At 38.7% G+C, this 57,671-nt stretch carries 58 protein-coding genes, 1 other RNA gene and 2 pseudogenes (1 of these 61 running past the window's edge); 12 read left to right on the forward strand and 49 right to left on the reverse strand.

What is annotated here, in order from left to right; genetic code table 11:
* Positions 1-220: 220 nt before the first annotated feature.
* From LG307_RS10710 to LG307_RS10730, 5 genes are all read right to left on the reverse strand, one after another.
* A complete protein-coding gene (locus LG307_RS10710; RefSeq protein WP_404450241.1) occupies positions 221-565 on the reverse strand; it encodes a hypothetical protein in 345 nt (114 codons plus the stop codon).
* A 40-nt stretch (positions 566-605) separates the two neighbouring features.
* Positions 606-1,283 carry a hypothetical protein gene (locus LG307_RS10715; protein ID WP_404450242.1) on the reverse strand — a complete coding sequence of 226 codons (678 nt, stop codon included), beginning with the start codon at positions 1,281-1,283 and terminating at the stop codon, positions 606-608.
* Positions 1,284-1,295: 12 nt separating this feature from the next.
* Positions 1,296-1,961, reverse strand: coding sequence for a matrixin family metalloprotease (locus LG307_RS10720; RefSeq protein ID WP_404450243.1), 666 nt, complete (start codon positions 1,959-1,961; stop codon positions 1,296-1,298).
* A gap of 929 nt (positions 1,962-2,890) precedes the next feature.
* Positions 2,891-3,571: an LAGLIDADG family homing endonuclease gene (locus tag LG307_RS10725; RefSeq protein WP_404450244.1), complete on the reverse strand. Its 681-nt coding sequence runs from the start codon at positions 3,569-3,571 to the stop codon at positions 2,891-2,893.
* 113 nt (positions 3,572-3,684) lie between these two features.
* Complete coding sequence (locus tag LG307_RS10730) at positions 3,685-4,899, reverse strand: MFS transporter (protein ID WP_404450245.1); 1,215 nt, start codon at positions 4,897-4,899, stop codon at positions 3,685-3,687.
* Between the two features lie 199 nt (positions 4,900-5,098).
* On the opposite strand from LG307_RS10730, the pseudogene LG307_RS10735 reads away from it, so the two are divergent.
* Positions 5,099-5,455 (forward strand): annotated as a pseudogene (locus LG307_RS10735) (winged helix-turn-helix transcriptional regulator).
* A 33-nt stretch (positions 5,456-5,488) separates the two neighbouring features.
* Here the strand turns inward: LG307_RS10735 and LG307_RS10740 are convergent.
* Both LG307_RS10740 and LG307_RS10745 read right to left on the reverse strand, forming a co-directional pair.
* Positions 5,489-6,019, reverse strand: a complete 531-nt coding sequence (locus tag LG307_RS10740; RefSeq protein ID WP_404450246.1) for a cupin domain-containing protein — start codon at positions 6,017-6,019, stop codon at positions 5,489-5,491.
* 85 nt (positions 6,020-6,104) lie between these two features.
* Complete coding sequence (locus tag LG307_RS10745; protein WP_404450247.1) at positions 6,105-6,554, reverse strand: DUF2512 family protein; 450 nt, start codon at positions 6,552-6,554, stop codon at positions 6,105-6,107.
* A 122-nt stretch (positions 6,555-6,676) separates the two neighbouring features.
* Between LG307_RS10745 and LG307_RS10750 the strand changes: the two are divergent.
* Positions 6,677-7,262, forward strand: a pseudogene (locus tag LG307_RS10750) (cupin domain-containing protein).
* A gap of 34 nt (positions 7,263-7,296) precedes the next feature.
* On the opposite strand, the gene LG307_RS10755 reads toward LG307_RS10750, so the two are convergent.
* Both LG307_RS10755 and LG307_RS10760 read right to left on the reverse strand, forming a co-directional pair.
* Complete coding sequence (locus LG307_RS10755; RefSeq protein WP_404450248.1) at positions 7,297-8,901, reverse strand: ABC transporter permease; 1,605 nt, start codon at positions 8,899-8,901, stop codon at positions 7,297-7,299.
* Positions 8,901-9,815 carry an ATP-binding cassette domain-containing protein gene (locus tag LG307_RS10760; protein WP_404450249.1) on the reverse strand — a complete coding sequence of 305 codons (915 nt, stop codon included), beginning with the start codon at positions 9,813-9,815 and terminating at the stop codon, positions 8,901-8,903. Before LG307_RS10760 ends, LG307_RS10755 begins: the two co-directional genes overlap by 1 nt.
* A 173-nt stretch (positions 9,816-9,988) precedes the next feature.
* On the opposite strand from LG307_RS10760, the gene LG307_RS10765 reads away from it, so the two are divergent.
* Entirely contained in the window at positions 9,989-10,573 is a 585-nt protein-coding gene (locus LG307_RS10765; RefSeq protein ID WP_404450250.1) for a TetR/AcrR family transcriptional regulator, read from the forward strand.
* Positions 10,574-10,610: 37 nt separating this feature from the next.
* On the opposite strand, the gene clpP is transcribed toward LG307_RS10765, so the two are convergent.
* Both clpP and LG307_RS10775 read right to left on the reverse strand, forming a co-directional pair.
* Complete coding sequence (clpP, locus tag LG307_RS10770; RefSeq protein ID WP_404450251.1) at positions 10,611-11,192, reverse strand: ATP-dependent Clp endopeptidase proteolytic subunit ClpP; 582 nt, start codon at positions 11,190-11,192, stop codon at positions 10,611-10,613.
* A gap of 17 nt (positions 11,193-11,209) precedes the next feature.
* Complete coding sequence (locus tag LG307_RS10775) at positions 11,210-11,890, reverse strand: sigma factor-like helix-turn-helix DNA-binding protein (RefSeq protein WP_404450252.1); 681 nt, start codon at positions 11,888-11,890, stop codon at positions 11,210-11,212.
* 194 nt (positions 11,891-12,084) lie between these two features.
* Here LG307_RS10775 and LG307_RS10780 point away from each other — a divergent pair, with 194 nt between their 5' ends.
* On the forward strand, positions 12,085-12,408 hold the full coding sequence (locus LG307_RS10780; RefSeq protein ID WP_404450253.1) for a hypothetical protein: 324 nt from the start codon (positions 12,085-12,087) through the stop codon (positions 12,406-12,408).
* Between the two features lie 56 nt (positions 12,409-12,464).
* Here LG307_RS10780 and fumC read toward each other — a convergent pair whose 3' ends face one another.
* Both fumC and LG307_RS10790 read right to left on the reverse strand, forming a co-directional pair.
* A complete protein-coding gene (gene fumC / locus LG307_RS10785) occupies positions 12,465-13,850 on the reverse strand; it encodes a class II fumarate hydratase (protein ID WP_404450254.1) in 1,386 nt (461 codons plus the stop codon).
* A gap of 141 nt (positions 13,851-13,991) precedes the next feature.
* Positions 13,992-14,951, reverse strand: a complete 960-nt coding sequence (locus tag LG307_RS10790) for a rhodanese-related sulfurtransferase (protein ID WP_404450255.1) — start codon at positions 14,949-14,951, stop codon at positions 13,992-13,994.
* A 276-nt stretch (positions 14,952-15,227) separates the two neighbouring features.
* Here LG307_RS10790 and LG307_RS10795 point away from each other — a divergent pair, with 276 nt between their 5' ends.
* On the forward strand, positions 15,228-16,583 hold the full coding sequence (locus LG307_RS10795; RefSeq protein ID WP_404450256.1) for a glucoamylase family protein: 1,356 nt from the start codon (positions 15,228-15,230) through the stop codon (positions 16,581-16,583).
* Between the two features lie 51 nt (positions 16,584-16,634).
* Here the strand turns inward: LG307_RS10795 and LG307_RS10800 are convergent, their stop codons facing one another.
* From LG307_RS10800 to LG307_RS10840, 9 genes are all read right to left on the reverse strand, one after another.
* On the reverse strand, positions 16,635-18,029 hold the full coding sequence (locus LG307_RS10800; protein ID WP_404450257.1) for an L-cystine transporter: 1,395 nt from the start codon (positions 18,027-18,029) through the stop codon (positions 16,635-16,637).
* Between the two features lie 141 nt (positions 18,030-18,170).
* Complete coding sequence (locus LG307_RS10805) at positions 18,171-18,440, reverse strand: DUF1292 domain-containing protein (RefSeq protein ID WP_404450258.1); 270 nt, start codon at positions 18,438-18,440, stop codon at positions 18,171-18,173.
* 183 nt (positions 18,441-18,623) lie between these two features.
* Positions 18,624-18,812, reverse strand: a non-coding RNA gene (gene ssrS / locus LG307_RS10810) — 6S RNA.
* A 44-nt stretch (positions 18,813-18,856) separates the two neighbouring features.
* Entirely contained in the window at positions 18,857-19,147 is a 291-nt protein-coding gene (locus LG307_RS10815) for a DUF6509 family protein (RefSeq protein WP_404450259.1), read from the reverse strand.
* A 16-nt stretch (positions 19,148-19,163) separates the two neighbouring features.
* On the reverse strand, positions 19,164-20,390 hold the full coding sequence (locus tag LG307_RS10820) for a DEAD/DEAH box helicase (protein WP_404450260.1): 1,227 nt from the start codon (positions 20,388-20,390) through the stop codon (positions 19,164-19,166).
* Between the two features lie 131 nt (positions 20,391-20,521).
* Positions 20,522-21,121, reverse strand: coding sequence for a response regulator (locus LG307_RS10825; RefSeq protein WP_404450261.1), 600 nt, complete (start codon positions 21,119-21,121; stop codon positions 20,522-20,524).
* Positions 21,118-22,254 carry a histidine kinase gene (locus LG307_RS10830; protein WP_404450262.1) on the reverse strand — a complete coding sequence of 379 codons (1,137 nt, stop codon included), beginning with the start codon at positions 22,252-22,254 and terminating at the stop codon, positions 21,118-21,120. Before LG307_RS10830 ends, LG307_RS10825 begins: the two co-directional genes overlap by 4 nt.
* 176 nt (positions 22,255-22,430) lie before the next feature.
* Complete coding sequence (locus LG307_RS10835; RefSeq protein WP_404450263.1) at positions 22,431-22,859, reverse strand: hypothetical protein; 429 nt, start codon at positions 22,857-22,859, stop codon at positions 22,431-22,433.
* A gap of 225 nt (positions 22,860-23,084) precedes the next feature.
* The gene (locus tag LG307_RS10840; protein ID WP_404450264.1) at positions 23,085-24,290 is read right to left on the reverse strand and encodes a hypothetical protein; all 1,206 of its coding nucleotides are present in this window, start codon (positions 24,288-24,290) and stop codon (positions 23,085-23,087) included.
* A 372-nt stretch (positions 24,291-24,662) separates the two neighbouring features.
* Here LG307_RS10840 and LG307_RS10845 point away from each other — a divergent pair, with 372 nt between their 5' ends.
* Genes LG307_RS10845 through LG307_RS10855 form a run of 3 tightly spaced genes read left to right on the forward strand, consistent with a single transcriptional unit; the run spans position 24,663 to position 27,135 of the window.
* Positions 24,663-25,994: a cytochrome ubiquinol oxidase subunit I gene (locus LG307_RS10845; protein ID WP_404450435.1), complete on the forward strand. Its 1,332-nt coding sequence runs from the start codon at positions 24,663-24,665 to the stop codon at positions 25,992-25,994.
* Between the two features lie 12 nt (positions 25,995-26,006).
* Positions 26,007-27,020, forward strand: coding sequence for a cytochrome d ubiquinol oxidase subunit II (locus tag LG307_RS10850; protein WP_404450265.1), 1,014 nt, complete (start codon positions 26,007-26,009; stop codon positions 27,018-27,020).
* A 13-nt stretch (positions 27,021-27,033) separates the two neighbouring features.
* Complete coding sequence (locus LG307_RS10855; RefSeq protein WP_392396795.1) at positions 27,034-27,135, forward strand: cytochrome bd oxidase small subunit CydS; 102 nt, start codon at positions 27,034-27,036, stop codon at positions 27,133-27,135.
* A gap of 62 nt (positions 27,136-27,197) precedes the next feature.
* On the opposite strand, the gene LG307_RS10860 is transcribed toward LG307_RS10855, so the two are convergent.
* The 7 genes from LG307_RS10860 to LG307_RS10890 all read right to left on the reverse strand — a co-directional run bounded on the left by LG307_RS10860 (position 27,198) and on the right by LG307_RS10890 (position 34,911).
* Entirely contained in the window at positions 27,198-28,706 is a 1,509-nt protein-coding gene (locus LG307_RS10860) for a tripartite tricarboxylate transporter permease (protein WP_404450266.1), read from the reverse strand.
* Positions 28,707-28,718: 12 nt separating this feature from the next.
* The gene (locus tag LG307_RS10865; RefSeq protein ID WP_404450267.1) at positions 28,719-29,180 is read right to left on the reverse strand and encodes a tripartite tricarboxylate transporter TctB family protein; all 462 of its coding nucleotides are present in this window, start codon (positions 29,178-29,180) and stop codon (positions 28,719-28,721) included.
* A 68-nt stretch (positions 29,181-29,248) separates the two neighbouring features.
* Positions 29,249-30,262 (reverse strand): tripartite tricarboxylate transporter substrate binding protein, encoded by a 1,014-nt coding sequence (locus LG307_RS10870; protein WP_404450268.1) that lies wholly within the window; start codon positions 30,260-30,262, stop codon positions 29,249-29,251.
* 209 nt (positions 30,263-30,471) lie between these two features.
* Positions 30,472-31,083: an NUDIX domain-containing protein gene (locus LG307_RS10875; RefSeq protein WP_404450269.1), complete on the reverse strand. Its 612-nt coding sequence runs from the start codon at positions 31,081-31,083 to the stop codon at positions 30,472-30,474.
* A gap of 10 nt (positions 31,084-31,093) precedes the next feature.
* The gene (locus LG307_RS10880; RefSeq protein WP_404450270.1) at positions 31,094-31,783 is read right to left on the reverse strand and encodes a response regulator; all 690 of its coding nucleotides are present in this window, start codon (positions 31,781-31,783) and stop codon (positions 31,094-31,096) included.
* Positions 31,755-33,395: an ATP-binding protein gene (locus LG307_RS10885; protein ID WP_404450271.1), complete on the reverse strand. Its 1,641-nt coding sequence runs from the start codon at positions 33,393-33,395 to the stop codon at positions 31,755-31,757. The genes LG307_RS10880 and LG307_RS10885 overlap by 29 nt, the downstream gene beginning before the upstream one ends.
* A 262-nt stretch (positions 33,396-33,657) precedes the next feature.
* Complete coding sequence (locus LG307_RS10890) at positions 33,658-34,911, reverse strand: YeeE/YedE family protein (protein ID WP_404450272.1); 1,254 nt, start codon at positions 34,909-34,911, stop codon at positions 33,658-33,660.
* 232 nt (positions 34,912-35,143) lie between these two features.
* Between LG307_RS10890 and LG307_RS10895 the strand changes: the two genes are divergently transcribed.
* The 3 genes from LG307_RS10895 (at position 35,144) to LG307_RS10905 (ending at position 37,038) form a co-directional block, all read left to right on the forward strand.
* Complete coding sequence (locus tag LG307_RS10895; RefSeq protein WP_404450273.1) at positions 35,144-35,890, forward strand: hypothetical protein; 747 nt, start codon at positions 35,144-35,146, stop codon at positions 35,888-35,890.
* A gap of 25 nt (positions 35,891-35,915) precedes the next feature.
* Positions 35,916-36,788, forward strand: coding sequence for a DUF3307 domain-containing protein (locus LG307_RS10900; RefSeq protein WP_404450274.1), 873 nt, complete (start codon positions 35,916-35,918; stop codon positions 36,786-36,788).
* A gap of 109 nt (positions 36,789-36,897) precedes the next feature.
* Positions 36,898-37,038, forward strand: a complete 141-nt coding sequence (locus LG307_RS10905) for a hypothetical protein (protein WP_404450276.1) — start codon at positions 36,898-36,900, stop codon at positions 37,036-37,038.
* Positions 37,039-37,114: 76 nt separating this feature from the next.
* On the opposite strand, the gene LG307_RS10910 is transcribed toward LG307_RS10905, so the two are convergent.
* The 5 genes from LG307_RS10910 to LG307_RS10930 form a co-directional block, all read right to left on the reverse strand.
* The gene (locus LG307_RS10910; RefSeq protein ID WP_404450277.1) at positions 37,115-37,903 is read right to left on the reverse strand and encodes a cupin domain-containing protein; all 789 of its coding nucleotides are present in this window, start codon (positions 37,901-37,903) and stop codon (positions 37,115-37,117) included.
* Between the two features lie 132 nt (positions 37,904-38,035).
* The gene (locus LG307_RS10915; RefSeq protein ID WP_404450436.1) at positions 38,036-39,013 is read right to left on the reverse strand and encodes a ring-cleaving dioxygenase; all 978 of its coding nucleotides are present in this window, start codon (positions 39,011-39,013) and stop codon (positions 38,036-38,038) included.
* A 44-nt stretch (positions 39,014-39,057) separates the two neighbouring features.
* A complete protein-coding gene (locus LG307_RS10920; RefSeq protein WP_404450278.1) occupies positions 39,058-39,726 on the reverse strand; it encodes a hypothetical protein in 669 nt (222 codons plus the stop codon).
* Positions 39,723-40,070 carry a nuclease-related domain-containing protein gene (locus tag LG307_RS10925; RefSeq protein WP_404450279.1) on the reverse strand — a complete coding sequence of 116 codons (348 nt, stop codon included), beginning with the start codon at positions 40,068-40,070 and terminating at the stop codon, positions 39,723-39,725. Before LG307_RS10925 ends, LG307_RS10920 begins: the two co-directional genes overlap by 4 nt.
* Before the next feature lie 228 nt (positions 40,071-40,298).
* Positions 40,299-41,102 (reverse strand): RDD family protein, encoded by an 804-nt coding sequence (locus LG307_RS10930; RefSeq protein ID WP_404450280.1) that lies wholly within the window; start codon positions 41,100-41,102, stop codon positions 40,299-40,301.
* Positions 41,103-41,210: 108 nt separating this feature from the next.
* Between LG307_RS10930 and LG307_RS10935 the strand changes: the two genes are divergently transcribed.
* On the forward strand, positions 41,211-42,173 hold the full coding sequence (locus tag LG307_RS10935; RefSeq protein WP_404450281.1) for a stage II sporulation protein M: 963 nt from the start codon (positions 41,211-41,213) through the stop codon (positions 42,171-42,173).
* Here LG307_RS10935 and LG307_RS10940 read toward each other — a convergent pair.
* From LG307_RS10940 to LG307_RS11010, 15 genes are all read right to left on the reverse strand, one after another.
* Positions 42,165-43,526 carry a DUF58 domain-containing protein gene (locus LG307_RS10940; RefSeq protein ID WP_404450282.1) on the reverse strand — a complete coding sequence of 454 codons (1,362 nt, stop codon included), beginning with the start codon at positions 43,524-43,526 and terminating at the stop codon, positions 42,165-42,167. The genes LG307_RS10935 and LG307_RS10940 overlap by 9 nt on opposite strands.
* Complete coding sequence (locus LG307_RS10945; RefSeq protein WP_404450283.1) at positions 43,477-44,406, reverse strand: AAA family ATPase; 930 nt, start codon at positions 44,404-44,406, stop codon at positions 43,477-43,479. Before LG307_RS10945 ends, LG307_RS10940 begins: the two co-directional genes overlap by 50 nt.
* Entirely contained in the window at positions 44,403-45,545 is a 1,143-nt protein-coding gene (locus LG307_RS10950) for a DUF4350 domain-containing protein (RefSeq protein ID WP_404450284.1), read from the reverse strand. Before LG307_RS10950 ends, LG307_RS10945 begins: the two co-directional genes overlap by 4 nt.
* Positions 45,546-45,566: 21 nt before the next feature.
* On the reverse strand, positions 45,567-46,199 hold the full coding sequence (locus LG307_RS10955) for a DUF4129 domain-containing protein (protein WP_404450285.1): 633 nt from the start codon (positions 46,197-46,199) through the stop codon (positions 45,567-45,569).
* 34 nt (positions 46,200-46,233) lie between these two features.
* Complete coding sequence (locus tag LG307_RS10960) at positions 46,234-47,148, reverse strand: hypothetical protein (protein WP_404450286.1); 915 nt, start codon at positions 47,146-47,148, stop codon at positions 46,234-46,236.
* 158 nt (positions 47,149-47,306) lie between these two features.
* Entirely contained in the window at positions 47,307-47,681 is a 375-nt protein-coding gene (locus tag LG307_RS10965) for a nucleotide excision repair endonuclease (RefSeq protein WP_404450287.1), read from the reverse strand.
* A gap of 71 nt (positions 47,682-47,752) precedes the next feature.
* Positions 47,753-48,877, reverse strand: a complete 1,125-nt coding sequence (locus LG307_RS10970) for an NAD(P)/FAD-dependent oxidoreductase (protein ID WP_404450288.1) — start codon at positions 48,875-48,877, stop codon at positions 47,753-47,755.
* A gap of 114 nt (positions 48,878-48,991) precedes the next feature.
* Positions 48,992-50,329 (reverse strand): alkaline phosphatase, encoded by a 1,338-nt coding sequence (locus LG307_RS10975; protein ID WP_404450289.1) that lies wholly within the window; start codon positions 50,327-50,329, stop codon positions 48,992-48,994.
* 121 nt (positions 50,330-50,450) lie between these two features.
* Positions 50,451-51,287 carry a sugar phosphate isomerase/epimerase family protein gene (locus LG307_RS10980; protein WP_404450290.1) on the reverse strand — a complete coding sequence of 279 codons (837 nt, stop codon included), beginning with the start codon at positions 51,285-51,287 and terminating at the stop codon, positions 50,451-50,453.
* 16 nt (positions 51,288-51,303) lie between these two features.
* A complete protein-coding gene (locus LG307_RS10985) occupies positions 51,304-52,275 on the reverse strand; it encodes a DUF6005 family protein (RefSeq protein ID WP_404450291.1) in 972 nt (323 codons plus the stop codon).
* Complete coding sequence (gene asbD, locus LG307_RS10990; protein WP_404450292.1) at positions 52,272-52,538, reverse strand: petrobactin biosynthesis protein AsbD; 267 nt, start codon at positions 52,536-52,538, stop codon at positions 52,272-52,274. The genes LG307_RS10985 and asbD overlap by 4 nt, the downstream gene beginning before the upstream one ends.
* Positions 52,535-53,773: an AMP-binding protein gene (locus tag LG307_RS10995; protein ID WP_404450293.1), complete on the reverse strand. Its 1,239-nt coding sequence runs from the start codon at positions 53,771-53,773 to the stop codon at positions 52,535-52,537. The genes asbD and LG307_RS10995 overlap by 4 nt, the downstream gene beginning before the upstream one ends.
* On the reverse strand, positions 53,774-55,489 hold the full coding sequence (locus LG307_RS11000; protein ID WP_404450294.1) for an IucA/IucC family protein: 1,716 nt from the start codon (positions 55,487-55,489) through the stop codon (positions 53,774-53,776).
* A complete protein-coding gene (locus LG307_RS11005) occupies positions 55,467-57,281 on the reverse strand; it encodes an IucA/IucC family protein (RefSeq protein WP_404450296.1) in 1,815 nt (604 codons plus the stop codon). Before LG307_RS11005 ends, LG307_RS11000 begins: the two co-directional genes overlap by 23 nt.
* A 162-nt stretch (positions 57,282-57,443) precedes the next feature.
* Positions 57,444-57,671, reverse strand: the 3' end of a protein-coding gene (locus tag LG307_RS11010) for a helix-turn-helix domain-containing protein (RefSeq protein ID WP_404450297.1). It continues 1,275 nt past the right edge of the window; only the last 228 of its 1,503 coding nucleotides appear in the window; the start codon falls outside the window, past its right edge; the stop codon is at positions 57,444-57,446.

The following is a 57,671-nucleotide window of genomic DNA, read 5'->3' on the forward strand; positions in this document are numbered from 1 at the left end:
GATGCTGAAATAGGGGTTTCGTTGATTTAAGACATGTAACTAATTAATTGACTAGAATAAAATGGAGCGAGTTTAGTGCAATCAGTGATACATTCCATTAAGATGACTATTATTTCTTGGGTAGATGAAAGTATTAAAAATTAACAATCCACGATGCCTCCATATAGAAAATCTTACGTGGATTGTTTCAAGTTGTTATTGGAATTTAAATACAAAGGTATTAGAATAGGTTAATCACTACAATCTTCTTTGCTGTTTTCTTTTCGGAATTAGAACTTTCTAACCAAATCCTTACCCAATCACCTTTTTTTAAATCTTTAACATGTCTTTTCTGAATAGATTTAAAACCGATGCTTGTAAGAGTAGTATTATTAGACACATATATTTCTTCCAGGATATACACTTCATCACCAACAATATTGAGTGGAGCTAATTCAATTGTATTCTCATTTATTCCAACAACTACAAGTTTTAAATCAGCAATTCCGTGTCTTGAATAATCAAGAATATACCACACTATTATTAATAGTATAGTTACTGCTAATAACTTTTTCACTTTATTCATAGTAAAAGTACACTCCATTAATTCCTAATATTAGAGACACTTATTGTTTGTATAATTCAACAATATCTTTTAAATTATACTGACTCATTTTTCTGTGTAATTCTGACTGAATTTCAGTAACATTAATGTTACTATCCTTGTAAATTTCTGTTGCAGTAGAACTGCTATTTGTTAATTTTTTTCCACTAACGTTTTCCAGATAATATGTCCCAGATGGACCTTCTACAGGTCTATAAAAATAGGTTTCTTTGTCAAAACTAACTTGTTCTAAAAACAATAAATAGACAACATCATCTTTTATTTCTTCTATACCTTCCCAAATAAACATTTCTCCATTTTGGTTTTCTCCACCGTAATTTATCATATCGATGTTGCCACTACTAATCTCCCCCTTTAAAACTTCACTGATTTCTATGTTATTCAAAGTGTAAGTAATTGTATCATCGTCATTGTATGGTTGGAGATATTCTTTCTCTTTATTATTAATAGGAGATCCTACAATAACTAAATCGGATATTTCAAATAAGTTTTCAACTGAAGAAGGTTCCTGTCCCCAGACTGCGCTCACTAATTTATGTCGGCTTTCAATGTGATTATGTACATGTACCTGCTTAGTGCTATTGAAATGCATCAATAAATACTCTTTATTGACGCCTACTATAACACCAAAGAAGGCAAACAATAAAATAGTACTAATGACGAATAATGTCTTCTTCAATATATTTCCCCCTTACCATTTTGAAGTATTGTAAATATTCTCTAATGTATTTAGTTCAGTTGAACTTAATTGTGTTCTGGTTGTAATATAACAGTACATTAAATGGGAGGTGCTAGTCCGATGCCCTAATCCAATAGCATGACCTAGTTCATGTCTCACCAAAAAATGTTGACTATTAGTAGATAAGTTAGTAATATTCTTCCCATAATTGAGTTGGATAACTATACCACCATACTCGTAATATCTTTCAACATTATTTATTGCGTTTTTGGGGTGTATATGCCCTCTTATAGAACCTACTGCTTTGCCTGACCAAGTTTCACTTGGCCGATTTACACCTACAATGTGTATATCTGCGCTCGAACTAGTTGATGATTGCATACCTATCCATCCATTTGTAAAGTTATTATAATAATTTATAGCCTGTGTAATTCTTTCATGATAAGGATTATGAATATTCGTATAGTTGACAGTTATTGATTTATTATACTGCCACATTCCACCCATATAAACATCATCTCTACAAGCATTTGCGGTATTCACTAATAAGTTAAAACTTAGACTGAATTTCTTTTCTTCATCACATCCTTCTGCATTTATTTCTCCCCCCAAGAGTATTCCCGCAAAAAAGGGAATACAAATAGTTAATGAAAATAATATTAAAAACTTTTTAAACATAATACCCCTCCCATCTTTTATAATCAAATCATTCTACGGAAACTTCTGTAATACCTTTAATTTTTAGGAAAAAATAAATATATTTTACAGTTTAAACCGATATACACTACACGCTCGCACATTGACTATTGGTTTTAACTAACTATGGTTTTTGGATGTTTTGCTGAAAAAGATACTTGAACGGAATCTTATATATCCATCTTTACTTAACTATTTTCTTAAATGAAAATAACCTTATAAAGCTTCGAAGCTAGTATTGTGGCTTTGAAATAAAGTTTGATTATTCATAAAAAATTATAATTGTTTATAATAAAGTTTGATAAAAAAAGCGGTTGATCGGAGTGGAAGGGGCGAAGACTCCTGCGGGAGGAAGGGACAGGTAAGACCCCGCAACGGTGTTAGGAGGCTTACGGGACCGCCCACTGGAAAGCGAAACTCCTGCAACAAAGATCAATTGTTCCAACTGATACTTTTACTAGTTTATACTTTGTCAACAGTCTGAATCCTTAAAATTATTAATAATTCAATAAGGATTTAAAATTTTTGTTCTCTAAAAAAATTGCTTTTTCACAATATTGGTCTTCCTGCGTTTATAAGAGTTGCTCCACAATCTGGCCCTTTAACGGAAGAAGGATTTGTAATGGCTTTTTCAATGTTGTTAATACTTTTGTGTCATTCAACAAGGTTGTAACCACTATTGTGTCAAAAAAAATGACACAATAGTCCAGATTGGTTACTATTAAATACAGTAATACCAATGACTATTGTGTCAGGACTTTTGTGTCACTCGTCATCTGCTCTCAAGTATTTACACTTTTGTTATTTGAGTACTCGCAACTGCTCAGCTGATAACTTTTCTTTATTAAAGATATCAAATTTCCTTTTAAGATATAAACTTTTATCTGTAAATATCCAATCACCAAATTTTTTTATGGTCTTTTGCCGCTTATGTAAATCCTGAAGTGATTGTCTTTACTTGTAATTATAGGGTCGAATCCTTTGTCGTCGAGTACATCTATTAAATCTAAAATAAAGGAATACGAACCTCCAACAAAGTTTATCATATTTCCTTTTTTGTATATACTTCCATCCCCATCAAAATACCCTCTTATAAAATGATGCATATATTCTTCTTGAACATAAGGAAATTCTACAGTTCTAGACTTGTTTGGTGTTAAACCATGGATATTCATCAGGTCACCTTTAATGATTTTGCTGTTTATATTAAGGAAGTGTACGCCATTTTTATATTCACCAATTGGATGATTAGACTCCATTTCATCCCTTATTTGTTCAAGAATCTCGATTTCCTTTTGAGCAAAGCTTACTGTTTGCATTTCTCCACTTATAATTCCATCCGCTAAGAAAAAACCTAAAATATACGGCATGTTCGGTGACCAGAACTTGAAATAGTCCTCATTTATATGATACTTCCTTTTCCAATGTCCCCTTGGCCGCAACTCCACATTATTCTTCTTAAGAATTTGTGTAATTCTTCGGCTGGATACATTCCCCGCAATTGCGACCTCAGTGGTACTCATTCCATCGTCATACATTTTAATAATTTCTTGGAGGTCTAAGGTGATTTTTCTATTTGGCATCTGTTTCATATTTTCGCCTTCCTCTCCTATAGATCTAATTACCTATATTTATATTATACGAACATTCGTTCTCTCCCGCTAATAATAGCACTTCCCTCCATAAAAAAAGAAAAAACTGCCCATTACTGAGCAGTTTTCTCCTCCATCTTCATTAATTTAACCGTCAACAAAACAGCCCCCAACACCATGACTCCCCCAATCCAAGGTGTGTGGATCAGCCCTATGGAATCGACAATAATTCCACCCAACAACGATCCAATTGCAATTCCTACGTTAAATGCTGCGATATTGAGCGCAGATGCGACGTTCACTGCAGAAGGTACATATTTTTCAGCCAGATTCACTACCAACACCTGCAGTCCAGGCACGTTCATGAACGCAAACATACCCATTAAAAAGATCACGATCAACCCTCCAGCTTTAAATGGTGCTGCAAATGTCAAAATAACTAAAATGACTGTTTGCATGATGAACATCCACATAAGTGCCTTCAGTGGATTTTTATTAGATGCCTTTCCACCAATTACGTTCCCTACTGCTACTGCTATTCCGTAAACAAGTAGGATCCCACTTACCCATTTCGCACTGAATCCTGTGACATTTTCCAATAGCGGAGTTAGGTAAGTGAAGGCAACGAAAGTTCCACCATACCCTAAGGCGGTTATCGCAAAAGCCATCAGGAGTTTACTGTTCTTCAAAACATCAAGTTGCTCACGTAACGTTGATGCTGGTGCTTCTTTTAAATCACGAGGGATAAGAAACCAACTTGCTGCTGCTCCAATCACACCCAACAAAGCAACACCATAAAAAGTAGCTCTCCAGCCAAACATTTGCCCAATAAATGTCCCGAGTGGTACACCTGTTACTGTCGCCACTGTCAGGCCTGTAAACATCAATGCGATGGCGCTTGCTCTTTTGTCAGCAGGAACAAGATCTGCAGCAATGGTTGCTCCTATGGAAAAGAAAATTCCGTGTGAGAAAGCGGTGATAAACCGCGCTGTTAATAATAGTTCATAACTGTTGGATAAAGCTGCTGCCGTATTACCTATAATAAATACAACCATGAGTGAAATTAATAATGTCTTTCGATTCATCTTATTAGTTAGTGCCGTTAAAACAGGTGCTCCGACAGCAACACCCATCGCATAACCCGAGATTAACAATCCCGCCATTGTAATCGAAATATTCAAATCGTTCGATATTGTTGACAACAAGCCAACTGGAACAAATTCAGTAGTACCAATACCAAAAGCAGTAATCGCTAATGCTAACAAAGCAAACGTACTATTTTCCCTTTTTGACTTAGAATGATTTATAGAAACTGCTTGTGAATTCATTATAAAGCCTCCTTCATAAAATACGGATTACCTTTGGCGCCATTAGGTAACCCTTTCGAGTTCTTATTATGAAGGGGATTGTTTAAAATTGTAAGTACGCACTTTATAGTGAGGTAGGCACCTGGAAGTACCCTATTTACCTTTAAGGACATGGTGGTATAATGAGTGAAATAAATACCTTATAAAGTAGGGATCCTTTATGAAGAAATACAACATTCCAGTGGAAGCTGCACTAGAAGTGATCGGTGGCAAGTGGAAAGTAGTCATTTTGTGCCACCTTATAAAAAGTAAAAGACGAACAAGCGAACTTAAGAGGTTAATGCCTACTATTACGTAAAAGATGCTTACACAACAGCTAAGAGAACTGGAGTCTGATGGTGTGGTTAATCGCATTATTTATAATCAAGTTCCTCCAAAAGTGGAGTATGAATTGACCGAATACGGTTGGTCATTAAAACCTGCACTGGACATGCTTTGTGCATGGGGTGAACATCATATAGAAAAGACCTACCCAAATAAAGAAACGGTATTAATGGATACCAATGCAATAAAATGAACCCCCTTTCTCCTACTTAGAAAGGGGGTTTACTCATTCATTTCCACTAGGCAACACTTCATAAGCCATTTTTCGAATAATTTCCTCATGTTCTGGATGCTTTTCGATCAACTCGGTTTGGGTGAACATCTCAAAATCCTTGAATTCAAAGCCTGGTGACACCATGCAACCAACTAGTGCATAGCTGTCTGGCGAATCTACACTAGATCCAAAAATGGAGTTTTTCGGGACCAATATTTGTGGTCTCTCTCCTTCTTCTAAATTCAGTCCTAGCTTTTGTTGTACATACACTCCTGCCTCTGTAATCACGTGAACGGTTAACGAGTTCCCGCCATGGAAGTACCACAGTTCATCCGATTTTAAGCGATGAAAGTGTGAAATGTTCTTATCTGTAAGTAAAAAATAGATGCTAGAATAGAGCTTCCGCTTCCCGTCAAAAGAAACACTCAGTTCATTATCTGTAATTCTTTCTCCAGAAACATATGTTTGTTTGTAAAAGCCACCTTCCGGATGTGCTTCAAGCCCTAACGCCTCTACCCAATCCTTCACTTTATCTAAACTCATTATTCTCCATAAGCCCCTTTCCACGGTAAATCCCACTAGATAAAAGTATAGCAAACAAAACAAAAACCCAACAAGATTATTGGGTTTAGTCTTCTCTCTTCTCTTTTTCATGAACCCTTAATTCTTCTGAGAACTCTGTTTGTAGTTCCATCGGTTGAGCTTCCCTCTTCGATTTCTTTCTCGGGTGATCAGGGAATACACTTTTAACAAGGTATAGATGAAAGAACACTTCAAAAACAGTGATTGCTAACGCTGCAATCGCAGATGGTAACAAGAATCCGCCACTTAGATTGGTCAGTATATACACCATAAATGCGATAGTGGCAAAGTTAAATACAAAGTCAAAACCAGCAGCAAATGTATAGTTTGTTCGAGGCAGAACCATATCATCCACTACAAAGTAAGAAAAAGTTACAAGAAGAACGGTTGTTAAAAGGATATCTAGAAACGAGATAGCATCAAATTGATTCAAGAAAAAGGATAGGATTAGAAAACTGACGATGAACTTGATTAAGATGGGCATAAAATGTTTCATGTTTTTTCACTCCTTTTCATTTGTATAGTGCTCGTTGAAAAGGTGTTTTATACAAGGGTACTTGCACAGAAAACGAGGACTTGAATATGTTGGGCTATATACCCACGGAGAGGATGACACCTATGTCAAAAGAAATGGATTATACGTCTCCTTCTATACAATTTTTTTATGATGTCAATAAAAGCCATGCTTTCACTAAGGATAATCAAAATTATATAAATGTTTTGAGCGTTAATCAGTTAAACACCTTGTCAGGAACATCTTTATTGGATATATTTTTGGATGCCAATAATATCATTGAACCTCATTATCATCAAAATGCAGCAGAACTCGTGTATTGCATAAATGGATCTGCAGATATTTCCTTGTTTAATCCTTTCACAAAGCAACTTCTAACTTACACTATAACGCCGGGGCAGGTGGTCAATATCCCCCAAGGTTGGTGGCACTATGAAATTGCAAGAGAGAACAAAACTCATTTACTTGCTATTTTCAATGCATCCACCCCGGATGTTATATTAGGATCCGACTTTTATGGCCCATACTTATTGCTTAGATGAAAATAAATGGAAAGAAGCTGTGAAGCCAGTCCAGGCTTCTACTTTTATTGGCCCCCCAAAATCTTGTGAGCGTCCATATTACCGTATTCTAAACTATTATCCCCTGTTACAATATCCATATAAAACTCCTTATAATTACTATTATTAAATAAAGTCCCTGTAAACAAGGGACTTTATCATTGTTATCCTGTAATATCTCGATTACGGAATCCTATAAATCCAATTACCATTAATACGATGGCAATCAGTGAGAGGATTGTAAGGGTTAGAAAACTGACTTCTTCCACTGGGAGCTGGGGAATATGCCCATAGGGTGACAGATTAGCCATCCATTCTGGCAGTTTTAGCATTTGACCAAGGTAGACTACGAAAAACGAATAGCCTAGTACAAGCCAAGTGATACCCGTTAGCTTCGGTTTTATTCCTATTGTAGCAACCCCAATTCCAGTCATAACCCACAATGCCGGTAAATAGATAAGACCTGCCTTTAGAAAGGTTTGTAAAGATATCGGATCATCCATAACGGAATTTGCTGCTACCCACAAGCCTATTATGGCAAGAAACAGCATCACAAAACCAAAAAGCAGGGATAAAATCAAGTAGCTTCCTAATAATTTGGAACGAGAAACAGCTCTGGCAAGAATATGCTCTATGTGCCCCCTCTTTTCCTCTCCTTTCAATTTCAAAAGAAACATGATGGGAGCAATCGTGCAAAGCATGGAGATGATGGCCATAAGCATTGTCATAAACTGTTCAGTCAATGTGAATCCTTCTACAGGTGCCAGCATTTCAGACATCATTTCATTACTTGAAAAGAAAGACTCCAAATCACCAAGCACGGAACCATAAGAAGCACCTAGAATGAACATTCCGATCGCCCAAGAGATAATCCCTGTTCGTTGAAGCCTGAATGCCAAACCAAAAGGACTTGTTAAAAAGGCAGAAGCATGCTTTTTACCTGGTCTAGACGGTAGGAATCCTGAACCAAGATCACGTATTGCATGTAAGCTTAGAGCCACGATAGCAATAACAATGGACATACCCAATGTAAGATAAATGGGCCACCAATAGTCGTTTACATAAACTTCTGATCCAAGTATCCATCCGAGTGGAGAAGTCCAGGATAATGCTTCATTACTTACATCCCCTATTGCACGAACCAAATATGCGACACCCAAGACGGTAAAGGAAAATCCTATTGTACCTCTTGAGTTTGCAGAAAGCTGGGCGAATAGAACTGTGATAGACGTAAAAATTATTCCAGTTGATCCAAGCGCCGCCCCATATAAAAGTGAACCATTTAAGTCCATGCTGGAGATCCCCAAGGAAAATAGGCTCAAACCTATCACTAAAGCCATTAAAAGATTTGTACCAACTAAAACACTAATGGTTGCTGTCACATTTGCAAGTCGACCTACAGGCAAAGAGCGAATTAACTCTACTCGACCTTCCTCTTCATCATTTCGTGTATGACGAGTGACGAGCAGGATACTCATAATGGCGACAACAATGGCCGTAAAAAGAAGCATTTGATGTGCCATCATTGGACCTTCTGTATAGTTCTGTAATCCATAGCCCTTTCCTACCATGGCAGTCATCGCCGGATTTTTCATTGTTTCTGCTATTGCTTGCCTTTCTTGATCACTGGCATACAATCCTGAAAAAGAAGTGGCTGTAAGAATCGTGATCAGCGTAATGGATAAAAGCCATATCGGAATACGAATTCTATCACGCTTCAAAATGAACAAAATGATATTTCCTGTTTGACTAAAACGTTGCTTCCACATCAGGCTTCCCCTCCTGCTCCTGTATTGGAATTGGAGCCGCCTTCATAATGACGCATGAACAGATCCTCCAGTGTTGGAGGGGAGCTCTCTAATTTCAATAGGCCATACTGGCTTACATGTTTCATGACCGAATCTAATTCCTCTGCATCCACTTGAAAAGAGATAGAACCTTCTTTCTGTTCAACTTCATGAATACCTTTCAATAGTTCAATATCCAATAAGGGCTGTTTCGTTTCAATAAGTAGGCTTGTTCTGGTCAAGTGTCGCAACTCTTGGAGCGTGCCGGTTTCAATGATTTTCCCTTGACGAATGATTCCAACACGATCGCAAAGCTTCTCTACTTCGGAGAGAATATGACTGGATAGGAGTACGCTCTTTCCTTCGCTCTTTGCCTGCAAAACGCTCTCCTGAAAAACCTTTTCCATTAGTGGATCAAGACCTGATGTCGGTTCATCTAATATATATAAATCCGCTTTTGAGGCAAATGCTGCAACTAAAGCAACCTTTTGGCGATTACCTTTCGAATAGGTTCTGCATTTTTTGGAAGGATCCAGTTTAAATCTTTCAATCAGTTCTTCCCTCTTTCCCTTGTCAGCGCCACCTCGCAACTTCATGAAGAGGTCAATCACCTCCCCGCCTGTAAGGTTCGGCCATAACGTCACATCACCTGGGACATAGGCAATCCTTTTATGGATTTCCACTGCATCCTTCCAAGCATCCAGTCCAAATATTTTCGCCTCTCCTTGAGTAGCTTTAAGAATTCCTAACAGTATACGTATGGTGGTGGATTTTCCCGCTCCATTTGGGCCAATGAAACCATATACCTCTCCACTGTTTACACTCATATCCACACCCTCTAGTGCAGTAAACGTACCAAATGATTTGCTTAAATTTTTTGTCTCTATAATGGTCATCAAAGACCCTCCTCTTTATTATCATGAAAGAACATATAGAAAAACTAAATATGAAATATTTTAACTTGTATAGTTCATAATATACACAAAGCGTCTCTTTGACAACAGTTTATGAAATATTTTATTTGTTTTATTACATAATTTTGATTAAAATATAAAAGAGGTGAAATAAGATGGACGGTTTTCAACGAAGAAGAGAACAAAAAAAGCAGGATATATTAGAAGCTGCTTTGGTGCTTTTTATGGAATATGGCATCCAGAAAGTGTCTATTTCCGAAATTGCCCAAAAAGCTAATGTATCACAGGTGACGATTTACAATTATTTTGAAAGCAAACATAAACTAACTAGTGATGTGTTTGGCTATTACATAGAAAAAACTTCCGACGACTTTGAAAAGCTTATTCATAGCAAGATTCCCTTTCCGGAAAAAATTAAGCAAATTATCTTTAATAAGAAAGAGATTTCTAAGCAAATACACGAGGAATTCTATCACTTCATGATGAAGGAATATGCTACAGAGGGTAATATCATCGAGAAGATCTATGTAGAAAAAGCCCTTCCCTATTTTGCACAACTGTTTGAGGAAGGAAAGGAACAAGGTTATGTCGACCCAAATCTTTCCCAGGAGGCAATTCTTTTCTATGTACAAATGCTGAAGGACTATATGCAAAGAGAAGAAGTATACCAAAAGGTGCTTCCTTTGACAGAAGACATTACGAACATCTTTTTTTACGGCATTATCGGTAAGAAAGAGTAAAAACAGGCTCCCTATAGTGAGGTGCCTGTTTTTTGTATCATCCTTTTTTAATAACCTCATCGATAATACCGTATTCCTTTGCTTCTCCTGCAGTCATAAAATTATCTCTGTCGGTATCCCGCTCTATTTTTTCAATTGGCTGTCCAGTATAATCCGCAATCATCTTGTGAAGGTCATCCTTTAACTTTAGGATTCTACGAGCGGATATTTCGATATCTGTCGCTTGACCTCTTGCACCACCGAGCGGCTGATGAATCATAATTTCACTGTTCGGCAATGCAAGCCTCTTCCCTTTCGTTCCTGCCATCAATAGCATAGCCGCAAAAGATGCTGCCATTCCGATGCAGATTGTTCGAATGTCTGGTTTGATATAATGCATCGTATCAAGAATAGCAAATCCAGCAGTAGTAGAGCCACCTGGGCTATTGATATAAATGGATATGTCTTTATCTGGGTCATCTGCGGCTAGAAATAGCAATTGGGCAACTACACTATTAGCAATCTGGTCATTTATTTCATCCCCGATCATGATAATACGGTCTTTCAGCAAGCGAGAGTAAATATCGTATGAACGTTCTCCTCTGCTCGATTGTTCAATGACATAAGGTATCGTATTCATGTTCATTTCCTCCTTTATTATGCAACGCACTTAAATGCATTGGCCGGAGTGTGAGTAGGTGGTGAGTACGTCGTGACATTATTATGGAAGATAGTTGGCAAGGCCTTAATGAGCACTCCTGGATCTTCTTCCTGCAGACTTTCCTGAAATAAGTGTGCCAATAAATCCTTTTCCTTTTCGCTCCAGAAGCTTTCCATAATCTCCAAATTAGGTGCTTCCTTTTTGTTTAGTCTTTTTCTAGAGCGATGCAAAGCTGCTTTTACAGCTCCTTCAGTTGTACCCAGGATGTCGGCAATTTCACCAGATTGAAAGCCAAATGCTTCCGTAAGAAAGAAGATTACTGCCTGTTTTGGTGTAGTGTGTGTCAGAAGTGTATCTGTAATGATGAGGGCTTTTTCCAGATGATGATGATAGACCTCTTCTTTAAGAACATCCTGGAGTGTTTCTTTTTGTCTTCTACGGAGAATATCAATCCACTTGTGGTAAGCAACTTTTTTGAGCAGACTTTGGCTAATAATAGCAAGATGAGAGTAATGCTGTAAGGTCTTTGCCATCGTTTCCTGTGCAAGATCATTTCCATCCCACTCGTTTTTTGTGAGAAAGAGGCAATAGCGGAGCAATTTTTGATAATGGTCCTTAAGCCGCTCTTCCCGGTACAAGCCGTTTTCATTTAACAATCTCTTCTTTGAATTTTTCACTATGCAACACTCCTTTACTCCACTCTATTATTTAAACGTTTTATCCGCCCCTGAAGATACGGGGGCATTTGAAATTTTTACAGAAAATATGTAAACATACTGTAATGAAAATTACCCCCACAAATGCTGTTATTTTCATTAATATTATATATACAATACATAACCAAATATCAGTATGTTCATGGGAGGTAACTATGCAAACATATGTAAAGGATTCTTTATTGGAATGGAAAGAAGAAATGTTAAAGCAGAAGAAAGAGATTGATGATCAATATGAAAAAGTAAAGTCAGATCTTCAGTTATATTCTATTAAGTTCAGTATTACGAAACAAGTGATACAATCTACGATAAATGATGAAATCATCGACAATATTAAAGAATCGTATCACAAACCCTATGAAGAGAAATTCAATGAACTTAAACAATACATAAAAGAGCTGGATGAGAAAAGAAAAGTATTTCAAATGTTTGTAGATAAGATTGATAAAGTTAGTGAAACAGAGATGATGGAGAAATAGGTTTGAGTGGGTTGTCGGGAATCCAACTAGAAACGGTTCCCGACAGTCTTTCCCTTCTATTGTGGTTGTACCATTTTACTCGGATCAACGAAGGCATCAAATTCCTCTTCTGTTAGCAATTCTAATTTGATCGCAGCCTCTTTTAACGTATTCCCCTCGTTATGGGCAAGTTTTGCAATGGATGCTGCTTTTTCATATCCTATGTGGGGATTTAGGGATGTAACTAACATTAAAGAGTTTTGAAGGTTTAATGCTATTTTTTCAAGATTAGGTTGGATCCCGCTGACACATTTATCGTTAAAGCTGTTCATGCTGTCTGTCAAGAGTGTAATGGATTGAAGGAAATTATAGATTATGACGGGCTTGAACACGTTTAGTTCAAAATTCCCCTGGCTAGCTGCAACACCAATCGTCACATCATTACCTATCACCTGCGTTGCTACCATCGTCAATGCCTCACTTTGGGTGGGGTTGACTTTACCAGGCATGATCGAGCTTCCGGGTTCATTTTCAGGTATGATAATCTCACCAATCCCGCTTCTTGGACCACTAGACAGCCACCTTACATCATTGGCGATTTTCATCAAATCCGCAGCAAGTGCCTTTATTGCTCCATGTACATACACAACCTGGTCATGACTTGTTAAAGCATGAAATTTATTGGCTGCAGAAGTGAAACTTTTCCCTGTCAGCTTTGTGATTTCCTCCGTTACCATTTGCCCAAAATCTCGATGTGCATTAATTCCTGTCCCTACTGCTGTTCCCCCTATTGCCAATTCTTTCATATGAGACAGGCTTTCTAAAATCATCTTCTCCCCTTTTTCAAGCATATGATGCCATCCGCTAATCTCTTGGCCTAAAGTAAGCGGGGTAGCATCTTGTAGATGTGTTCTCCCTATTTTAATGACGTCCTTAAATTCCTCTGACTTTAGCAACAAGGTCTCTTTTAGTCTAGCCAGAGCTGGGAGAAGTCTTTCTTCAACTGCTAATACGCCAGCAATGTGCAAGGCCGTCGGAAATGTGTCATTGGAGCTTTGTGACATGTTCACATCGTCATTTGGATGTATTCTTTCCGCTCCTCCGCTCTCAGTCAAAAGTTGGTTTGCCCTGTTGGCTATCACTTCGTTTACATTCATATTAGATTGTGTCCCGCTTCCTGTTTGCCAGACAACAAGTGGAAAATGCTCATCCCATTTTCCGGTTATTATCTCCTCAGCAACGGCTGTGATTGCCTGTGCTTTTTCGGTAGAAAGATTGTTCAATTTATTATTACTTTTAGCTGCTGCTTTTTTTAATAGAGCAAAAGCGTGAATAATCTCTATCGGCATCTTCTCCCAACCGATAGCGAAATTTTCAATGCTTCTTTGAGTTTGTGCGCCCCAAAGTTTGTTCTTTGGAACTTTTATTTCTCCCATTGTATCTTTTTCAATTCTGTATTCCATGTATGTACGCTCCTTTCCAATTCATTACTTACTGTTTACCTCTATTGATCAAAGAAAAACGTAGGCCTTCAAATAAGTATTTCTTAATGTACAAAAAATTAACCTGTTCCTCATTTGAGAAACAGGTTAACGGGAAATTTATTAGTTTGTAACTTCTTCTTTAATTGCATCCATTCTTTTGCTTACTTCTTCTTCTGTTAAACCATGTTCTGTGATGTAACGGTTTCTCGGGTTTACACGGCATTCATGGGAACAGCTGCGCAAGAATTTGTGCTCATTTTCCTCAGAGCTCAAAATCTTCTTATTACACGCTGGGTTTGCACAGTTCACATAGCGCTCACAAGGTTCACCTGAGAAATGATCTTTACCCACTACCACATGTTCTTTTTGATTGATTGGGACACTGATGCGCTCATCAAATACGTAGCATTGTCCATCCCATAGTTCTCCTTGCACTTCAGGGTCTTTCCCGTAAGTGACAATTCCTCCATCCAACTGGGAAACATCTTCGAAACCTTCTTCAAGTAGCCACCCGGAAAACTTTTCACAACGTACTCCGCCAGTACAATAGGTTAGAATCTTTTTGCCTTCAAAGTCCTTCTTATTGTCTCTGATCCATTGGGGAAGCTCCTTGAATGTGTTGATATCAGGTTTCACCGCACCGCGGAAATGACCAAGGTCATACTCATAATCGTTACGGGCATCTATTACAACGGTATCTTCACTTTGTAGTGCTTCCAACCATTCTTTCGGTTTTAAGTGCTTTCCTGTTGTTTTACGTGGATCAATATCATCTTCTAAACGCAATGTTACCAATTCAGGACGATAGCGTACCTTCATCTTAGGAAAGGCATGTTCTGTTACTTCATCTACTTTATACGTAATATCTGAGAATAATGGATGTGCATTCATATGTTCCATATAAGCATCCGTTTGCTCAACCGTCCCTGAAACTGTCCCATTAATTCCTTCTTTTGCAATCAATACTCGGCCTTTCAACCCTAATTCTTTGCAAAATTCTAGATGTTGCTGAGTGACCTCTTCAGGATTTTCGATATCTACATACTTATAATACAATAATACTCTATAGTCTTGACTCATTATTATCACCAATACCTTTTTAAAATTTATCTATTTACATAGTTGACATAATTGTTTTTTTATATAAGAAGTTACAACATATTACTATATCAAAAATGATGGGATTGTGACAAGCTTTTCTTACTATAAGGTAGGGTCTTCTCTTCTATTCCATTGTTTTTAGTGAAAATGTATTGATTAACGTTGAAATTAGGGGTATATTTTACACAAATGAAGGCGTTCTCAGTCTATTTTTCGAATCGTTTCACCAAAATGACTATAAGGAGTTGTAATTTCATGAAAAAATCACTTTGGTTATTATTAATAGCCATCGTGTCGTTTGGTTATGTTCTTTATTTTATAAAGACTTCCGAACCAACTGCCATACAACCAAAAAATGAAATGGAAGAAGAACTGTTAGAAACTGCAGAAAAAACGTTTCGATTTTTTGAAGAGTATACGGATCCTAATACAGGACTTACGGTAGATCGTGTTGACTTTGAGCAGGATGAAACGAAAGCTGAACATACCTCCCCAACCAATATAGCTATGTATATGTTGGGGATGGTTTCTGGTGTGGAACTTGGATTCATTTCAAAAAAAGAAGCAGAGCAGAAGATTGAAAAAACCTTACTCACACTTAAAGAATTGGAAACTTGGAACGGACTTTATTACAATTGGTATTTTACCAAGGATGGCAAGCAAAAAACAGATTGGGGACAGTTTATCTCTAGTGTTGATAATGGATGGTTGACTGCAGGGTTAATTGTAACGGGCCAGTATTTTGAAGGATTGAAAGACTTAACAGATCCTCTTGTGGCGCAAATGGATTATTCTACCCTTTATGATCCTTCTGTTGGTCATCTGCATGGAGGTTATGATAAGGAACAAGAAAGCCTCACCCCACACCATTATGGGATGTTATATACGGAGCCGCGAGTGGCAAGTTACCTTGCTATTGGAAAAGGAGATATACCGGAAGAACATTGGTGGAAGTTGTTCCGTACTTTTCCGCCAGAATTTGATTGGCAATCTCAAACACCGTCAGGAACAATGAAAGATTATAACGGTGTAAATGTGTACCAAGGTGTGTACGAATATGAAGGAATTAAATATGTTCCAAGCTGGGGAGGCAGTATGTTTGAAGCATTGATGCCAAGCCTTGTCATGAAAGAAAATGACCTTGGGGTAAATGGATTGGGCTTAAATAATCTGCAGCATGTTAAAGGTCAAATCCGATATGCGGAAGTAAATGAGTTGGAGGCTTGGGGTTTTTCCCCTGCAGCGATCCGTAATAGTTACGGAGAGTTTGGAACTCCTGTATTAGGGGCAGAAGGATACGAGGATAAGGGAACCGTCACGCCTCATGCAAGCTTTCTTGCTTTAGAACATGCTCCTGAAGAAGTCTATGACAATCTTAAAAAGCTTAAAGACATGGGAGTCTATGGAGATGATTATGGATTTTTTGATACAGTAAATCTTCAAACTGGTGAAGTTGCTCATACGTATCTTTCTTTGGATCAGGGGATGATTTTGGCCGCCATCACCAATTACTTAAAGAATGGTGTCATCAGGGATTATTTTCATCAAGACCCGTTTGGAAAAAGACCTGAACATTTATTGGAAGTGGAGGATTTCGGTATCAGGGATTAATGAAGAAAGAGCAGCACCTAAGGCTACTCTCCTCCCTCATATTAATTCTTATCAGACATCCAGCTCCATATCGGTAGATGCTTTACTGTTATATACAGAAGTATCAAGGTCATTCGTAACCTTACTTGTCAGCACCCCTGCGGTCATACTGCCACTTACATTCACCGCCGTACGTCCCATATCAATAAGCGGTTCTACAGAAATCAACAATCCTGCTAGTGCGATAGGTAAGTCCATTGCAGAGAGTACCAGAATTGCTGCAAAAGTTGCTCCGCCTCCGACACCAGCAACCCCAAATGAGCTGATGGCTACGATGACAATCAACATGAACAGGAATGATGGATCTAACGGATTTATTCCTACCGTCGGTGCAATCATCACTGCCAGCATGGCCGGATATACACCCGCGCAACCATTTTGACCGATGGATAATCCAAAGGAACCTGCAAAGTTCGCAATTCCATCAGACACACCGAACTCTTTTGTCTGTGTCTTAAGGTTCAAAGGTAATGCTCCAGCGCTTGTTCTGGATGTGAAGGCAAACGATAGAACGGGAATTGCCTTACGGACATATGTCAATGGATTCAAGCCAGCTAACATAAGCAACACTAAATGGATGCCGAATACAATTGCCAAGGCCACATAAGATGCTGCTACAAACTGCCCGAGTTTGGCTATAGCCCCGTAATCACTTGTTGCTGTCACCTTTGTCATCAATGCAAGGACCCCATATGGAGTTAGTCGAAGAATCAAAGTCACAACTCTCATAATAATGGTATAGAATGTATCGACTATCTTTGCAAAGGATTCCGCCTGCTCAGGATTTTTGCGTCTGACCCCTAGGTAGGCTAACCCTATAAATGCTGCAAAGATAACCACTGCTATTGTTGAAGTGGAGCGTGCACCTGTGAAATCGAGGAACACATTAGACGGGATAAAGTCGAGCACTTGTTGCGGGAATGTTTTGGATCCAATTTCCCCTGCACGCTGCTCCATCTGTTCCCCTCTGGCTGTTTCCGCTTCCCCTTGCTCAATTTGAATGGCTTCCAGATCAAAGACAAGTGTGGTACCGATACCAACTGCTGCTGCAACAGCTGTCGTTCCGATTAAGATACCAATGATTAGACCGCTGATTTTTCCAATATTGCTTTTTAAAGTAAGTCTGGTGAAAGCCGCGATGATACTAATGAACACTAATGGCATGACGATCATTTGCAGGAACTTCACATATCCCGAACCTACAATGTTGAACCAGTCGATAGAACCGGTCAATACTTCCGTTCCTGAACCATAAACAAACTGCAGTCCAAGACCAAAAATAATACCAATTCCTAATGCAGAGAAAACGCGCTTAGAAAAAGAAACGCCTTTCTTTTGCATTGTATAAAGCCCAAAGCAAAGTAAAAGTAATAAAATAATATTAAGTACAATAAACAAAGTATCCATGCTTTCTCCCCCTTCTTTTTAATGAAGAATAATGTTCCATGGGAAAATTATTCTCTTGTTTAGTGTATGGGGCTTATTCTCATACATGCCCGCCAAACAAAAAAAGAGATTGTCCTTTTTTGCAGGACAACCTCCATAGTATTATTGTTCTTTATCAACCATTGTTTCAAATGCTGCTGACACTTGATTAAACTCTTCGTCTGTTTCGATTTCAGAAAGTTCGCCATCCTCTTCCACTTTTAAGAAGAAAATATCGACGTCGCCAGTCGTTTCTTTTTCTATCTCTTCAGCAAAACCGACTGCTACGTATACAGAACCTTCCACGTCCATAGTGCCAAGCACCTCAAGTTCTTGTTCCTGATCGTTCTCATCTGTCACAATAAAAATGTCTCCTACTTCTACCTTTTCCATTTTTCTATCTCCCTTCTTTTACTAGTTTCTCTTGTAAGTCTTTTCCTTGTACTCGTAGTTCTATACACGGTATAGAACTTACTTATCTTAACACATCGTCTTACTAGATTGGAGAAAAGCATTTAAATAAAAACGAGCTTCCACCTCAAAGATGGAAGCTCGTTTTTTAGTGTGTTTTTAAAGGAACAAGCCACAACTGCCGTAACTTAGTATAAGAAAGTTTTAAACCACCACTCCTGAAAGTGGGTGTTCGCAAAAACATTCCTGTCGTCCTCTATCCATGGAGGCATGACATTTGTGCTTTTATATAAAACTCCCTAGCTAAGTATAAAGGTTAAAACTTTGTTATGATTACGAACATCGTAGCTTGTTTCCCTATAGTACAGGAGAACGAGAAAAAATGCAAATAGTTTTGTTTAAAGGACCGTCTGGAAATACTCTCCACAATACGCAAGCACAGCCTGCTCTTCTTCTTCTTCCATTTCAAAATTTAGTGCATGATTCGTATTTTCTTCAAGGAATTGATATTGTGCAATTCTGTGACCATTCTCTTCCACAGCAAATATTACTTTTAAATAAACACCTTGCTCCGAATATAATTCGTCTTCTTCATCAATTTCCAAATCAAGAAAAAATTCATATCTGTCCCCTTCAATAATACCTGTAGGGTCTTTTAGCTTTTCCGCTTCATGGCCTTTAATGTTCATCGTTAACGCTTCCTTCCTATCTCTTAAAATTTCTGTTAGTAAAATCTTTTTTTCGAGCTTTTTCTCTTCTTGCCTTCTCAATATTGACATTCCGTTCTTCCTCATAATCGTCACGGTCAGGAATACTGATGCCTTTAAACACAAGCTTTTCAAGTGGCATTTCGATGCCCTTTTCTATCATATGCAAAAAATCCACATCTCTTGGAGCGTAAAGCGTGTATGCTTCTCCAGATCCGCTTGCACGCCCTGTGCGACCTGTACGGTGGATGTATGTTTCTAAGTCCTGAGGAATGTCATAATTATAGACATGTGTTACGCCTTCTACATCCAATCCTCGAGCAGCCACATCTGTTGCCACAAGATATTGAAGTTTGGCTTCCCGGAACCATTTCATCGCTCTGTTCCGTTTGGATTGCGGGATATCTCCGTGTAATGCTTCACATTCTATTCCCTCGTGTTTAAGAACCTCTGTAAGCTTCTGCACCCTTGCCTTCGTTCTGCAGAAAATGATCGCCAAATAGGGATTATGTTCCTTAATGAGATGAAGCATGGTACCTTCTTTACGGCGATCCGTTGTTTCCACAGCATAATGGTTGATGGACGCTACTGTCACTTGCTTCTCTGCTATTTGGATGTGTTTTGGTTGTTTCATATACTTCTTGGCCAATGCATGAATTTCATTTGGAATCGTTGCAGAAAACAGCATTGTCTGGCGTGATGAAAATGTTTCTGCAGTAATGGTATCAACATCCGGCAGAAATCCCATTAACAGCATTTGATCAGCTTCATCAATGACAAGCATGGAGATGGTGGAAAGATCAATTGTTCCTCTTCTCACATGGTCCAGCAAGCGTCCAGGAGTTGCCACGACGATATGTTGCGCACCTTTTAGCTTTTTTAGCTGTGAATTAACATCCTGGCCCCCGTAAACTGCAAGAACGTTTAAATCATCTATATTTTCTTTCAGTTTCTTTATCTCTTTTGTAATTTGATGGGCAAGCTCCCTTGTTGGAGTAAGAATCAATGCTTGGGTTTCAGGGTTATTAACGTTCACTTTCTCCAAGATTGGAAGGACAAAAGCTAATGTTTTCCCTGTGCCTGTTTGCGCTTGTGCAATTACATCATGTCCCTCAAGTACTGTAGGGATGGTTTGTTCTTGTATGGGGGTCGGGGAACTTATCCCCATGTCTTTCAACGAATGATTTATTCCTTTACGAACCCCTAACTTTAAAAAATCAGTCACTCTTATCACGTCTCTTTTCTATTTATAGCCTATAAAATTAGCTTCAATAACTATATCATATTATAAAGTAGAGCATAAACAAAAACCGATCCGTTTTCCCAGATCGGCTATTAATCATTCTATCCAATTTTTTATTTAAACCAACCTTTTTCCTTAGATTGGGTAATAGCTTCAATTCTGTTCTTCACTTCAAGCTTATCAAGGATGGTAGAAATATAGTTTCGGACGGTACCGGATTTTATGCTTAATTCATCTGCAATTTCCTGCGTGTTTTTCCCATCTGCCACAAGTTCTAGAACCGCTTTCTCTCTTTCTGTCAGCGGGTTTTCCTCCCCGTAGAAGTCATCCATCAATTCAGGGGCATAAATGCGTCTCCCAGACATGATACTTCTTATGGAATTGGCTAGATCTTCACTTGGACTGTCTTTCAATAAGTATCCGGTAACCCCTGCTTTTAAGGCTCTTTGAAAATACCCTGTTCTGGCAAAAGTGGTCAATATAATTATCTTGCACCCAGAACCTTTTAACTCCTCGGCAGCTTCTAGACCCGTTTTTTCAGGCATTTCAATATCCATAATACATACATCTGGCTTATATTTGTGATATAAAGCGACCGCCTCTTCCCCATTTCCAGCCATTCCGACCACTTCCATATCTTCTTCCAAATCTAGTAATGAACCTAAGGCACCTAACATCATGCGTTGGTCTTCTGCTATTACTATCCGTATCATACTTGCTCCTCCTGTTCCCTCTGATTGACCATTTTTGGTACCTTGATGCGGATCGTCGTTCCCTTCTCTCCGCTAATCTCCATTTGGCCATTTACAAACTCCAGCCGTTCCCTAATACCAAGAAGACCGCTGCCTTTTCCCATGTCATCTTGCTCTGTCATACCAACCCCATTATCTTGAATAATCAGCCTGATTTCATCTCCCAGTTGTTCAATAGACACAGTACATTTTGTCGCTTTACTATGTTTAACTACATTTGTAACCGCTTCTTTTAAACACATGCTCAAAATGTTTTCTAAAAACAGAGAGTTGTCCTTTAATGGTAAGTCATGCTTTAAGCTAAGCTCTATTTCTGCTGCGTCAAGGATTTGTTTAATCCTTACAAATTCCTCTTTTAATCGGATTCCTCTCATTTGAGACACCATTTGTCTCACTTCATTCAAAGCTGTCCTCGCTGTCTGTTGGACATCCTTTAGTTCCGCTTTTGCCTGCTCAGGGTTTTTATTTAATACTTTTCTCGCGAGATCGCTCTTCAATCCGATCAATGAGAGTTTCTGTCCGAGTGTATCATGAAGGTCTCTCGCAATCCGTTGTCGTTCTTCTTGAATGATAAGCTCGGAAATTCTTTTATTGGCTACATCCAACTGCTCTTCTAGCTGATCCTGCTTTCGTTTATTGTAAAGATTGAACGGCAGCAAGATTACGGCAATCCAAATGATAACTACAAACGGAATCTGCTTTAAAAATAACTCATCCCTCATGACGACATTTATATTAATTGCCACCGTAGTTGCAATTAAGTGAATGATATATAGGACAATAAAAGCAATTTTATTTTTTATCTTACCGTTGTAATAGGCAATATAGAAGGCAAAATAGACGAAATGAAACAGGATAGTCATCGTTATGGATATCCCTATCAACAAGCAAGTCCAAAGATAAACTGGCCATTTATTAGAGATAAAGGCGAATCTATAGGCAATAAAAAATAGAATCGTTAAGCAAATACCCACTATTATCTCAGGCGTTGATGATGATTGGAAAATAAAATAAAAAGGGAGTATGCTGAAAAAGCTCCAGATATATGGTGATATCCCAGATCCCTTTTGAAAAATAATCAATCTCTTTTTCATAGTTGAAACCTCATTTATCCTTTTCAGTTATGTTGTATCTCTTATTATACCAAATACAATAGGAAAGTTCTGTAAAATATTGCATTTAAGCTTTTATTCTCATTTTACCCTTGTTATAGGTCTAAGCATAGGCATACGTGTCATAATCAAGTTATGACAAATGTCATATATTTTCCTTAGTTAGAGGGATTGTTAGTGAATTTTCTATTCGTTAAAATATTGAAAGCCGCCATTCCATCACTCGGACAGCCATTTAAATGATTGATTGGGAACAATGAAAAGAACAAAAAATAGAACGAGAAGTATGTAAACTGATAGAAGAAGATATTTGGCTGAAATATTCCATTTAACAGTAATGTGTTCAAGATGACAATGGATAAAATATTGAAAAATGCCCCACCTAAGTACACAAGGATTTTTTCAAGTTTTGTGGCATTTTTACATAAAGAAATATACTCACACCAACCATCATAAAAATATAATTTCCTGATTCGAATAGAACCAAAGTTAAATAGAACATTTCCTGTTCCTATATGCACAATGACCTTGCCTCCAAAAAGCTTAGCAAAGAAATAGTGACCCAATTCATGAATGATCGTCACCATGGGTAAAACCAGAAAAAAGGAGAAAAAGAATTTCCACAAATCATTTATTCCGAACAAAGTAAACACTACCTTTCTTATAATGAAAAGAATTAAATAATGCTTACATACCCTAAATTTAATTTTCAAACTTGAATAGAGAAAAGAAAATTAAAACTGAACCAAAATACCCAGTCTTAACGAAAGAATCCCACACCAAGATTTTTTAGTGTGGGATTCTTCCTTCTATTAGTATGACGTTTTGGATTTTATATTCTGCAAGCAGCTATTGAAATACTCACTGGCTAACTTGAATTGTTGGTTCTCATAGTAGTATTTTGCTAACATTTCTGTGTACCTAATGGTGTATCGCTCATTGCCTGCATTCTTGAAATAAGGAAGTATCTCTTGTATGATGAATGGCTCTATTTTTTGATCCTTATCTAATAGATAGATATGGGCAGTAAAGTGGAGGATGTATTCGGTTAATTCATTACGGACAGCCAATCTCAATCCTTGTTCAGCCCATTCTCTTGAGTATTCTGTTTGATTTAAAAAATAATATTCTTCAACGAGGCCTAGTATGGAAAATAGACTGCGTTCTTCTTCTTTTTTCCGTTTTAGGGATTCCAAAAAATAAAAGATTGCTTCCTCTGATTGTTTTAAATAGGACTTGATGCAACCGAGATTATGAAGTGCCATCGATTCCAGATAGGAATCTTCAATGGTTTCTCCGATATTTTTTGCAGACAGATAATGTTTTTCCGCAAGGTTTTGCCTTTTGGAATGATTATAGTTAATACCTAAAATGATGTGACATTCTGCAGAACGTTTATTATTATAGAGATTTTGATAGAGGGTAAGGGCCTTTTCGGCGTAAAAAATGGATTCAAGCGTATCGCAAGTTTTTAGTTTCGTTAAGGCGACTTGATAATAAAGCTCGGCTCTGTCATCGTCAGAAATATAAGTAAGTGTTTCTGCAATAGTCAGGGCATTATCGAGTGCCAACGTGGATTGTAGAAAATTATTAGTTCGATAATAATAAATTCCTAGTGTTTTATGGTGTATATATTCGACTGAGGGGTTTAAGCTAGTTGGTAAACTTCTAATTTGGTTATAAATGGGCTCATATAGCTTTCTATCATTATTTAAGATAATATATTTAAATTTCACCACCAGATAAAGCAAGTTTGTTTTTGGATCTGCTAAAATTTTATCGATATCAAACTCAGCATTCAAATAAAGAAACCTTTCTCTTGCAGCCTTCTTATCTTGAAGCACGGTTAAATCGTAAATGGTGTATAAAAGCTTTTCTACTGGTGTATCAAATCTTAAGTTTCCATTTTCTTGTCCATTTGATAATTCAACGGTGCTAACGATTCCCTGGTCTAGATTATAGTTAAGTGAGAATGTGTCCCTTGATAGTCTATTTATGTGATTTTTTAGATTCCTCATCGAATACACCCTTTGTGTGAATTATAAGAATATTTTACCACCTTCTTCTACATATTTATACAATATTCCATCAGAATTTACTTTTTTTCTATTATTTCTCAAAGTGAGCTAAATGGTCATCTGACCATCGTATAAAATTTATGAAATAACAGTTTTGGATTGTCTGTCACAAATTAGCCGATTCTTTGCCATAAAGATGTCATATTCAAACGCTTTCCCCCTGTTTTGCTTCTTGTCGAAAGGGAATATACTAGAAAAAGAGTTTGCTTGGTGTTTATATTGTGAAGTATTGAGCAATCTATTGTATAATGTTAATTGAACCTTAAAGAATGTAATTTTTGTTTGAAAAGGAGTGGAGTATGGATGTTTGGGATGTTTGAATACGATGCTGTTCTTTTAAGTCGAATTCTAACCGGAATTACATTGGCTGTTCACGTTATCTTTGCCACGGTTGGTGTTGGGGTTCCCCTTATGATAGCTTTGGCTGAGTGGATGGGAATAAAGAGAAATGACGAGCATTATCGTCTACTTGCCAGAAGATGGGCCCGTGGATTTGTCATAACCGTTGCGATTGGGGTAGTGACAGGAACCGCTATCGGTTTACAATTGAGTCTTCTCTGGCCAAATTTTATGCAGATGGCCGGTCATGTTATCAGTCTTCCTTTATTCATGGAGACCTTTGCGTTCTTCTTTGAAGCTATTTTTCTAGGCATCTATCTATATACTTGGGACCGATTTAAAAAGAAAATCTATCACTTTTTCATTTTGATTCCCGTAGCTCTCGGTGCAATGGCTTCTGGCTTCTTTATTACAACAGTAAATGGGTTTATGAATGCACCAAGAGGATTTGATCTTGAAAATGGAGTGCTGACCAACATCCGTCCATTAGAGGCGATGTTCAACCCAGCAACCCCTACCAAGGTGGCTCATGTCTTATCATCTGCCTATTTAACAACTGCGTTTGTTTTAGCTGCTATTGCAGCCTTTGCGATACTTAGAGGAAAAAACCATGTTTATCATAAAAAGGCATTGCACCTTACCATGACAGCAGCAGCAATCTTTGCCATATCCACTGCTATTATTGGTGATTTTTCAGGAAAGTATCTGGCAAAATATCAGCCTGAAAAACTTGCGGCTGCAGAATGGCACTTTGAAACCTCCACAGAAGCACCCCTGATATTGGGTGGTGTGCTTCAAGAAAATAATGAAGTGAAATATGCGCTTGAAATTCCTTATGCCTTAAGTATTCTGGCTCACGGCACCCCAGATGCAGAGGTGATTGGTTTAGAAGAATTCCCTGAAGAGGAACTTCCTCCATTGATCGTCCATTATTTCTTTGACCTGATGGTAGGAATCGGAATGTTCCTTGCGTTTATCTCTATTCTGTATGTATTGTTTGCAAAGGTCAGGAAATGGAACGAATGGAACAAACCTTTATTATGGGCCATAGTTGCCGGCGGACCATTGTCTCTACTAGCAATTGAAATGGGTTGGTTCTTCGCTGAGCTAGGAAGGCAACCATGGTTGCTTGTAGGGTATATGACGGTTGAACAAGGCGCCACAACTTCGGAGCATGTCGATTTAATGATTGTCTTGTTTGTTTTACTTTACATCGTTCTTTGTACTACATGTGTAAGTGTATTGCGGAAAATGTTTAAAAATAACCCGGTGGAGAAAGAACTTCACGACAGGGGCATGGAGTAAGGGGGATAACGAATGAGTTATGAAGTAATTGGGATTACTGTTCTATGGACATTTCTATATGGTTATTTAATTGTAGCTTCCATCGATTTTGGTGCTGGATTCTTCAGTTATTACTCGACAATTACGAAGAAAAACCACCTGATCAACAAAGTAATTGTCCGTTACCTCTCCCCTGTTTGGGAAGTAACGAACGTGTTTCTCGTTTTCTTCTTTATTGGAATAGTAGGCTTCTTCCCTTCTACCGCCTACTATTATGGAACGACGCTTTTAATTCCGGGAAGCATTGCGATTGTGTTACTGGCAATTCGCGGCTCGTACTACGCTTTTCATCATTATGGTGAAAAAGGGAACAATTTTTATCAAGCCTTATACGGAGCCACTGGCCTATTAATCCCGGCTTCCCTTTCTGTTGTGCTTACCATTTCAGAGGGTGGGTTCATTTATAAGTATGAAGACTCCGTTTGGCTTGATTATGGGGCTTTATTCACCAGCTTCTATTCATGGGCAGTGGTCATCTTAGCATTGGTAAGCGTACTTTACATCTCGGCTTATTTCTTGGCATATTACGCAAAAACAGCTCAGGACGAAAAAGCCTTTGATGTGTTAAGAAGATACGCCTTGAATTGGAGTCTACCTACTATTCTTGCCAGCGTTCTCGTATTCTTTGCCTTAAGCGATCATAATCCAGAACACTTTGATAAAATGCTGGAGCTTTCCTGGATGTTCAGTCTTTCATTCCTCTTTTTCCTCGGAGCGGTTTATCTGATGTGGAAAAAGAAACACCTTGGTGTAGCTTTTATCTTAGTAATGCTTCAATTTGCAACAGCCTTCTTCGGTTATGGTGCATCCCATATGCCATATCTGCTATATCCGTACTTGACCATTTATGATGGATTCACTAATGAAGCGATGGCGATAGCGTTGATTACGGCGTTCATTGCCGGGCTTTGCTTACTGATTCCTTCATTATATCTATTGATGCGTTTGTTCTTGTTTGATAACAAATACGTTCAGGGAAAAAAATAAGGAGGTTCATTCCATGGAAAACTTCTTAATTATGTATGCTTCGCCATTGATTGTGGCAGCTGGCATCTTCGTTCTATTCCTTTGGGGAGCCAAGGGGAAGGAAAAGTATAAATAAAATAACAAAACAGCCCTGCCAATGGTAGGGCTGTTTTATTATTTTGAAAAAAGACTCTATTTTTAGAGTTTTAAATTCTTATCATCAGCAACAAGTCTCGGTTTCTTCTTAAGAAATGGAATTATTAAAGATAACAATGCTACCCCAATCAATGTAGCAGAGATAGGACTTTTTACAAATACCAACCAGTCCCCATTTGAAATGGTAAGAGATTGACGCATGGCCTGTTCCATCATGCCACCAAGAATGAAAGCGAGAATGAACGGTGCTGCCGGAAAGGAGAAGATTCTCATCAAAAATCCTGCTACTCCGAATAGTAGCAATATATATAAATCAAAAGTATTGAAGCTTATCGCATAGACCCCGATAAGACTGAACATGATGACCAAAGAGATTAGCAATGGCCTTGGAACCTTAAGTACTTTGGCTATATATGGGATAAGCGGGAGATTCAATACCAATAAAAACACATTCCCTATATACATACTTGCAATGATCCCCCAGAACACTTCAGGATTATCTTGCACTAGTAGTGGACCTGGCTGTACACCTAGAACGAGGAAGGCACCAAGAAGGACAGCAGTTGTACCCGATCCAGGAATACCTAAACTTAGGAGGGGAACAAAGGCACCGCCTGTTGCCGCATTGTTCGCAGCTTCAGGTGCAGCAAGACCTTTTATGGAACCTTTCCCGAACTCTTCTGGCTTTTTGGCAATTCGCTTTTCTGTGACATAAGCAATAAAAGATGCGATCGTCGCCCCTGCTCCAGGTAGAACACCTAGCAAAAATCCTAGAAACGATTGCCTCGTAACAGGTCCCTTCATTTCATTGACATCTTCTCTGGATAGCTTCAGACTGCCAATGTTTCCACTCATTCCCCCTGAGCTGTCCTTGCGGTTGAAAATCAATACACAAACTTCTGCTAGTGCGAATAATCCAAGAGCGATGACAAGAAAGTCAATTCCTTCAAGTAGATTGATATTCCCGAAAGTAAACCGCTGTGTTCCTGTTTGAGCATCTATACCGATCGTTACGGCCATAAAACCCAACACTGCAGAAATCATTGCTTTTATTGTGGATCCATCAGACAAACTTGAAATGGCTGTCAGTCCCATCAACATTAAAGCAAAGTACTCTGCCGGCCCGAAAACGACAGCGACAGAAGCTAATAATGGAGTGAAGAGCATCAACAGAATAACACTAATGGTACCTCCGGTGAAGGAAGCGATGGCAGCAATGGCCAAAGCTTTCCCTGCCTTCCCCTGCTGTGCCATAGGGTATCCATCAAACGCGGTTGCAACTGTACCTGATATTCCAGGTGCATTCAATAGAATGGAGGATGAAGAACCCCCAAATACTGCCCCATAATAGACCCCGGCCATCATGACCAATGCCAACGCCGGGTCCATACTGTATGTGACGGGAATCATGATGGCAATCGCACTGATTGGTCCCAGACCCGGCATCATCCCAATGAAGGTTCCGATAAGCACCCCTAAAAATACAAATAAAATACCCTCAATACTAAATGCGACCTGAAACCCGGAAAAAAGACCTTCCATGGAACCCATCTTTCTCACCTCCTAAAATGGTAACACTCCTGGTGGTAAATGAATAAGGAGCAAGTAATTGAACAGAAAATACAAGAGCAACGAAAAAATGATTGCCACAAGGGCACTTACTTTGTATTTTTTATATCCAAGAAACGAAGAACATGTAAAAACAAACGTTGCTGTCATTATGACAAAACCTACTATTTCAAGTAGAAAAATATAGATTAAAATAAACCCCGCGACCCCCAGCAGAACATAAAGTTCCTTCTTAGGTATCGTTCTTTTTTCTTTTTCTTGTTCGGTTTCTTCTTTTTTCTGGACGAAAAGTAAAATGGACAAGATTAATAGTAAGAAACCCAATCCCTTTGGTACCACATCTGCATCGACTAACGCATATGGGTAATTGGGAATCTGATAGCTTAAAAGTAGGTATATTCCTGCAAAGAAGGCTAGGGTCAATCCAAGTTTACGATTTATCGGTCTTAGTATCATGTAACTCCCCACCAATCTATAGTGGCCGCTCCCTCTTTATGGGAGGGCAGCGGTCCGCCTATTAATCTTTAATTTCCGAGCCCTAGTTCATCTAATAATGCTTGCATTTCTTCATTTTCTTTTTTAAGAAATTCCTGATATTCCTCTCCTGTCATGAAAAGCTCATTCCAACCGTATTTCTTTCTAATTTCATCCCAGGCTTCTGATTCGTTTAGTTTTGAGAACTTATCTACATAATAATCAACGGCTGCTTCATCCATGTTGGCTGGGCCGAAGAAACCTCTCCAGTTCACGAAGGTTTCATCTATTCCCTGTTCCTTGGCAGTTGGAAAGTCAGAAAGAACCTCCCCCTCTAGACGCTCTTCTGCTGTTATGCCTAGCACCTTGATTTTCCCAGCCTTCACCTGCTCCACCGTTTCTGCGGTGCCGGCGGAATAGACATCCACACTTCCGTTAAGTAATGCCGTCAATGTTCCCCCTTCTTGTTCGGATACATACTTGACCTTGGTAATATCCACGCCAGCTGCTTTAGCTATTTTGACAAATTGGATATGATCCATGCTTCCTGGAGAAGATACACCGATAACCGTGATACTTGCTGGATCTTTTTTCATATCTTCAAATAACTCATTTAAATCGTTCCACTTTGCATCAGCACGTACTGCAAAAGCACCATAGTCCGCGATAACATTGGCAAGCGGAGTGAAATCTTCATACGTATTCTCGGATTGCCCGTTAAGCGGGACTAGTAATAAAGGTGGAGAAGATACGAACAGATGGTGTGGATCCGCCTCTTTCTGCGCGATGTAAGACCAAGCAACTGCACCGCCGCCACCAGGCTTATTGACAACTGGCATTCTCTTATCAATCAATTCCTCCTGCTCAAATGTCTGAGCAACCATCCTTGCAGTTGTATCCCATCCTCCTCCTGCTCCTGCTGGTGCTACCATTTCTATTGGCTTCTGAGGAGACCAAGTACCATCCTCGCTTATTCCCCCTGATGAGCTCGAGCAAGCTGCTGTTACGGATAATAACAATGTTAACCCCACTGCACTTGCTTTGTTTTTCCATTTCTTTGTCATCCACAAACTCCCCTTTGCTAGTGTCTTGTAAGTGATTATAAAGAATATTCTCATTAATGTAACCGTTTACAAAATAAGCGATATAAAAGATTTATTGGTTATTTTGTTCATTTTGTTCACAGGAAGCTTTATCAAATGACCAAATAAAAGAGGCTGCCCTTAGGAAAATTCCCTTTAAGACAACCTCTTTAATTTGCATCTTTTAAGCCTTAACCAATTTTTAGTGCCTCCAATGTTTCTTTGTAAAAAGTATCACTGTGTGGAACAAACATTTTTTTATCCACTCTCATAGTAATCTTTTCTCTTTCGCCGTGAGTACTTTCCTTTATCCCTTCGATTGATACATCCATCATATTCCCAAACCATAGTTGGTAAAAGTCCTCTAAAGGAACCAAAAAAATCCCGCTAACCTCTTCTGTTTGCAGAGTAAATGACTCTAAGGGTATGTTCCGCTTTAACAAATAAACATGGGCATGCTCTCTATCGATAAACCCTTCCAATTCTTTTTCATAAGGGATGACACCCAGGTAAGACAGTTCATCCATATCAACTTTTATACCTATTTCCTCTTCTACCTCCCTGACCCCATCTTCCACGTTTTCATGTGATAACAGATGTCCGGCCGCTGTGATATCAAATAAGCCTGGATAATCTTTCTTTTCCTTGCTTCTCAGTTGAAAATAAAGATATTCTTTGCCGTTTATCTCATGTTTTATCCAGCAGTGAAAAGTCTCGTGCCAATGTCCCATAATATGTACTTCATCTCTTGATGCAGTGCCCAAGTATTTTCTATCCTTATTGAAAATCTTTAATTGTTCCATCTCCATTGCCTCATTTTCCTATCCGATAGTATTTTCTTTCAGGTCTGCCTACCAAGCCGTACTCTAACTCAGCTTTTGCTTTATCAAGAGAAATTAAGTACTCAAGGTACCGCCTTGCTGTTGTCCGGGATGCCCCCATCAATTCTCCCATTTGTTCTGCTGTCCATCCATTATGGCTATGGCTATCTAGTAGGCCTTCCACTTTTTCCAAGGTTAATTGGTCGATTCCCTTGGGTAAAGAATCCTTTTGTTTCTCAGTTTCCATCAACCCGTTTCTATGAAAAAACTGATCTATAACTTTTTGGTCATACAATTCATTCTCTTTTATGAAAGCTTTTCTCTCAAGATATGTTTTTATGGCATGTTGAAACCTTTCAAATGTTACCGGTTTGATTAAGTAATCTACCACCCCATATTTCAGAGCCACTTCCACCACCTCTTTTTCTGTTGCTGCAGTTATCATCATGATGTCCACCTTGGGGAACCTATCGCGGATGAGTGGTAGCAGGGAAGCTCCACATTCATCAGGCATGAAATTATCCAAGAGGATAAGATCGGTTTCCCCTATTGCAAGTTGGTCCATGGTTTGGGCAGCATTTAGAGCTTTATTGACCACCCTTACTCCTTCAATGTTTTGTAAGAATTGCTCATGAATGCCCGCAACCCGAAAATCATCCTCTGCTATTGCCACGTTTATCATTTCTTTCACCCCCATATGTTTTGTTTTTAGGTAGGTATACGGTAAACACCGTTGTATTGTCCGAGGTTCTTTGAACTTCTACCGTTCCGCCAAGCTGTTCTACCTCTTTCTTGACAATAGCAAGGCCGTATCCCCTTGGCTGATCAGCTTGTTTGGTACTGTATCCCTTTCCGAAAATCAAATCTATTGTTCCTTCTTGAAAACCTGGTCCATTATCACTTATCTCCAAAATTAAGTCGTTTCCATAATCAATAGCGAAAAAGGATACAATTCCATCCTCTCTTGTCTCCACGGCCTCCAACGCATTATCTATTAAATTACCAACAATGGCCACTAAGCTAGAGAACTCTATATTACGGGGGATTACCTGGACTGAACTTTCTTCATTTAGTTGGAGAAGTTTCTTCTTTTCTGATGCGACAGCAAGCTTCCCGAGCAGGATAGCTTGAAGTTTTTCGTCCTTTATCCTGTCAAATAAAATATCATTGCGTGCCTGATTAACCATATATTCTTTCTTAATCCAGTCTAATGCTTCTTCAAATTTTCCTAACTCCAACATCCCTGATAAAACGTAAAGTTTATTAGTAAACTCGTGGGTCTGAGCTCGCAACTCCTCTGAATACTTCTTTACCTCTACAAGAGTATGTAGCAACTTTTTCATATCTGTTTTATCGCGAAAGCTGGATACTACTCCTACCACAATTTCTTTTTCCATAATAGGAATCCTGTTTACAATTACATCTTTATCAAACAAGTAGATTTCTTTGTTTTCTTGAGCATGTCCTGTTCGGGCAACCTCCATAATATCTGTATTAGGTACGATGTCGGTTATTTGTTTATGTATCAGTTCTTCTTCACGCAGCTCTAATATATCAAGCGCTGAAGGGTTAACCATGGTAACGAACCCATTTGCGTCAACAGCAATAATTCCCTCTTTTACTGATTCTAGGATGGCATTTCTTTCCCTGTACAAGGAAGCGATTTCATGAGGTTCCAGACCAAGGATATCTTTTCGTATGTTTCTAGCAAGCAGATACCCTCCAACCACTCCGACATTTATTGCAAGCAGAGCAATCAACGATATTTCCACCAACTTTTCTTCCATCCGGCTTTTTAAATTCTCCATGAGAAAACCGACCGATACAACTCCGATGACCGTTCCATCATCTGAAATAATAGGAGCTTTCCCTCTGATGGATAACCCTAGTGAACCTGTCGCTTCCGATATATAAGCTTTCCCTTCTTCCAGAGCCCTAATATTATCTCCTCCAACCATCTGTTGGCCGATTTTATCGGTATCAGGATGTGTATAACGAAGGCCTTTAGCATCTCCGATCACCACAAATTGCGCGTCTATCTCCTGCTGGATTTTCAATGTAAGCGGTTGGAGCGTATCACTCGCTTTGTCCGAATCCATTGCTTCTTGTACCTCTGGCATAAAGGAGATTGTTTTGGCGATATGGAGTGCTCGGTTTCCTGTATTGGTTTTAAGCTCTTTCATCTCTAAGTAAAAGAAAACGCCGCATATCAAAACGATAATACCGATAAGTAGCGTCACAATGAGAATGATTAGCTTTGTTTGCAGACGCACCGGTTTTATTTTATGTCTCATCAAGATCTCCCCCTGAGTTCCTATTATTTTATAATAATTGGTTTAATTATTCTATGTATTTCGATATTTAGGGTATGGGAAATAATCTATCGGCAAAAACCTTTAAAGTTTTAGTAGGATAACGACAAAACCAACTACTTCTTTTTGGGTGTTTTTCTGAAATAATAACGTCTCGGATTTAAGAAAACTTTTCTAAAATTATTTCCCGCTCCTGTTTTTCTCAAAAAAAAATGCGACCCGTTTAGCGAGTCGCTTTGAATAGTTAACATAATGAATCTGTTGGCTTAGGGTTCTTTAACCCGAATAATGGTCTGATAAATAAAGCCAGTAATGTACCAAGCATAGCCATGACCATCCATACCCAACCGTGTAAACTGAAGGATGCAATTCCACCAAAGTATGCTCCAATATTACAACCAAAGGCAAGTCGTGCACCGTAGCCCATTAATAAACCACCAACAATAGAAGCTCCTGCAATGCCAGGTTTGATTTTCTTAGGTTTAAATGTCCCTTGTGCACTTGCTGCAATAAATGCTCCTAAGATGATGCCAAAGTTCATCACACTCGTTGAATCAGCAAGCACCGTCTGTGTTAATGCTTCTCCGTTTGCTCCGGTGAAATATCCCCAGCTTGAAACATCTATTCCTACCAACATTAATGCCTTTCCTCCCCAGAGGGCGAATGCAGAAGTGATTCCCCATGGGTTTCCTCTTACTGCTAATGTAAGAGCGTTAAGAAGCGCTAAAATAATGGCAGCCGCAAATAATGGCCAAGAACCACGTACAACCTTTTTCCAACCTGTTGTTGTTGCCAATGGTTTCATACTTGGCGGATTTTTTCGCTTAGCTATTTGGACTGTTAACAAGTAAATACCTGCAAAAAGTGCCATCTGAACCGCCCATCCGCCAAAGAAACCAAGACCGGTCGATTCCGCAATGGAGATTGGCGGTAGGGCTGGTGTATCTTCCATCCAAAATGTAAAGTGGTAAGCACCAATTACAGATCCAATGATGAACGATAATAGCGTCAAGATCATCGATGAAGAGCCTCCTCCCACCGAATAAAGAGTTCCAGATGCACAACCACTGCCGAGCTGCATCCCGATACCAAATATGAATGCACCTACTAACACACTAACCCCTACAGGTGATACATAACCTGTGGGTGTACTTCCAGTAAAACTGAAGCCAGTACTTAAAATGATGGCAAACAGTGTAGTTGCGACCGCTAGCATCACCATGTGTGCTTGCAGTCCCTGTACGTTACCTACTGACATCAAGCGCCTGAATGCGGATGTGAATCCAAAGCGTGCATGCAAGAGTGTCACACCCAGCGCCAGGCCGATAATATATAATGTTCCTTGAATCCAATCCGTTGTAGCGACAATTATAATTAGCAACAAGATGCTTGCCAAAACACCTATCGTTAAGAAAGGTTTTTGTATCGGATTCAATTTAGCGACAACCGTAGTGGACTGCCTTCCACTTTTAAAAGAAGTATTAATTGTTTCTGCCAAATCAATCACACCTTTTCATATTGTTTTTATCGGAATATTTATTGTTCACATGATAACTTTTTCCCTACTACTTGTAAACCTTTCTGCTTGTATTCTATATTTCTCTAAAAGTTTGACTTTTTTATCTATTTATCTATAATTCGATTAATCTATCGAATTCTATCCAAGTTGATTATTTAATCGAATTGAATTAAAATAATGTGGAATTCTATTTAGGGAAGGAGTGAGAAATATGAAGTATCCAATATCTATTTTTATGATGGATGTTACAAACTCATCCAAGAATTGGGATGAAATAACGTCCTATTTGGGGGAAATGGAAGGGTTAGTAAAAAGGTGGACAAAAGGTCTTCCGCATGCCCAGGTTAGACACCGATTAGGAGATGAAATTGTCGGTCTGTTCGATCATTATACCACGGCGTATACAATAGCATTTTATATCAGCCAAATATGGAAATATAAAGAACAGCCTCCTTACTTTGGCATTACTTTCGGAACAGTTGACACTGATTTAAAACAAATTGATTTAGATAAGTGGAATCACCCACTAATGCGCCAGGCAAGGATTGCTAATGAAAAAATAAAGCACTCCTCACAGCGTTCATCCATGTTGTTGCTTCCCGATGAGGCATCCATGGAAAACACTTCATTAGATATGGCAAATTTACTTTTATCCTATCAACATAAATTCATGAGTGATCAAACCTCCTTGCAACAATTAATATCCAGGCTATACGCCGTCCTTGATGAGCAAAAAGCCATAGCAACGCTAGTCAATAAGTCTCCTTCTACTATATCCAGTCACTATAAGAAAGGGAATTGTGAGATAATATTGAATACCTTATACACACTCCAAGAAACATTGGATAAACTAGAATCGAATAGCTTTGGGAACCATCCAAACAATATTACGAAAGAATTGACACAAACAATTAAGAACGAGCTGCAAAAAAATATCAATGCGATCATTTCTATATGATTATATATAGCAAGGAGGGTTTGAAATGCTAATCCTTTCCCTTATCTTGGCCCATTTAATAGCTGATTTTTATTTTCAGACAGAGCACATGGTGAAGGAAAAACGGAAATTCTTAAAGCTACATTTATTTCACCATGCTGCTATAAAGTTTGTATTTCTTCTCCTCATTTATTTTTATCAAGGAAACGACTTTATTCTAGAGGTATTAGTGCCAACCATACTCTTAGTGGGAGTTCACGGGGGCATAGATTACCTAAAGATTATTTTACAGGATAAAACAGACAAATTTATTCAGAAAAATGCCTGGAATCTTGGTCTATTTATTGTAGATCAACTATTGCATGTGATTACTATTTTGGCAGTATGCTATTTTACTTTACAAGTAGATTTACAGGCTAAGTTTCATACTGTTTTATTATTACTCAACTTAAAAGAAGGCATACGACCAGAGCTTGGTTTGTTGGAAGGTCTCTTATTTCTACTAGTTATATTAATAGTTTGCACGACTGTGACTGGCCACTTAATAAGAATCATGCTTGGTTCCTTAACAAAACATATTTCTCTTTTTGAAGGGAAATACACGCTGAAAGACCTTGCCATCAGTCCTAATAGTGAAAAAAACGTGTCAGAGGAATATACATATATGGTGATGAAACACCAAGATCTTTCAAGAGGAAAAATAATTGGATATCTTGAACGACTTTTGGTAATTGCATTGATATTAATGGGCTCTTTTTCTGCAGTTGGATTTATAGTAGCAGCCAAATCCCTTACTCGCTTTAAGCAGATGGACGACCGTGATTGGGCGGAGTATTTTTTGTTGGGAACACTTACTTCCTTCCTATTCGCAATCATTTATGGAGTACTTTTGAAAATTGTATTCTTCGGTTCTTACTAGCAGAATGTTTCATTAATAAATAGAATCGCGAAAAAAATAATAGAAAGAAGGTATATACCCTGTCCGATTCTATCATCTCTCATATGATAGATACAAAGGGGGTGACAACATGTTGCGTTACTACCGTTATGTCACAAGATTAGGCGAAAACCTGATTGAAGAGGGTGAAGATTACTTGGAAAGACGAACAAAAATGGCCAAAAAAGTAATCAAGAAAGTAGCCCGCCGCTTGGATGATCTGATTGACTGATACTTTTCAGCCATTCAGGTGACTTTTTAGATTTAACAAGGAAAGCAGCACCATTATAAACGGTACTGCTTTCCATCTACATATTTTTGCTCTGCTGAAGCAGTTTGGATTCTCCAGTTCGCTCCCACTCTTCAACCGTTTCATAGGCTTGTTGTGGCGAATACCCCTTACCTACTAGGACGCCCATTAAAATGAATTCTTGAAGAATATGAACCGCATTTATCCCTCTTTTAACATCTTCTAATCCTTCATTAACCAAAAACTCTGTATACTGAACCCATTCATCCGGTGTTTTCCCATCGATTACAGTAGCCCCATTTCCGTTCTCTTCCGCGGCCTCCGCGTCTGCTTTGGTGGGATGAACGGTACCAAACGGGTGATTTGGTGGAGCATAAATCGAGTAAAGTTTTAAAGGCGTACTGCCAGTATTGGTCAGGTTATGCCATGTACCGGCTGGAATCACAATCGCATAGTCGTCCTCAACCATTTTCTCAAACGTTAAATTATCTTTATTCTTGCCCATTTGAACGATTCCCTGCCCTTGCTCCAAACGCAGGAATTGGTCGACATTCGGATGCATTTCCAACCCAATATCTTCTCCAGGGTTCAAGCTCATTAACGTGATTTGAAAATGCGTTCCCGTCCATAAAGCTGTTCTAAAGGTATTGTTTTGCAAAGTCACTTCATTAATATCTTCTGCAAATGGATTTGGACCATAGTCCTTTAATTCAATCGCTCTCCAATTGTTTTGGAAATAATAAGTATTATATGTGTTTGGATATGGCCAATAACTGTTTCTTGCATAGTTGTATGCATACGGATTCGCAGCATAAGCATATGGATAACTATTTGTAGGGTAATACATTCCTTCATCTCCTTTTAAAACTCATTAAATTATCCTATTCATTTTTTTGAGGAATGTACGTTGTAAGGGTTGGTTTAATTTTATTCATAAAAAAACCTACCTCTTATTAAAAGAAGTAGGCTTCCATATTATTTATTCTTTTTTAAAATCTGTGGTACTTCTGACAGTATCAATCGGTCTGACAAGCTTTTCAATTTGATCACGTTTCGGTTCGAGAAACGGAGGTAAGGAAAGTTTCTCTCCTAAAGTTTCATATGGCTCATCCCCCATGAAACCTGGACCGTCCGTTGCAAACTCAAACAGAATTTGCGGTGCAACTCGTGCATACAAGGATTCAAAGAAGTAACGGTCTACATGTCCTGATGTGTTAAAACCATACCCCTTCAGTCTTGCATCCCACTCATCGATGACGGATCGATTATCTACCCGGAATGCAGCATGATGCACGGTCCCGAATCCTTGTTGCGCCTGTGGTAAGGTATCATTATGTTCCACAACGAGTCGAGCTCCGTTTCCACCTTCTCCTACCTCAAATAAGTGTGTATCTCCGTTTTGGTCGATTTCTTTGAAGAGTAAGACTTTCTCTAATACTTCCTTAAAGAAATCGAAATTTGCAACACGTATGTGAAGCGGTCCCAATCCAGTTATAGCATATTCCAGAGGGATCGGTCCCTTCTGCCATGGCGTACCTGCCTCCACCCCACTGTTATTTTCATCGGAAACTAATTGGTATTGTTGGTCATCAAAATCTACAAATGAAAGGGTCTTGGTCCCGAACTGATCTTTGATGCCGTCATGACTTATGTTTAAGCGGTCGAATCGCTTTACCCAATACTCTAATGCTGCGTCTGTAGGTACACGGAATCCTGTTTTGAAAATTTCATTGGTACCATGGCTGCCTTTCGGTATGCCGGGAAAATCAAAGAAGGTCATATCCGTTCCTGGACTCCCCGTATCATCGGCGAAAAACAGGTGATATGTTTGGATGTCATCCTGGTTTACTGTTTTTTTAACAAGTCTCATCCCGAGAACATAGGTGAAAAACTCGTAGTTCTTTTCTGCGCTGCTGGTTATCGCTGTTACGTGATGAATCCCTTTTAGTCCGTTTATCATATGGATCTCCCCTTTTTGGTTAAAAATTGTTGTTATATTATTTATCTTGAATTCGAGATAATTATATCGCGGTTGGAGGGGGATGTCAAATTGATGAGTGGATACAGGTTGTATTTTATAGATCTGGTGCTTCCAATTGTTTGAAGTCCCATGGAAGTTAGGATTCTTTTCATCACATTAGTGGATGGGACACGTAAAAACTCTCTAGCCTCCTTGTTGGAAATGGTCTCGTTAAATAATAAACAGTAATTTCTTAAAGATGGGATGTGCGCATCTTTTGATTTATAGTGGCACGTAGGACAATTCCAAAATGAATGAATACTTTGCATCGGAAAAGCCAGGCAGTTTGAACACTGTACACCAAATAGAAGTTCTGTTGCATTAATGTTTAGTTGTTTTAAAGTGAGGGTGGGTTTAATTTTATGATGCTTTATAATAATCTTGGCAAGGTTTTGAACTTCTTTAGTGGAAAGAACCTGTTTTTTGGAGATTGCTAATTGTTGTTCGATTTTTGTGGGAAGAAAATGACCATGAATGACCTTTTGGTTAGTTGACTTATCTCCAGGATCGACTTGAATCATGCAAGAGGGATTTGAGATAACTACGAAAGATGTAATTGGAGTGGGCGGGAAATCAAACTGTTCAATCCATTGCTTCAGCAATCTTTCTTGATTACTGACCTGTATGATCGGACACTGATAATATTTCACATTGCATAAGTCTGAGTCAGCTGATTGAATTTCCTGTCAAAATGTAAGGTCCCACCCATATTTTTTACTTCTATCAGTAAAATGAAGTTAGCGGCCACGAGTAAGGTATCAATATGAAAGTTTTGATTCTGGAATTGTAAACTGACGGAATGGAGAATGTGATAGTCTTGATCGTGAAGGATACTTAAGGGGTAGTCAATGGCACTTTCGCCTTTATAGCCTTTTATTTGCTTGGCTAACAATTCCTTTACTCGCGGCATCGAGTGGTGATCATCTGTTAGGCGTCTCTCAATAGCTTGCAAAAATAATATATTAGCTGGAAAATCTCTCTCTTTTACTATCATTTTTAACCTCCAACACTGATTTATTAGAAAATTATACCACTTCATAAGTGGTATGTCCCTTGAAATTTAGCCGGTTTTTGAATTCGGGCGAATCCCAAAAATAGGTAAAACCCCGCCCGAATTCTGCTTTTCTGCGCCACCTACCATCAAAGCCGTAAACCGTAAGCCGTAAGCCGTAAACCGAAAACCCTCAATCCATAAGTCCAAAATCAATCGCCCCGTAAAACCCTACAACTCATACTCCCACTCTTCTTTCATCTGAAGATAAAGCACCAACAACATATCTTCCAACTCATCGTAATGTTTACTAGAAGCATCAAGCCCTATCTTAGGAAATAAGATGTCTGCCATCTTACGAGTTAAAACAATACGATCATCCGTAGACAAGGAGTCAAGACGCTCTGCGTAAGTTTTCAGTAGCTTCCATTCTTTAGCACCGAGGGCTTTCAAAGCCCATTCTTCTACCAGGCCGCCATCCGTGCTAATGCCTTTTTCAACAATAAGTTTGTCCAACTTGGAATCTTTCTTTTTCTTCTTCCCTCTTCTTTCATGCACCACAATGGTACCTGCCACAAGGTCGCCTAAACGTTTGTGTTTAGAATGGAAGAAAATCATCAGCATCCCCACTAAGTAATTTGCCGGTAACATATCAATGATTCGTAGAAAGTTTCGTATTAAAGAAGAAAGCAAGGTAATGCTGTGCCCATTCTCTTGAATAACACGGATTCCAAGCAACTTTTTTCCTAACGTTCTGCCACCAGTGAAATACTCAAGCAAGAAGAAATAGCTCCAATTCAATAAAAACATCAATATGATGACTCCAGCAAACATATAAGAGGGCATATCTGTTTCAACATAATCAAATAAACTTGCATTCAAGCCGAAAATAAGGGCAATAACAATAAGAATATTGATAAGTACTAATAAAAGTGTATCAAGGATAAAAGCTGCTGCACGGCTGCCTAATCCTGCAGCTTGAAACTGCAACGATACATATTCGGGAGTTTTAATATCCACTTGTTCTGTCTTCAAGCTGACTCCTACTTTCTATGGATAAATTTTACTATAAGGTGTTTCTATTTTTCTATAATATAACTATAATATAGTAGATAGATGAATATCAGACACGAGGTGTAATAGATGAATGTCAAACAATTTATAAAACAGCATCGTGGCCAGTGGAAGGAACTTGAAAAACTAGCTTCCGATTTACATAAGCGAAAGAGTATTACCGGGAAGAACCTTGAGCGATTCCATAGTCTCTACCAAAAAGCGGCACAGAACCTTTCTTATAGCCAAACATATTTTCCAGAGGAAGAAGTTACATTGTATCTAAATGGTCTTGTGTCTAAATCTCATAATCTTCTATACAAAGATCAGATTACCAGTTGGAAGCAAGCGAGCGACTTTTTTGGGCATAAGTTTATTGGACTCCTTTTTGAGCAATGGAAGTTTGTCGTAGTGGCTATGCTTCTCTTTACTATAGGAGGACTTGGCAGTTATTTTGCCGTATTGTATGATCCGCTTTATTTGTATTCCATTCTTCCAGCGGACATGGCGCAAAATTTTGATCCGGAAAAATTGGGAGACAGTGACGGTATGGTGGATGCACCTGTAATGTCAGCAAGTATATTGACCAATAATATTCAGGTTGCCATCCTTGCCTTCGCCGGCGGGATAACCTTTGGCTTGTTGACAGTCTATGTATTAATTTACAATGGCATAATAGTAGGCGCAATCGCAGCCTTGTTTTGGCATTATGATAAGACATATGAGTTTTGGGCTTATATCGTTCCACACGGGATGATTGAACTGACAGCAATTTTTATAGCTGGCGGCGCTGGTTTATTAATGGGGTACAAGCTTTTTGTACCTGGTGAATATTCTAGAGGCTATCAATTGAAGTGGAATGCTAAACGCTCTGTACAATTGCTGCTTGGAACGATCCCGTTGTTTATCATAGCAGGGATAATTGAAGGATTCATTACCCCTGCCGCAATATCCTTGGAAGCAAAGTATCTGGTTGCGGGTTTGACTGTTATCGGCTTAATACTTTATGTTGCTTTAGGCAGTCTTAAACTTCGCAAAGCCCAGTTACAATAACCCTCTGTTCATGGTATCGATATAATGAGATACAGCCGCGGTTGCAAGCCGTTCCTCACGGGCCTCCATCAATAGGAGGCCTTGTTTTTCCCACTTTGCTTTTTCCCGCTTCTTTGTCAGGATTTGTTGTTGTGCGACACCCTTCACCATTGCTTCTTCTAAAGAGTTTGCAGGGTTTCCTGCTCTTTTGCCCACTATTTCATCCTCTACTCCAATCATGAAAAAAAGGTGCCTTTGTTTTACTCTCTTCAGGTAGATTAAGGCGCTTTCCTCATGCAGAAATGTTTTTACATCGCTGAATAGGAGGATAAGACTTCGCTTCTTCTGAACAAGCTGTATATATTGAAAGACTTCAGCGTAGTTAGACTCTGCTGCATCAACTTGAACGTTATAAACAGCTTTTAAGATAGTTTGCAAATGAGGCATTCCTTTAGCTGGCGGGATATATGCTTTTACATTTTTTGAAAAAGCAAGTACTGCAACATAATCTCCTTTTTGCAATGCAGCTGCAGCCACAGTCATTGCTGCTTCTAAGGACTTTTCCAAGCGATTTCCCTTTTTCAGTTCCGCTCCCATCATTCTTCCGCAATCTATAAGGATAGTAATATATTTCCCGTGTTCAGGTTCGTATTCATTTGTCATGACTTCCTGTAACTTGGCCGTTTGGCGCCAGTTTATCTTCCTTGGATCATCTCCTACCACGTATGATCGTATTTTGGCAAATTCGCCAACACCGCTTTTCTGCTTTCGAATGGTCACACCTTCATGAAACAGAAATTTTTGGGCGTTCTCTAAGTACTGTTTTGTTTCCGTCATATCAGGAATCACTTTAATTGTAGCTTTCTCATCAAATACCATTTGCTTTTGCCAGAGTGCGATACGACTTTGATATCGTATATACAGCTTTGTAACATTATACTCGCCTCTAACTGGAGCTGAGGTATGATAGGTGAATTGTCTCCTGGTATTTTTATCGACCTTTCCAGTAAAAGGAAATGGTCGAGAAAAGGTTTGTGGGATGCCATCTTTTATTTCCACGTTCATGTCGTACTCAGTAGGATTCTCCACTACAATGTAGAGGGGATACGTAATGCCGCGTTCCATTTCACCAGGGATAATCCTCGTCATGTTAAGACTTTTTTTACTAGGACTAAGTACAAGGTCTACCAAACTGAAAAGAATGAAAAATACATTTAACAGCAGGATGACCGGCCAGGACATGCTGATAAAAAAGCTCAAGTAAATTAAAGTCAGGGAAAGTAAGGAAAGTAATAGAACTAGTCTACTGGTAGGTAAAATCCCTTTATCTCGGAACAGGAATCGACCCCACAAGTTCATCAATGATTTGTTCAACAGTCGCTCCCTCCAATTCCGTATGCGGAGATAATTGAATTCGGTGACGAAGAGCGGGTTTTGTCACCATTTTAATATCATCAGGGGTTACATAGTTCCGGTTGCTCAAGTATGCCCATGCCTGTGCAGCTCTTCCGATTGAGATACCTGCGCGAGTGCTGGCTCCAAAACGGATGGAATCAGATTCACGTGTTTTCCGGACGATTTGCATCATATAATCCAAGATGCTTTCACTAAGGGTAACTTGCTGTATTTCTTTCCTGATTGCAAGGAAAGTTTGCATATCTAATACAGGTTCAACATCTGTATGAGTAAATTTATGTTCCATTACTTGTTTCAGTACGGCCGTTTCTTCTTCAAGACTCGGAAAACCAATATGTAGCTTAAACAGAAAACGATCCTGCTGTGCTTCTGGGAGCGGATAAGTTCCTTCAAATTCTATCGGATTTTGGGTGGCAACAACAAAAAACACATCATCTAAAGGAAACGTTTTTCCTTGAATCGTCACCTGTTTTTCTTCCATTGCCTCAAGAAGGGCAGCCTGCGTCTTGGCAGGGGTTCTATTAATTTCATCTGCAAGAAGAATATTAGTGAAAATTGGCCCCTTCAATGTTTCAAATGTGCCTTCTTTCATGTTGTAAATGGAACTTCCTGTAATATCACTTGGTAAAAGATCTGGAGTAAACTGGATTCGATTGAATGTACCGCCCAATAGGCTCGCTAAAGTTCTGACCATTTGCGTTTTACCGGTGCCGGGCACCCCTTCTAATAAAACGTGCCCGCCTGCTAGAACGGAAGAAAGTAAGAGCTTTAAATTCAGATGTTGACCTAATATTCTTTCCTCATATTTTTCAAGAAGAGACGCTAATTCTACTTTCATCCCTCTTCCACCTCTTTCCTCAATGTATCAAGCTGTTTTGCCCATTCTAAATATTCCTGTTTTGTGATTTTCTCTTTGGCAAGAACCTGTGTTAATTGATGTATAAATAAGTCTATCTTTCCATTTTCTTTCGTTTTCCACCTTTTATGTAGAATGACAGCACAATCTTTCCACTCCCTGTTATAAGGAATCCCCCATCTTTCTTGCAACAAATACTTTACGTATTCTGCTTGTGTGGTCAATGAATCTTTATAAGCATTACCTTTTAAGTACCATGCAGCCAAGGCGCGAAGACTTTCATCACTAAATCTTACCGTTTCTTCACGAGGCTGTAAGATTGGGCCAAAACGCTTTCCTTGATTCCAAAGTAAAAATATTGTCACTAGTATTCCTTGGAAAAGTAGCAACAAGAACCAATCCTGATAAACATCGAAGGAAGATGACCCGGTATCTCCGTGATTGTATTCATCAAATAGGATAGAAGTTTCATTATTGAACCCATCTTGCTGTATAAGGTTAAGAACAAGCGCAAGATGATCCTTTTTTAAGATATCTTGATTGGTGAGCCAGTGTGGAGTCAATGAAACGATGAGGCTTCCATCCCCATATTCCCGCGTAATGGCTATATTACCTAATTTGTCTGATAGAAGTATCTCATCTTCCTCTCCGTTTACGTCCAATCTGACTGGCGCATAAACATCACCTTCAAAATTGGTTTGACTGGAATCAGTTATGCTTTGCTCTGGGGACATGGACTCCACAAAGGTGGTGCCAATATCAAAGAATCCTTTTGGATTGTTCTTTAATAGTAGGATGGTATTACCGTTTTCCATAAAATCAATATAAGAATTCATCTCTTTCGTACCCGGTATAAAATATGGCTCGGCCATCACCAATACCTGTCTTCCTTGTGATTCAGGAAGTAAGCTTGAAGGTTGTTCCCATCTTTCCACCATTCCGATCTCGTCCTCCAAATAGCTGTATAAAACTTTTAATCCGGTTGGTGAAGGAGACTCTGAATCATATGGTGAAAATTCATGCGGCTTTTGAGATAGAATGAAGTAGAAGCATATTGAAAAAAGAATGAGCAGAACTCCAAGCCATATCCATCCTTTTTTCTTAGCCGTTTTTACTTTCAAGTTCCACCCTCCTTTCTTTTATCATTCCTTATGTGGTTCATTTATCCACTTTAATGCAAGATCACGATAAGATAGAAAATCGTCTTGCGCTAATTTTTGTTTTCCATAAGTTGCTCTATCAAACAATAGTGCAAAATGAAAGAAAAACTCTGCCAGCTCCCGTTGTTCTTTTCTTAATTCATCATAATACTCCCAGTTTGTTTTCCATATTTTCGCTTCTAGCCATTGCCGTTCATGGAAGTTAAGCAGTAAGCCAAGAAAAAGATGTCTGGTTGCAAGCGAATAGTCTTCCATTTCTTCGTATTTTTTTGCCTCTGCCACATGTTGTTGAAAAGACCATTCTAATTCTTCGCCAGATTGAAAAGGGTTTTTGGTTTTGATCATTCTATCCTTGTTATGTTTTACAAGGTAAGTAATTACACAGGCAGCTAAAATAACAATGACAAGAATGACCAAAAGGATCATAATGTTCCCTGCTGTTCCGCTTGTATTTTCCATAGATGGGAAAAGGCGTGAAAGTAAATCTGCGAGCCATGCCTTAAATTCATCCCACCAAATTTGCAGGGTGTTTCTTGAATCAGCATAATATACTTGGTATTCCTGTTGGTCCAGGATTTCCTCTAGTTGTTCTCTTGCTTCTGGTTCTTTAAGCACGACTTAACACCTGCCCTTTTCAAAGGAATCGGGTTTAACTAATATGGTACTCATCAATCATATCTCTCAAATCATCAGCATCATGACGAACTTTCAAATCCAAATACATAACAGCGTATCCCACTGCCATAATAAGGGTGGTAATTAGTGTGGTAAAACTGACAATTAACCCAAGTAGAACACTGTTTCCAAGAAAAGCCGAGAACGATAATTCTATTGCTACAGCTATGGATGTAGTAATTAAAAAGAAAATGATGTAAAGTCCTATCAATTTAAATGTTCTACCCTTGGATAGTCTCCAGCTTCTTGTTAACCCTGGAGAGCTTTTGTCCAATACTACTGAGCCGAAGAAGAAACTCCATCTTGTAAGGAGAAATGCCGCGGTCAGGAACAAACTGATAGTCAGCACTATAGAAACGACAACCCCGGCTACAAAGTCTATTGCCAATACAATAATTGGGATGAATACACCGATAAGTATAAAACCAAAAATGATACTAAACGCTATGATAACGTATAACAGAGAGGAACCAATCAACGGGAAAAAGCGCCCAAACGCCTGTTTGATTATCGCACTAACGGTAAACTCCTGATTATGTTTAATATGATTTACACCAAATAAAATGGCAGCTTGAGCAACAGGATATGTAAACAATACTAATAAGGAAACAAGTGCTATTCCTATGTCAGCTGCAAGGTTGGAGGATAAAGATGCTTCTTCCGTAAATTCCATATTTCTCATCATCTCTTCATACCAAGCTCCCCCACCGCCTTCTTGTCTGAAAAAACTTTTTCCGGCAGCCAATTCAATGATTGCTTGCAAAATGTAGATTGGTCCAACTAAAAGTAATAAGATGAAGAAAAAATCCTTAAACTTGTACTTACTGATTTTGAAAGTTTGATCTAGAATCTCCCCAAAGCCTTTTGGTTTATTAAAATTGCTATTCATTCTTTTTCCTCCTTTATATCTATTCCAAATGTTGTCATATCGACTATTTTACCATTAATCTAGCAAAATTCGAGAAATAAATTGCGGAAATGTGTAGATTTAGAAAATATGAAAAGCCGCTCTCCTGTGGGAAGAACGGCTTTTCGCATTTCGGATTTTTATTTGTAGAAAACTTTTTCAACATTATACCTTGCTTGAAGTGTGTTAGCGATGTATGTTTCATAAATTTCTCTTTCCATTGGATCTTCAACAATACAAACGTCAATGCGGTACACTTCATCACGATGGTTTTTGATTGGGGACACGTTGTCCTCAAAATGTTTTTTAATTCGTTGGCGAAGCTTTCTAGCTTTACCTACAAACAACAAATCTTCGTTGATATTAAAGAACATATAGATTCCGCCTTGATCACGGGGAATCTTGTGAAAATCTATAAAGCCATTTATTGGTGTAATAATTGGTTCATCATTTGTGCGAATCTGTTGGCGTTCCGTTATAGAAACACTAGGATTCGGGATAGTAATTTTTATCATAGTAGGTCACGTCCTCTTTTTCAGTAGAGCTACATGGTAACACAACAGCTTGATAATAGCTATACCTGTTTTCATTCCAGTTCTTTAATGGCTCCGGCTACATCATAGTTACTAATATCGAGTTCCGTCTGTTGGCCCATTGCAAGCCTTGCCAATTCAGCACCTAAATAAGGTCCGCTCGTTAACCCCGAAGCGCCGAGGCCATTGGCAATTAAGACATAATTGTAATTTGGAAGCTTGCCGATAACTGGAAGGAAACCTGGGGTAAACGGACGGAACCCTACTCTTGTTTCCAATAAGGTACCCTCTGATAAACCTGGTGCAATTTCCAATGCCTTACTTAAAATCTCATTCATGCCGCCTGCTGTAACTCTCGTATCAAAACCGGCATTGTCTTCATGTGTTGCTCCTATGACAATCCGACCGTTTTCAAAGCTAAGAATATATTGATTGTTTGGCGGCATAACAACAGGCCAATCTTTCGTTTGTTTAGTATCGATTTCCAAGTGAACAATTTGCGCCTTTTGAGGGACAACATTAAATTCTATTCCCAATGCTTTAAATACGTTCTGCGACCAAGCTCCACCTGTTACGATAAATAGATCTGCGTCTACTTTTTCTTCTCCCAGTGTTATCCCTTTAACTTGGTTATCTTTGACTTTAAGGGTGGCATCCCCATAAAGGAAGTTAGCTCCATGTTTTTTTGCAGCATTCATGAGCGCATTTCTAAGGGCACGGCCACTCACCTTCGCACCTCCGGAAATATGAACGGAACCATACTCATCTGATAATACTGGGAAAAGCTCTTTTGTTTCTTGAGGACTTAAAATGGTCACCTCCCCAATCTCAGGAGCTTCTGTTCTTCGTTTTATCGCCCTTTCCGCCATTTTCTCTAGTTTTTCTTGATCTTTATGTAAGCTTATTGCTCCTACTTGGTTATATCCAGTCTCCGTCTCTCCATCGGCCTTAAGCTGTCCAATTAAGGTTGGATAATACTTTGCACCGTTTCTGACCATGTTGTACCAAGCCTTATTTCTACGCTGTGATATCCAAGGACAGATAATACCTGCAGCCGCATCTGTTGCCTGTCCTTTATCAAAACGGTCGATAACCGTTACATTCTTGCCAGCTTTAGCTAAATGATAAGCGGCAGAGGCCCCGAGGATTCCAGCCCCTATGATTACGATATGATTCATTGTTTTACACCTTTTCATGTTAAATTGACTTAATCCTTTAATTGTACAGGAAGTTTAATCAGCTCTCAAATCTTTAGAAAAACCCCTTCCTTTACCAGGAAGGGGCTATATAAATTATCTATTAAACTTGATTTTCATTGCTTCTGCCATTAATTTTGGAAGGTCTGTGTTGTCTAATAAACCACTAAACTTATCTGATTGTGGTCCATATGCATAAAGAGGAAGATCTGTACCCGTATGTGCAGTACTTGTCCATCCAATAAGAGCACGGTCACTTACTACTTCGTTTATTGCAATGGCGGGTTCTTTCGCCTTCTTTATTTTTTCTATTTCATCTTGGGTTAATTCTAAGGAAGTATATTTTTTTACAACTTCTTTTACATTGCCTTTATCTTGATCTAATTCACTTGCCATTTTGTCGCCTGTAGCTGTTACTTGTTTTATTACATCCATCTTTAAATCATATTCACCGTTTGCTCCAACAGACATGCCGCCTGTTTCATGGTCTCCAGCGACAACAACTAGTGTGTTCCCATCCTTTTCTGCAAATTCTAAAGCCGCTTCCACAGCTTTGTCAAAAGCTTCGGTATCGGTCATGGCCCATGCTGGATCATGAGCATGCCCTGCCCAATCAATTTGAGATCCTTCCACCATTAAGAAGAAGCCTTGATTATTTTTACTCAATGTATTTATGGCCGTATTGGTCATATCAGCCAAGCTCGGTTCATCTGTTTCATCGCGGTGCATCTCAGGGGACATTGCATCATCAGCAAACAAGCCTAGTAGCTTATCTCCTTTTGCATTGTTTAACTCTTCTTTATTTGAAGCATATTGATAGCCACTTTTCTTTGCTTCCTCTATTAAGTCACTCTCGGGTTGCTTACCGCCATTTTCTTTACTAAGAAAATAATCTCTGCCGCCTCCTAGAATGACATCTACTCCGTTATCAAAATATTGCGGGGCGATGGAAGATTCATCTGAACGGGAAGCAACACTGGCTCCAAACACTGCAGGTGTAGCATGTGTAATAGTAGACGTTGCTACAAGTCCGGTAGATTTCTTGGATGCCTCGGCTGCATCTAGTATAGAATCTACTTCTTTGCCGTCAGGAGTCACACCCACCATCCCATTGTTTGTTTTTACTCCAGTTGCCATGGCAGTGCCCGCTGCTGCAGAATCAGTAACCTCAGTGTCTGCTGAATGCGTCTTGATTAGTCCTTTTACATGTGCATCAAACGAGGATTCCTCACCTTTAAACCAACGGTAGTTCGTTGCGTAGCCTGCGTTATATCCGTCTGGAATCATATAGATGACATTTTTCACTTTTCCTTGTTTCTGATCCATGTTGATAGCTTCTTTTTTTGCTTCCGCTTTATCCATTCCAACACTTACTTGCACACCTGAAAATACTAGCCCTGCTGCGATAGCGACACTTGCTACTTTTTTATACATGTTAAATTTCCTCCCTTAGCATTTTTCCTACATGCCAAAGGATACCAAGTAAAAGTAAAGTGGGAATGAAGATTCTATTAAAGCTATCTTACAATAAAGTAAATTTATAGTTAATTAATGTTTAGCTCACATACAATTTATTCATCTGTTTTGTCAAAAGAGAAATTCTTTTGGCATCTTGCTCAAGCACCTCTTTTACATTTCCACCAAACCACTCAAGGGAAGCTTCAACTTCTGTCATAGTGACAGCCTTATGGATAAATCCACTATAGTCTAGGATTCCTTCAAATAAAGGAGTCATTCCATCCCTTGAACCTGCTGCTGCATATACATTATTCGGGCTAAAAACATCCAGTTTGCTTCTGGAAGTGATATTTTTAAAATGAAAATGCATGACAAATGGATTTAATTTCACTAATGCTTCTATTGGATCTGCGCCTGATTCCCAAATATGTAGGACATCGAAATTGATTCGTAAAGCAGGATGATCCACCTCCTCCAATAGTTGTAAAGTGGAAGGAACTGTGTCAGTCAGGGTATTGGGATGCGTTTCAAGAAGTAGAAACTGATCCTCTTTTTCCAACTCCTGGCAAATCAATTTTAATTTTGCCACAATAGACTGGCGATCTTCGCTCCTAATAGAGGCACTCCCACTTTGACCTGCAAACGTTCTTAGTTTCTGCGTCCCCCAATTATGGCCAAGTCCACTCAATTCCTTCGTTGCACGAAGAAGATCCTTATCCTTCAAGTGTAAAGGTAGATAATCGCTTATCATACTTGTGTACAGATTGTAGGATGCCAACCAATCTTTGTTATAAAGGGAGGTGTCTTTCAAATGCTTTGCGTGAATCCCCCATAATTCAATTCCTTGAAAATTCTTTGATTGTGCCCATTCTGCTAACTCTTTCATTGAATGCAGGTGGTGCCGAAATGAAATGGTACATAAGGATAGATTCATCTTCAAAATTCCTCCTTTAGGCTAAAGCTTTTGTCCGATTTTCTGTAATCCATCTTTCAAAACACTCTTGTAATCCATTCTTGATAAAATGTTCTAATTGATCTTGTTCATTCAGTTTTTCATGGATTTCTCTCAAAACTTCCCTGTCATCTGTCCATCCATATTTCATCGCACGATATTGGACGGCAGTAAATCCCTTAACAAGCTTTTCTATCTCATCGCACCATCCTTCAAACCAATCCTCACTGTAACCGTTAGCCTCCCAGAAAAAAGCGAAAGCATGTTCATATGCATACTTTCTTATTGCCAATACAGGTATTTGTTTAAGGGCATCAGAAATTTCACTTCTTCTATGCTTTTCGGGGCCTATGGAATATAAATCTACAATATTACGAATAGCCTCAGACATTGGATTTTCATTAAGTTTCATACATGTCTGAAAATAAGCCTCTATGGTTTCTGAACTCGTTGGGTTTATTTTTTCTGCATCAAAGTAATACCCACCTTTTACAGCAGGAACCATAATAGCTTCTATTATTTTTTGTTTTGGTAACCTTCCTTCCCATCTGAAATCAGGATCAAACATAAACAATTCATCTGGATCTTCCGTTTCCTCTAACATTACGTAGTGGGGAAAAGGGCTTTGATGAAATTTATTTTCGCGCTCAGGTAACATGGAAAGATCGAGCATCACCATTATGGAACGATAATTTGGTTTCGTTTTTATCAATTCAAGCAATGTGCTGATATTGGTTTCTTTGGTCTTAGACTCGTCATACCAGCGTTCAATCTTTATCCCATAAAGCATCTCATACCACGTTTTAAAAAAGTCGTGATCAATATTTTCTGAATGATAGCTTAAAATGCCGTCCTGTGTAACATCGAAATCAGCATCCCATACGCCAAAGTAAAAAGGGCGGTGATCCATGCCTTCCGTTCTTTTTATCACTTCACATACACAACTTACGAAGCAGTGAACCTTTATCATGTTTGTCCCTCCAAAAAATCCAGTAGCGATTTCACAGTATGAAAATCCTTGGGCACAAGCATGTTATCAGGAATATTGAAACCCAAATCCAATTCCAAATGCAAAATAAGTTGTAATATCATAATGGAATCCATATATAGATCTTCATTTAATCTTGCGTTCTCCTGAAAAGACTTCCATGTTGGTATATTTAATTTATGTTTCAAAATATCGTAAACCGCATGATAAAGCTCTTCCCGACTCAAACACTCTTTCATTTTCATCCCATCATCTCTCCTACTAGCTTTCTACTAACCTTTCCATTTGGAAGAGTCGGTATCTTTTCCACCTGAATGTATTCAACCGGAACTTGATGAGGGGCAAGTTGCTCTACGCACCACTTTCTTAACTGGGACTCTTCTACAAATGATGAAGCAACAAATTGAACACATACTCTCTCCCCTGCATATGCATCGGGCTTTTTATAGGCGATCGCCTCTTGAATGTTAGGTGCCTTCAGTATTACCTCTTCTACCTCCTGTGGGTACACATTAAGTCCTGCAACGTTGATCATGTCGTCCTTTCTGCCAAGGAGGCACAAAGAACCTGAATCATTAAAATAACCTATGTCATTAGTATGAATAGCTTTTCTTTTCCCATGCAGTATAACCTCTTTAGGATGATCCTTATCTAAACCAGCTTCCACTTTAAAATGTCTTAGCGAAAATCCCATTTCATTTGGATGTTGGACATCAGGGTTAAGAGCAATACACCCTGCTTCTGAACACCCATACTGCTGTAGAACTCTTTTTGATTTGCTTTTAATTTCATCTAGATCTCTCGCGGATATCAACATACCTGATGTCATAACATAATGAAAAGAAAAATTTTTAGGTGAAAGCATCCTTAAAGTATGTAAAAAGGCTGGTGAAGCATATAAGAGATGGTTAGGTGCCTCCTCTAATTTCTTCAAAACATATTTGGGATTGAGATTACTAAGAATAATTGGTGCTGTATCTCTTTCAAGAGAAGTAAGTACCCCGCTAATAAGCCCATATGAATGAGATGTAGGGCATGCAATGATTGGTACAGTCCCCTTTTCAACTGGTAAACTTGTATTATAGTACTCTATCTCTTCTTGAATATCTTCCCAGGAACGTTCCAAGCATTTAGGTTCCCCTGTTGTACCAGAACTCATTTGGACAAGTACTCCTTGCTCATCATCCTGGTCATTTATCATTAATACTGGTGTTTGTAACGTGTCATATATCAACACATGACACGAGCTCTTATGGGCAATACGGATTGCCCCATCCCTAGGGGTAGCTGCATGAATAGGTACAACCGATCCTCCTCTTTCTTTTATATATAAGCATAAAGACAAGGCTTCAAATGTATTCTTTGTACATACTCCTATTCTTTTTTTGCTGCAATCACTTAGCACATTTATCCGAGCAAAAAGTTCAAATTGCTTTTCTATATCCTGCTTTGAATAATACTGGTCGTCTATAAAGAACATCTAATTAAACTCCCTTTCATCATATAAGCTGTTGGTGACAGAATGACGATATTCCTTTTTATCCACTCCAACTTTTCTAGTAAAAAGAGACTCTGTAAATATGTTTTCTTTTTCTGCTCCAAGGAGTTTGCTTCTTTCTTTTAGTGAAGGGTGAAAACGCAAATGGGCTTGTATCGCTTCCCGAACCTCTTTCCAGAAATCCCCTTCTGCCAAATTCATGTGTTGACTAAGCAAAAAAGAGAGTTCACTTAAGTGAAAAACAAATAGCGTATCCATCATCAATTCTCTTAACCCTTCTATGGAAGACATCCAATAATAAACATCATTAGGTGCATTTTCATAGCATGAGTTTAGTTCTGAGAAATTAGGTGCCAACTCTGGCCGCTTTAGGAAGTCATCCACATATTCCAAGCTTTCATGGAAATCCCGTAAGATTATTTTTTTGGGCCAGCCATCTTCATGGACAAGAATCATATTTTGAGCATGTGCTTCAATAGCAACTCCCTCTGACACGAGCAAATGCCATACCGGGATAACCGTAACTTTTACAAATTGTGTGATCCAGTTCTTCAACCCGTAACGGTCAAGCCAAGGTTTTATAAATGGTGTTCCGTCCTGTTCCATTAATGACATGGCATTCATTGGAACGGTACTTTCCACTCCGCTTAAGATAGAACTTGGACTTTTTCTCCAAATAGCTGCCAGGTGACCGGAAAGAACCTGGTTATTTTCCATGGCAACCATCCCTGCATATTCAGGCAAAATGGTAAGACTTTCTGTTAGGTAATCATCAGACTCTATCAGCTTGCTTAGCCAATTGGAAAGCACAGGAGCCGTACAAACAGAGTGAGATTCTAGGAGCCTCAATGACGAAGTGTTCACCATGTTCAAAGGAAGCTTAATGTGCGCTTTTTCAGGGTGTGTCTCATTCCACAATGTCCTAACAGATTGAGTAGCCCGATAAAAGTCGCCAGCATATCCAAGCGGGATGATCTTATTACGGCTAATTTCCTCTTCTTCATGCTGAAGCTTGTTCTCCCATTGCCAAGGGTGAACGGGTAATAGGGAGTAGTCCTCCAATGTAGCTCCTGCCATTTTCAGCCTGTCCATAAGTAGTAAGTACGTTTGCACTCCCACTTCATCTTTTATGAACGCACTTTCCTCTTTGGGAAAGGAAACTCTCATATATTCTCGTTTTACCGCCACCCACCATAATTGAAAGGAATGCCTCGCCTCTGGTCCATACTTTTCATGATCATTTTTGCTAAAACCAGTCCTCGCCTTAAAGCAAGGATGGTACGGGTGTCCTTCCATAATGGCTGATTCCATTTCTTCATAGGATAGTCCCCTTCTGCTTGAATGCTCAAGATTTTGCTCATTCCATTCACTGAGCAGTATGGTTTGTTGTAATTCATCGATCAAGCATTCTTGTACTTTTCTGCTAGTTGTCAATTGTTCTACGATATCTTTAATTGATGCAGGCATTTGGCGCGATTCGTTATCCATCACTTTAATCGTATCTTCATTAAGACGAATTCTGTCAAACGATGAGTATATACATTCTGATTGAATTCTTAATTGTTGGCTAAATATGGTGACAATGGGTTTCGTGGTTTCTTGTTTTATCTCAAACGGAAGCAATTTTTCAAATAAAATCGCCTCCAACAACTGTTTGATGACTCTCTTTTCGGTTTTAGACGCTACTTGCAGTGGCATAATGGTTCTCCTCTTTTTCCATTACTTGGATGAGAGTGAATGGATTTGGAGAAGAAGTATATACAGCTTGTTCCAAATCAGTCAGTAGCTCATCCACATCATGAAAACGTGTTAAAAGGTTCGCTTTGCAAGGAAGGGCTTTCTTGTTCAAAATAAAGTGGATAAATCTTTTTCCTTCCCCTGATAAATTATTCTTCAGCTTTTCCAATTCATCAGTCATCCAACTTACCAACTGCTCTTCAGTAATCAAGCCATCCGCACCCATTCTGTATATGATGGAGAAAATATGGTTGATGAAAAGATAATAGGTAAATCTTTCTTGTATGATTTCCTCTTCATAAAACAATTCAGGTGCGTTTCTCAAGTTACCTACCATCTTTTCCAGCTTATCCCTCTTCAATTTCGATAAATAATAGCCTTGATTATCTCTAAAATAATAATGAGTTGGAAAACTTGTAGAAACGTCCACCAAACTATTTTGTTGGTGTGCCTCTAATGCCAATCCAAATTCATCATAAAGAGCAATCATTGGCTCTACTGAACATTTCCAATATTTTTGAAACCATTTTAAACTCGCTTCTTCTGTGCTTATATCATGCGTATGAGAAATAGTTTGTATCAGTTTTCCCAATAGTGATTCTTCTCCAGGAAGGGGATCTTGTACCAGTGCGGCAATGGAATGCACGCCTGTTCCTTTACCATTTCGAAACGGATTGGAACGCATAATCACTTCAAAGCCATTTTCTTCTTTCCCCGGAAGGTCGAGAGACAAGGAGATTGGATCGTCCAACACACGGAAGCATGGGTATTTATCTAAGAAATTAATTTCGTTGAACAGTTCTGCCATAACAACTCCTGCATGCAACTCATGTACTTTATTTACTCTCATTGAATTCGTCACTTTTACTGGTATTGAGAACTTATACATCCATTTATCTTCATTGCTATAAACTGTTCTTATAGAAGAAGTAGGGGTAAAGGTTTTCCCCATAGGCCCTACAAATTTGATTAGTTTTTTCTCCACTGCTTTTTGTACATGGTCTTGTTGCAAAAGCCATTGGGATTGTAAGGGATGCATAGGGAGCAGGTATCCTCCCCCGCTTGTCAGCTTCAAAATTTCATCTTCACGTAACAAAGAATCCTCTCCCGGATAATACCTTCTAATTAAAATCGACTTATCTACTTCAAAGTAGTGGAGCTGAAAGGAACCTTTCAGTTCGGGAGCATATAGATCATGTTGCCAAGTGGCCATCCCTTGACGACTTTTAGGTGTGGGATGCAACCAGTGTCCAAACAAGAGGGATTGCTCTGATTCTATGAAGCTATATTCTTCTACTTTTTTTGAGTTGCTGTCCGATGTCGATTTTTCTAAATATGTACAAATGGTATGATAGCTATCAATTAACCGTAAAATAAGTTCGTCATAATGGGATGTTTTCTCAGGGTTATTCTCGTTTCTTGCTTGAAGGTTTAACTCTTGGATGCAGGAAATCATGCAGTTTAAAGGTTCCTCTTCTATCCACACCGAATCCTTTTCCTGAAATTTATAGACTCTTCCTAAAATATGTTTGCCTACCAATGATCGATAGTTAACTTCTAAAATCATTTTTATTTCTTGTAAAGGAAGTACCAACTCCAAAACTTCCTCGCCAATAAAAATATAGGGTAGTTTATACAGCCGAAAAACATCATCCTTCTTTACCCAGTTCCCATCACCGACCTCACGAATATAACAATTCATAAAGGCTTGATAGGAGGCATTTTCTGCTATCTTTTTAGCTGAATTCCGCATAATAGCCACCCTTTCTACTATTCATATATTTATTGATAATGATTATCATTATTAAATAAAAAGAGAATGAATCTCTTAATGAAATTCATTCTCAATGATAACTATTATCAATTGAAGTTTCCATGCACAAATTTTACTTTCGACATAGACAAAACGCACACATTAAACATACAGGAGTGTTTTATCTAAATTAAAGTAACTAACCAAACCTTCAATCATATGCTTTCTTCCTAATGGCCCCCAAGGATCCCATTCTTGACTGCTTGGTATAAATATTTCTTGATTCCTAACGGCTTTAAGTTGATTCCAGTCTGGGTGCTTTGCTACCTTATCAACCGCTGCTTTGGTACTCCATAAGAATAGAATTTTATCTGGATCAAGTTCCAACAA

Origin of the sequence: Sutcliffiella horikoshii (assembly GCF_044809035.1) — a bacterium.
Lineage (GTDB): Bacteria > Bacillota > Bacilli > Bacillales > Bacillaceae_I > Sutcliffiella_A > Sutcliffiella_A horikoshii_G.

What these genes read in the sequence shown, in the direction of transcription:
- LG307_RS10945 (WP_404450283.1), bottom strand. Translation starts at nt 44,406, where the DNA reads ATGAAAGTAGAATTAGCGTCTCTTCTTGAAAAATATGAGGAAAGAATA.
- LG307_RS11000 (WP_404450294.1), bottom strand. Translation starts at nt 55,489, where the DNA reads ATGCCACTGCAAGTAGCGTCTAAAACCGAAAAGAGAGTCATCAAACAG.
- LG307_RS10740 (WP_404450246.1), bottom strand. Translation starts at nt 6,019, where the DNA reads ATGAGTTTAGATAAAGTGAAGGATTGGGTAGAGGCGTTAGGGCTTGAA.
- LG307_RS10835 (WP_404450263.1), bottom strand. Translation starts at nt 22,859, where the DNA reads ATGGTGACGATCATTCATGAATTGGGTCACTATTTCTTTGCTAAGCTT.
- LG307_RS10845 (WP_404450435.1), top strand. Translation starts at nt 24,663, where the DNA reads ATGTTTGAATACGATGCTGTTCTTTTAAGTCGAATTCTAACCGGAATT.
- LG307_RS10905 (WP_404450276.1), top strand. Translation starts at nt 36,898, where the DNA reads ATGTTGCGTTACTACCGTTATGTCACAAGATTAGGCGAAAACCTGATT.
- LG307_RS10765 (WP_404450250.1), top strand. Translation starts at nt 9,989, where the DNA reads ATGGACGGTTTTCAACGAAGAAGAGAACAAAAAAAGCAGGATATATTA.
- LG307_RS10925 (WP_404450279.1), bottom strand. Translation starts at nt 40,070, where the DNA reads ATGATAGTAAAAGAGAGAGATTTTCCAGCTAATATATTATTTTTGCAA.
- LG307_RS10965 (WP_404450287.1), bottom strand. Translation starts at nt 47,681, where the DNA reads ATGATAAAAATTACTATCCCGAATCCTAGTGTTTCTATAACGGAACGC.
- LG307_RS10870 (WP_404450268.1), bottom strand. Translation starts at nt 30,262, where the DNA reads ATGACAAAGAAATGGAAAAACAAAGCAAGTGCAGTGGGGTTAACATTG.
- LG307_RS10885 (WP_404450271.1), bottom strand. Translation starts at nt 33,395, where the DNA reads ATGAGACATAAAATAAAACCGGTGCGTCTGCAAACAAAGCTAATCATT.
- LG307_RS10805 (WP_404450258.1), bottom strand. Translation starts at nt 18,440, where the DNA reads ATGGAAAAGGTAGAAGTAGGAGACATTTTTATTGTGACAGATGAGAAC.
- LG307_RS10980 (WP_404450290.1), bottom strand. Translation starts at nt 51,287, where the DNA reads ATGAATCTATCCTTATGTACCATTTCATTTCGGCACCACCTGCATTCA.
- LG307_RS10860 (WP_404450266.1), bottom strand. Translation starts at nt 28,706, where the DNA reads ATGGGTTCCATGGAAGGTCTTTTTTCCGGGTTTCAGGTCGCATTTAGT.
- LG307_RS10730 (WP_404450245.1), bottom strand. Translation starts at nt 4,899, where the DNA reads ATGAATTCACAAGCAGTTTCTATAAATCATTCTAAGTCAAAAAGGGAA.
- LG307_RS10710 (WP_404450241.1), bottom strand. Translation starts at nt 565, where the DNA reads ATGAATAAAGTGAAAAAGTTATTAGCAGTAACTATACTATTAATAATA.
- LG307_RS10725 (WP_404450244.1), bottom strand. Translation starts at nt 3,571, where the DNA reads ATGAAACAGATGCCAAATAGAAAAATCACCTTAGACCTCCAAGAAATT.
- LG307_RS10960 (WP_404450286.1), bottom strand. Translation starts at nt 47,148, where the DNA reads ATGAATAGCAATTTTAATAAACCAAAAGGCTTTGGGGAGATTCTAGAT.
- LG307_RS10755 (WP_404450248.1), bottom strand. Translation starts at nt 8,901, where the DNA reads ATGTGGAAGCAACGTTTTAGTCAAACAGGAAATATCATTTTGTTCATT.
- asbD (WP_404450292.1), bottom strand. Translation starts at nt 52,538, where the DNA reads ATGAAAATGAAAGAGTGTTTGAGTCGGGAAGAGCTTTATCATGCGGTT.
- LG307_RS10895 (WP_404450273.1), top strand. Translation starts at nt 35,144, where the DNA reads ATGAAGTATCCAATATCTATTTTTATGATGGATGTTACAAACTCATCC.
- LG307_RS10825 (WP_404450261.1), bottom strand. Translation starts at nt 21,121, where the DNA reads ATGATACGGATAGTAATAGCAGAAGACCAACGCATGATGTTAGGTGCC.
- LG307_RS11005 (WP_404450296.1), bottom strand. Translation starts at nt 57,281, where the DNA reads ATGCGGAATTCAGCTAAAAAGATAGCAGAAAATGCCTCCTATCAAGCC.
- LG307_RS10985 (WP_404450291.1), bottom strand. Translation starts at nt 52,275, where the DNA reads ATGATAAAGGTTCACTGCTTCGTAAGTTGTGTATGTGAAGTGATAAAA.
- LG307_RS10815 (WP_404450259.1), bottom strand. Translation starts at nt 19,147, where the DNA reads ATGAACATTAAAGGCCATGAAGCGGAAAAGCTAAAAGACCCTACAGGT.
- LG307_RS10935 (WP_404450281.1), top strand. Translation starts at nt 41,211, where the DNA reads ATGAATGTCAAACAATTTATAAAACAGCATCGTGGCCAGTGGAAGGAA.
- LG307_RS10875 (WP_404450269.1), bottom strand. Translation starts at nt 31,083, where the DNA reads ATGGAACAATTAAAGATTTTCAATAAGGATAGAAAATACTTGGGCACT.
- LG307_RS10880 (WP_404450270.1), bottom strand. Translation starts at nt 31,783, where the DNA reads ATGATAAACGTGGCAATAGCAGAGGATGATTTTCGGGTTGCGGGCATT.
- LG307_RS10840 (WP_404450264.1), bottom strand. Translation starts at nt 24,290, where the DNA reads ATGAGGAATCTAAAAAATCACATAAATAGACTATCAAGGGACACATTC.
- LG307_RS10865 (WP_404450267.1), bottom strand. Translation starts at nt 29,180, where the DNA reads ATGATACTAAGACCGATAAATCGTAAACTTGGATTGACCCTAGCCTTC.
- fumC (WP_404450254.1), bottom strand. Translation starts at nt 13,850, where the DNA reads ATGGAATACAGAATTGAAAAAGATACAATGGGAGAAATAAAAGTTCCA.
- LG307_RS10760 (WP_404450249.1), bottom strand. Translation starts at nt 9,815, where the DNA reads ATGACCATTATAGAGACAAAAAATTTAAGCAAATCATTTGGTACGTTT.
- LG307_RS10995 (WP_404450293.1), bottom strand. Translation starts at nt 53,773, where the DNA reads ATGTTCTTTATAGACGACCAGTATTATTCAAAGCAGGATATAGAAAAG.
- LG307_RS10855 (WP_392396795.1), top strand. Translation starts at nt 27,034, where the DNA reads ATGGAAAACTTCTTAATTATGTATGCTTCGCCATTGATTGTGGCAGCT.
- LG307_RS10745 (WP_404450247.1), bottom strand. Translation starts at nt 6,554, where the DNA reads ATGAAACATTTTATGCCCATCTTAATCAAGTTCATCGTCAGTTTTCTA.
- LG307_RS10970 (WP_404450288.1), bottom strand. Translation starts at nt 48,877, where the DNA reads ATGAATCATATCGTAATCATAGGGGCTGGAATCCTCGGGGCCTCTGCC.
- LG307_RS10975 (WP_404450289.1), bottom strand. Translation starts at nt 50,329, where the DNA reads ATGTATAAAAAAGTAGCAAGTGTCGCTATCGCAGCAGGGCTAGTATTT.
- clpP (WP_404450251.1), bottom strand. Translation starts at nt 11,192, where the DNA reads ATGAATACGATACCTTATGTCATTGAACAATCGAGCAGAGGAGAACGT.
- LG307_RS10780 (WP_404450253.1), top strand. Translation starts at nt 12,085, where the DNA reads ATGCAAACATATGTAAAGGATTCTTTATTGGAATGGAAAGAAGAAATG.
- LG307_RS10830 (WP_404450262.1), bottom strand. Translation starts at nt 22,254, where the DNA reads ATGAAAAAGAGATTGATTATTTTTCAAAAGGGATCTGGGATATCACCA.
- LG307_RS10720 (WP_404450243.1), bottom strand. Translation starts at nt 1,961, where the DNA reads ATGTTTAAAAAGTTTTTAATATTATTTTCATTAACTATTTGTATTCCC.
- LG307_RS10800 (WP_404450257.1), bottom strand. Translation starts at nt 18,029, where the DNA reads ATGGATACTTTGTTTATTGTACTTAATATTATTTTATTACTTTTACTT.
- LG307_RS10850 (WP_404450265.1), top strand. Translation starts at nt 26,007, where the DNA reads ATGAGTTATGAAGTAATTGGGATTACTGTTCTATGGACATTTCTATAT.
- LG307_RS10790 (WP_404450255.1), bottom strand. Translation starts at nt 14,951, where the DNA reads ATGAGTCAAGACTATAGAGTATTATTGTATTATAAGTATGTAGATATC.
- LG307_RS10910 (WP_404450277.1), bottom strand. Translation starts at nt 37,903, where the DNA reads ATGTATTACCCTACAAATAGTTATCCATATGCTTATGCTGCGAATCCG.
- LG307_RS10795 (WP_404450256.1), top strand. Translation starts at nt 15,228, where the DNA reads ATGAAAAAATCACTTTGGTTATTATTAATAGCCATCGTGTCGTTTGGT.
- LG307_RS10900 (WP_404450274.1), top strand. Translation starts at nt 35,916, where the DNA reads ATGCTAATCCTTTCCCTTATCTTGGCCCATTTAATAGCTGATTTTTAT.